We start from the raw sequence: 55,548 nt of genomic DNA on the forward strand, positions 1-55,548 counted from the left end.
GCCTGATGCTGCTGGGCCTGTTCGCAGCCCTGTACAACGTGATTCGGGCCGTGAGCAAGGGCGAGTAGGTATTGAGTTGCGCTAAACAGCTGACAGCTTTTGATAGCAAGCAAAGCGTCATTCAGAGCGAAGCGAAGAATCTCGCGTGAACTCGTTGAACGACAACTGCGCGACGAGTTCACGCAGATTCTCGCTTCGCTCTGAATGACGCTTTCCGGCAGGCGCATCCGACAATGCGCCCACTTTTTACCTCTATGAAACCCTTCCTCAAAACCTACCTATTGTTCTGCCTGATCGTGGGCTTTGTGCTTTATGCGCTTTATAGCCAGTTCGGGCCGCGCATCATCCATCCGTTCACGGTCTACACGTTTACCTTCTTCGTGGTGCTCACGCTGGTGCTCTATCGGATGATGGAGCGGCTGTTGCGGGCCGATGCCGACAACTTTCTGGTGGCCTATTTCGGGGCCATGGTGGCCCGGCTGCTTTTGTCGCTTACACTGGTGCTGGTGTACCTTTTACGAGGCGGCGGACAGGAGGGCAATGCCCGCTGGGCCTTCCTCGGCAGCTTCTTCATACTCTATTTTCTCTTCGCCGGGTTTGAAGTATGGGCCGTTCTGAGTAACTTGCGCCCGTTTTCAAAACGGGGCGAAATCACGAAATGAAGATTTTGTGAGTAAATCCCTAAGCCACTCTGAATGAAGCGCTTACTTTTTGCCCTCCTCTGTCTCTTTTCGCTGACGGCCCGTGCCAACGAGCCGATAGCCACCACGGCCGATGCAACGGAGTCCGAAAACTTCAATCCGGGCGAGATGATTCTGCACCACATCGGCGATTCGCACGAGTGGCACTGGTTCACGCTGGGAGAAACGCATTACACCACCCATCTACCCGTTATCGCCTACCGGGCGGGCAGCGGTCTGACGGTGTTTTCGTCGCATGAGCTGGCCGAAGGTAAGGTACACGAGGGCCTGAAGCTGGACCACGAGCACCTCGTATCGACCGACGGCGCCAAGGTGTACGACTTCTCCATTACCAAGAACGTGGCCACGCTGATGATTGCTTCGGCCCTGATGCTGGTCGTATTTATAACCGTAGCCCGGGGCTATGCCAAGCGCGGCACCGCGGCCCCCCGGGGCATGCAGTCGTTCTTCGAGCCGCTCATTATTTTCATTCGCGATGAGGTAGCCAAAAAGTCCATCGGCCCGAAGTACGAGCGGTATATGCCCTACCTGCTCACCGTGTTCTTCTTCATCTGGTTCAGCAACATGCTGGGCCTGCTGCCCGGCGGCGCCAACCTTACCGGCAACATTGCCGTGACCCTGACGCTGGCCGTAATCACGCTGCTCATCACCCTGTTCAGCTCCAACAAAAACTACTGGGCCCACATTTTCGCCACGCCCGGTGTGCCCAAGGCCCTGCTGCCCATCATGATTCCGGTCGAGCTCATCGGCATCGTGGTGAAGCCCTTCTCGCTGATGGTTCGACTGTTTGCCAACATTACGGCCGGTCACATTGTAACGCTGAGCTTCATTTCGCTCATCTTCATCTTCCGCAACATTGGCATTGCGCCCGTGTCGCTGGCCTTCGGTCTGTTCATCTTCTTCCTTGAGCTGCTGGTTGCCATTCTGCAGGCCTATATCTTTACGCTGCTAACCGCCATGTACATCGGCGGTGCCGTAGAGGACCACCACGACGCCGACCTCCAGATAGGTGGCGGCGACGGTGCTGCGCCAGCGCAGGCTCACTAAATCACTTAGCTGTTAGGCTTTCCTTTCAAACTAAAAGCGGCTGGATTCAGCCGCGAAAAATAGGTTACAGAACAAAAGCTGATGGCTAACAGCTCTCAGCTAATAGCTTAAAAAAACACTCCTGACTTTTTTCCGTTTTTCACTTCCCCAAATTCTTTTTTATGCTTCTTTCTCTGTTGTTGCAGGCCATTGCTAACTCTACTGGTCTGGCTGTATTCGGTGCCGCTATCGGTGCTGGTCTGGTTGCTCTGGGTGCCGGTCTGGGCATTGGTCGTATCGGTGGTCAGGCTATGGAAGCCATCGGCCGTCAGCCAGAAGCGTCGGGCAAAATCCAGACGGCTATGCTGATCGTTGCCGCTCTGATTGAAGGTCTGGCTCTGTTCGCCGTAGTAGTTTGCCTGCTGATTTCCTTCAAGCTCTAGGGATAGAGGTAGTACCAGAGCAGCCCGCTGCGCTAGGGCGCTTTAGCGCATAGCGTAGCGGGCTGTTTTGGCTTTTCCGGTACCGGGGCCCATGGCGGCTCATCCGGATATCCGAGTCTCAAGTACTCCTTACTGATTACTTCCCATGAATATTGTAACGCCCGAACTCGGCCTGATCTTCTGGCAGGTGGTGATCTTCCTCATCGTGGTGCTCTTGTTGCGCACGTATGCCTGGAAGCCCATCCTTAGCTCCCTCAAGGAGCGCGAAAGCTCCATTGAGGGTGCCCTGCGCATGGCCGACCAGGCCAAGCTCGAAATGCAGCAACTGCAGGCTGGCAACGAAAAGCTGTTGGCTGAAGCCCGCATGGAGCGCGACCGGATTCTGAAGGAAGCCACCACCATGTCGAACCAGTTCATCGAGCAAGCCAAGACCAAGGCCACCGAAGAAGGCAGCCGCATGATTGCCCAGGCCCGCGAAGCCATCCAGAACGAGAAGAATGCTGCTTTGGCCGAGGTGAAAAACACCGCTGCCCAGCTTTCCATCGACATTGCCGAGCGCATCCTGCGTCGCGAGCTGACCGATCAGCCCGCCCAGCAGCAGCTCGTCGATTCGTACCTGAAAGAAGTAAAGCTTAACTAAGCCGTAAGCTGTAAGCTGCAAGCCGCAAGCGTCTGTTTTAGAGCAGAAGCAGGGCGAAAACTTGCAGCTTGCGGCTTGTAGCTTGCAGCTAAAAAAAATATGTCTGAACTACGAGTTGCTTCCCGTTACGCCAAGTCGCTGATTGATTTGGCCCTGGAGCGGGGTGAGCTGGAGCAGGTGAAGCAGGACATGGACCTGTTCAGCAAAACGCTGGGCGAGAACCGCGACCTGCGCATGCTGCTACGCAACCCCATTGTGAAGCACGATAAGAAGCTGGCGATTCTGCAGGCTATTTTCGGCGGCAAAGTCACGACGCTGACGGAGAAGTTCTTCACGCTCGTAACCCAGCACAACCGCGAAGACTCGCTCGTTTTCATCGGCGACGAGTTTCTCAAGCAGTACAACCTGAAAAAGGGCGTGCAGGTGGCCCAGGTAACCACGGCCACCGCCCTCGACCCCGCGTTGCGCGAGTCGCTCAGCCAGCTCGTGCGCGAGCAGGCAGGCTTGCCCGAGGTAACGCTCCAGGAAAAAGTAGACCCAGCGCTGATTGGGGGCTTCGTGCTCCGCATCGGCGACCGGCTCATCGACGACTCGGTGAGCTACCGGTTGCGCAAGCTGCGCACCGAATTCTCGAAGAATCCCTACCAACCCCAACTATAACCCACCATGGCAGACGTACGTCCGGATGAAGTATCCGCCATTCTGCGGGAGCAACTCTCCAACTTCAAAACCGAAGCCGAACTCGAAGAGGTGGGCACGGTACTGCAGGTTGGCGACGGTGTAGCCCGCATCTACGGCCTGGGCAACGCCCAGTCGGGGGAATTGCTCGAATTTGAAAATGGCCTGCAGGCCCTGGTGCTGAACCTGGAAGAGGATAACGTGGGTGCAGTAATGCTCGGCGACTACTCCGAAATCCGCGAGGGTGCCACCGTGCGCCGCACCAATAAGATTGCCTCCATCAAGGTGGGCGAGGGCATCGTGGGCCGCGTGGTAAACACGCTGGGCCAGCCCATCGACGGTCGTGGCCCCATCCAGGGCGAGACCTTCGAGATGCCCCTGGAGCGCAAGGCGCCCGGCGTAATTTACCGCCAGCCGGTAACCGAGCCCATGCAGACCGGCATCAAGTCGATTGACGCGATGATTCCGATTGGCCGGGGCCAGCGCGAGCTGATTATCGGCGACCGGCAGACCGGTAAGTCGGCCGTTGCTATTGACACCATCCTCAACCAGCGCGAGTTCTTCGAGCGCGGCGAGCCGGTTTTCTGCATCTACGTAGCCGTAGGCCAGAAAGCCTCGACCGTAGCTCAGGTGGTAAACGCCCTGACCAAGGGCGGTGCCATGGACTACACCGTGGTGGTATCCGCTTCGGCTTCCGACCCGGCGCCGCTGCAGTTCTACGCGCCCTTCACCGGGGCCGCCATCGGCGAGTACTTCCGCGATACGGGCCGTCCGGCCCTGGTGGTGTACGACGACTTGTCGAAGCAGGCTGTAGCGTACCGTGAGGTGTCGCTATTGTTGCGTCGTCCTCCCGGACGTGAGGCATACCCCGGCGACGTATTCTACCTGCACAGCCGCCTGTTGGAGCGTGCCGCTAAAATCAACGCCTCGGACACCATCGCTCAGGCGATGAACGACCTGCCCGACAGCATCAAGCACCTGGTGAAAGGCGGCGGTTCGCTGACGGCTCTGCCCATCATCGAGACCCAGGCCGGCGACGTTTCGGCGTACATCCCGACCAACGTAATTTCGATTACGGATGGCCAGATCTTCCTCGAAACCAACCTGTTCAACTCCGGTGTGCGTCCCGCTATCAACGTAGGTATCTCGGTGAGCCGCGTAGGTGGTAACGCCCAGATCAAGTCGATGAAGAAAGTGGCTGGTACGCTGAAACTTGACCAGGCCCAGTTCCGCGAGCTGGAGGCCTTCGCCAAGTTCGGCTCCGACCTCGACGCCTCGACCCGCCTCACCATTGAGCGCGGCCGTCGTAACCTCGAAATCCTGAAGCAGCCCCAGTTCTCGCCCCAGCGCGTGGAAGACCAGGTGGCCATCATCTACGCCGCCACCAACGGCCTGCTCGACAAAGTGCCCGTGAACAAGGTGCGCGAGTTCGAGAAGGAGTTTACCCAGACCATGCAGACCCGCCACGCTCCCGAGCTGGCGGCCCTGAAGGCCGGCAAGCTCGATGACACCATCATCGGGGCCATCCGCCAGGTAACCAAGGACCTGTCGGCCCAGTACGCCGCTTAATTTAAGCTGTTAGCCAGTAGCTGTTAGCTGTCAGCTTCCGTTCAGGAGGCGCCGCTGACAGCTGCTGGTAAGCGCTTCCTGCTGCCCACTTAACGAGGGTAGCAGGTGAGCTAACAGCTAACAGCTTATAGCTAACAGCTCAAAAAAATGGCTAACCTAAAAGAAGTCCGTAACCGCATTGTGTCGGTGCAGAGCACGCAGCAGATTACCAAAGCCATGAAAATGGTGGCGGCGGCCAAGCTGCGGCGCGCCCAGGACAACATTCTGCGCATGCGGCCCTACGCCCTGCGGCTCAACGGCATTCTGGGCAACCTGACGGCCCTTGCCGGCGAGGAGCTGCAGAGCGAGTACGCCGTGGTGCGCGACGTGCGCCGCGTGCTCATCATTGCCGTTACCTCCGACCGGGGTCTGGCGGGCGCTTTTAACAGCAACGTGTTCAAGGCGACGAATGCGCTGGTGCAGAGCCGCTACGCCGAGCAGGCCGCTTCGGGCAGCGTAACGGTGATGGCAATCGGCAAGAAGGCGCACGAGTACTTCGGGAAGCGCGGGCCGCTGCTGGGCGATTACCAGCACGTGTTCGGGCAGCTCTCGTTTGAAACCGTGCGCCAAGCCGCCGAGCAGGCCATGGATGGCTTCCGCAACGGCGAGTACGACGAGGTGACCATGGTGTACAACGAGTTCCGCAACGTGGCCACCCAGGTGGTGCAGGTGCAGCAACTGCTGCCCCTGGTACCTACCGAGCAGCCCGTTACCGAAGCAACCACCAGCAACGTGGACTACATCTTCGCGCCTTCGCAGGAGGAGATTATGCGGACCCTGATTCCCCAGTCGCTCAAGATTCAGCTCTACAAGGCGGTGCTGGAAAGCAACGCCTCGGAGCACGGCGCCCGCATGACGGCCATGGATAAGGCCACCGATAACGCCGGTGAGCTACTCAAGGAGCTCAAACTAACCTACAACCGTACCCGCCAGGCGGCCATCACCACCGAGATTCTCGAAATCGTAGGTGGCGCCGAGGCTCTGGCTGCCAGCCGGTAATTGCTTGAGCTATTAGCCGACAGCTGTTAGCTGATAGCTTCTGTTTAACGGCCCGCTTCCGCAAGGAGGCGGGCCGTTTTGCGTGTATTTCACCCCTGCATGTACTGCCGCTTCGCCAGTTCCTTGCTGGGCTTGGGGGCGTTGGGGTGAGCAGCCAGCAGCTCCAGTATCCGTTGGGGCGTTAGGTGGGTGAAATCGGGGATGACGGTGAGTGGGGCCTGGAAGTCGGCAGCTTTAAGGGTGGTGCTGACGGCAATGCAGCGCATGCCGGCGCGGTAAGCGGCTTGCTCGCCCAGCAGGGCATCTTCAAACACCACGCACCGCGCCGGGGGCAGGCCCAGCTTGCGGGCAGTGGTGAGGTAGGTGTCGGCGTGGGGCTTGCCTTTGGCTACGTCGTCTTTGCCCACCACCACATCGAAATAGCGACGCAGGTCGAGGTAATCGAGGATGTAGCTGATGGTTTCGGTGCCCGAGCCGGTGCCCAGCGCGATGCGGAACCCGGCCGCCCGGGCCGCCTGCAAAAAGCCGCGCAGGCCGGCCAGCTCCTGCCGCTTGTTCCAGTACAGCACCCGGTACAGCAGCTCGCGCTGGGCGGCGTACTCCGCCAGCTGCTTCTTAGGCACGGGGTTGGTAAACACGTTTTCCAGAATCTGGCTGGCGGGCATGCCGTTGAGGCGGCGCAGCAGCCGGCGGGCGTTGGTGCGCAGGCCCAGGTCGCGGAACAGCAGCTGGAACGCCCGCGCCTGGGCGGCGGTGTTGTCGATGATGACGCCATCCATATCGAAAATGAGGGCGTAGGGGAGGGGAGAAGTGGGCATAGCGGGTGGGTGGATAAGGGAGATGGTGAATGAGAGGAAGCAAAAAAGGCTGTCATGCTGAGCGAAGCGGAGCGTAGTCGAAGCATCTCTACCGCTTCGTTGTAATGCCAAACAGACGCCAGGATTACCATTGCAGTAGAGATGCTTCGACTACGCTCCGCTTCGCTCAGCATGACGTGCTTTTTCGTTCTGTTTCTCCCTTACGTCAGTCCCGGCCCTTCCCGTTACCTTTACCCGTTGAACCGCCCGTCGTCCTCGGGCGGCGGCCTTATCGACCTTTGCCTTGAAAAGAAGCCTGACCCTGCTGCTGGCCGCCACATTGGCGCTGCCCGCCCTCGCCCAGAAGAAGAAGCCCACCGCCGCCACGCTGGAACGCCCGAAGCTGGTGGTGGGCATTGTGGTGGACCAGATGCGCTACGACTACCTCTACCGCTACTGGAGCAAATACGGCCAGGGCGGGTTCAAGCGGCTGCTGGGCGAAGGGTTCAGCTACGAGAATGCCCACTTCAACTTCGTGCCCACCTACACCGGGCCGGGGCACGCCAGCATTTATACCGGAACCACGCCCTCGGGCCACGGCATCATCGGCAATAACTGGCTGGTGCGTGAAACCGGCCGGGCCACCTACGTAACCGAAGACAAAACGGTGCAGCCCGTGGGCGGCTCGCTGGAAGCCGGCCAACAGTCGCCGGCCCACATGCTGGCCACCACCATCACCGACGAGCTGCGGCTGGCCACCAACTTCGAGAGCAAGGTGATTGGTGTGTGCATCAAAGACCGGGGCTCGATTCTGCCCGCCGGCCACGCCGCCAACGCCGCCTACTGGTACGACGGCACCAACGGCGCCTTCATCAGCAGCACCCACTACATGCAGCAGCTGCCCGCCTGGGCCGCTACGTTCAATGCCGAAGGCCGGGCCGCCAAGTACCTCGACCAGCCCTGGAACACGCTGCTGCCCATTGCCCAGTACACCGAAAGCACCGCCGACGATGTGGCCTGGGAAGCGGCTTTCCGGGGCGAGGAGCGGCCGGTATTCCCGCACGACCTGCCGACGCTGAGCGCCCGGCTGCCGGCCGCCGTAAAGGGCGCGTTGCAGGCCACGGGCGAGAAAACGGCCCCCATCCGCAACCTCGACCTCGTGCGCTCGACGCCCTTCGGCAACTCGCTGACCCTGGACTTCGCTTTGGCAGCCATGCAGGCCGAGCAGATGGGCCAGCGCGGCACCACCGACTTTCTGGCTCTGTCCTTCAGCTCGCCCGATTACGTCGGCCACCAGTTCGGGCCTAACTCGATTGAGGCCGAGGATACCTACCTGCGCCTCGACCAGGACCTGGCCCGCCTCTTTGACTACCTCGACCGCACGGTGGGCAAGCGGCAGGCGCTGGTGTTTCTGAGCGCCGACCACGGTGCCGCCCACTCGCCCAACTTCCTGCTCGAACACAAGCTGCCGGCCGGCTCGGTGGGCCCGCGCCTCATGCGCGACTCGCTGCAGCAGCAGTTGGTGCGCCGGCTGGGGCCCGGCCAGTGGGTGCAGAGCTACGAGAACCAGCAGGTGTACCTCAACCGCCCGCTCATCGCCCAAAAAAAGCTCGACCTGTACACGGTGCAGCGCCTGACGGCCGAGCTGATGCTGGGTTTCTCGGGCGTAACGCGGGCGCTGGCCGCCGAAGACGTGCAGAAGTCGCACTGGGAAAGCGGGCTGCTGATGTACCTCGAAAACGGCTACTACCCCAAGCGCAGCGGCGACGTGCTGGTGGTAATTGCCGCCGGCTGGTTGGAATCGTACGCCTACCCCATCAACAAGGGCACCACCCACGGCTCGGGCAGTTCCTACGACACGCACGTTCCCATGCTGTTCTGGGGCTGGGGCGTGAAGCCGGGCAAGTCGTCGGCTCCGGTGAAGATTACCGATATTGCGTCCACGTTGGCGCGCTGGCTGCACATTCAGGAGCCGAGCGCCAACACCGGCGAGCCGTTGCGCGAAGTGTTGGGCTGGTAGGGTTTTTTGAGCCGTTAGCTAAAAGCTAGTAGCTGTTAGCTTTTGTTCAGACTTGGGCTTTCGACTGCTTACCTTTGTTTCCCGTATAGGCCGGCTGGCGGATAACGCTGCCGGTTTGGCGTAGCCTGCCAACCTTTCTGTATTTACTCATTTCAAGCTAACAGCTACTAGCTCTCAGCTACTAGCTCCAAAAAACACATGGCCAAATTTAACCCCTGGCACGACGTAAGCCGCGGCGACAACGTCCCCCAAACCGTTACCGGCATCATCGAAATCCCGAAAGGCTCGAAGGCCAAGTACGAGCTGGACAAAGACAGCGGCATGCTGAAACTGGACCGCGTGCTGTTCTCGGCCGTGCATTACCCGGCCGCCTACGGCTTCATCCCCAAAACCTACTGCGACGACAACGACCCGCTGGATATTCTGGTGCTGTGCTCGGTGGAAATCGTGCCCATGTGCCTCGTAGAGGCCAAGGTTATCGGCGTGATGCAGATGGTGGACGGCGACGAGGAGGACGACAAAATCATTGCCGTAGCCGCCCACGACATCTCCGTCAACCACTACAACGAGCTCGACGACCTGCCGCCGCATACGCTGCGCGAAATGCAGCGCTTCTTCGAAGACTACAAGGCCCTGGAGCACAAGTCGGTAACGGTGCAGCGCTTCCTGCCCCGCGAGGAGGCTTACCGCATCATCGACGAGAGCATCCGTCTCTACAACGAAACCTTCCCCAACGGCAACGACCACGAGGCTGTACTGGCCAAGGAGGAGGTAGGAGCGAAGAGCTAGAAGCACAACCAGCACGACGTAGGGGCGGGGCTTGCCCCCGCCCGCCGTTGAACAAATCCCATTGGCCGGTTGAGAGCCATCAGTGGGGTCGTTCAACGGCGGGCGGGGGCAGGCCCCGCCCCTACATCGTTCTGCCGACCGCCTGCCACCGCTTTCGTAGCCCCCCGCCACGCCTTAACTTGCTCCCATGCAAGCCGCCCGCCCTACTTCCGAAACCCCAACCCTGCCGCTGGCCGGGTGGCGGCAGGTGCTCAATGCGGTGCTCTACAGCAGCGTGTGGCTTTCGGTGGCGGCCCTGGGGCTGATGTGGGCGACGTTTCTGTTCTGGGGCGTTCATATCTCGGTACGGCTGGGCGGGCTGATATTCGCCGCCACCCTCTTCCTCTACAACCTCGACAGCGTGCTGCCCTACAAGCACGGCCAGCTGCCCGGCGCCACCCGCCGCAAGCAGTGGATTCGGGCCCACCGTCACCAGCTATTGGCCCTCACGGTAGCGGCCGGCGCGGCGGCGGGGTGGCTGTACCTGACCCATGCCCGACTGCTGCCCCTCACGCTGTTCGGCGGCCACCTGGCGCTTATCTCGGTGCTCTACTCGATGCCGCTGTGGCGCCGCCGGGGCCGCTGGTGGGCCCTGCGCGACCTGCCGCTACTCAAGGTGTTCCTCATCGCCTACGTCTGGTCGGCCGTCACCGTCTGGATACCTGCCTTGTACCTGGGCCGCGACTGGGCGTCGCCGGTGGTGCTGGTGCTTTTCGCCCGCCGCTTCCTGCTCATTCTGGCCCTGGCGCTGGTTTTCGACATTCGCGACTACAGCAAGGACCGGCTGACTGGTACCCGCACGTTTCCGGGTATGCTGGGCATCCGGGCTACCAAATGGCTGGGGCTGGTGGCCCTGCTGGCTGCCGCGCTGCTGGTGCCGCCCGGCGTATCGGTGGCGCACGCCGTGGCGCTGGTGGCGCCGCTGGGGCTGGCCGCCGCCGTCATCTGGTTCGCCGAAGAGTCGCGCCCCGACTACTATTTTGCCCTGCTCACCGATGGGGTAATGGTCGTGCAATTCGTAGCCGTGTGGCTGGCGGTGGGACGGTAAGAGAGTGGGGTCGGGCAGAAGGGGATAGAAAAGAACGTGGTCATGCTGAGCGGAGCATCTCTACCGCAATGGCAATTCTGTCGTTGAGTTTACCATTGCGGTAGAGATGCTTCGACTCCGCTCCGCTCAGCATGACCACGTTCTTTTTCCTCCCAACTCACTCAATCCATCAACTCCTGCAGCGCCGGCCCAATAAACCGCACGATGTCCGAGGCGAGCAGGCCGGCGTGGCCGGTGTGGGGCAGGGCCAGGTCGGCGGCGCGGCCGTGGGCGTGCAGGCCTACGAGCGCCGCAGTGAGGGGCGAAATGCCTTTGTGGGCCCGTAGCGCCAGCAGCAGGCCGGTAAGTACGTCGCCGCTGCCACCGCTGGCCATGCCCGGGTTGCCGGTGCTGTTGAAGTAGATGTTGCCGTCGGGCGTGGCCAGAGCGGTGTAGGTTCCTTTGAGCACGCAGTAGCAGCGGGTGCGGCCCGTGAAGTCGCGGAGCTGTTCGAGGCGGTGGTAGTCGTCGTGGGCGGGCTCGCCCACGAGGCGCTCGAACTCTTTGGGGTGGGGCGTGAACAGCGAGTCGGGCGGCAGCAGCTTCTGCAGTTCGGGGTAGGCACTTAACAGGTTAAGCGCATCGGCGTCGATGACGAGCGGAACCTTAGCCGTTTCGAGCAACTGCTGGAGCACCGCGCGGGTTCCGTCGTGCTGCCCCAGCCCCGGCCCGATGCCTACGGCGGCATAGGGCGTCAGGTCGGGAAGCTCGGTGATGAAGTCGGTAGCCGGGTCGGCCAGGCACATGGCTTCTGGGGCTGATATCTGGAGGATATCGTAGCCCACGGCCGGTACGCGGGTGGTCATCAGCCCCACGCCCGCCCGCAGGCAAGCCTGGGTAGCCAGCACCGCCGCCCCGATTTTGCCCTTGCTGCCGGCCAGCAGCAGCGCGTGCCCAAAGGTGCCCTTGTGGCTGAATTTCGGCCGCTTCGGCAGTCGCCCCCGTAGCTCATCAGCCGTCACAAAGTGCCTATCGGCCGCCGTGTCCTGGAGCGTCTGCGCGTCGAGGCCAATGGGCAGCAGCCGCCAGTCGCCCACAAAATTGGCGTTCTGGGGCAGCAGGAAGGCCAGCTTGGGCAGCTCGAAGCTCAGCGTATAAGCCGCCCGCACAACGGCGCAGTCGGCCGGCTGGGGCGCGTCGGCATAAAGGCCCGAGGGCATATCCACTGCCACCACCGTTGCGCCCGAGTCGTTGAGGTGCCGCACCAGCGCCGCGGCCACGCCCTCTAACGGGCGGCTCAGGCCGGTGCCGAACAGCGCATCGACCACTACCGCCGTGGCCGGAATGCCGGGCAGCTTAGCGGGGTCGATTTCCTGGCCAATCAGCCCGGCGGGGAGCTGCTGCTTTTGGTGGGTGAAGTCGGCCGAGTGCCGGGCGGCCGGCAGCAGCCAGAGGCGCACGGGGTAGCCAGCGCGGTGCAGGTTGCGGGCCACCACCAGTCCGTCGCCGCCGTTGTTGCCCGGCCCGCAGCACACGTGGATTTCGGTGTCGTAATCGAGCAGCAGTTCATCGAGCAGCCAATCGGTAACGGCGTCGGCGGCCCGCTCCATCAGGTCGACCGAGGTGATGTTCTGAGCTTTGATAGTGGCCTGGTCGAGGGCGCGGGTCTGGATGGGAGAGAGGAGTTTCATACGCTGTATACCAATGGCCGGCTCCGATAGATGCTACCAGCCACCAAAAATCCGCCCGGGTAGTCCGCCAGAAACTTCCGGCCCGGTCGGCGCGTTTGTAGCAGGAGCCTGCGGGCTGCATTTACCCATTCAACCCGACCACCTTATGCAAACCTGGAACGATATTATCCGGCTGGCCAATCATGGCAGCCCGGCCCCCGATAAGCGCGTGGAGAAAACCGATGCCGAGTGGCGCGCTCAGCTCACGCCCGAGCAGTACCACGTTGCGCGCGAGCACGGCACCGAGCGGGCTTTCAGCGGCGAGCATTGCGAAGCCCACGAGGCGGGCCTGTACGCCTGCATCGGCTGCGATACGCCGCTCTACGACTCGCGCACCAAGTTCGACTCAGGCACCGGCTGGCCCAGCTTCACCCAGCCCATCACCGAAAACGCCCTCAGGTACAAAAAGGACGTCAGCTTCGGCATGACGCGCATTGAGGTACTCTGCAACGCCTGCGACGCCCATCAGGGCCACGCCTTCCCCGACGGCCCGGCGCCCTCCGGCGTGCGGCTCTGCATCAACTCGGCTTCGGTGAAGCTGGTGAGCGAAAAGCAGGAAGCGTAAGCCCCCTAATCAACCCTGGAAATTCGGTTAAAAGCCCTTTCGCACCTTGCGGAAGGGCTTTGCTGCGCCAGCGCAGGCCGCGGCCATTGTGCCCCGGCCCGAAAGGCCGGGGCCGGATAGCGCGGGCCGAGTAAATTATGCCGATTTTTGCACCCCCACCGCGCCGCCCTGGTTATGCGCGTATCCACTTCCCAGCCACTGGGAGCGAAGCTCTGCCTCGTCCCACTTTCCCACCCCGCCCATGTCCCTGCTCTTCACCAATTTCCACAGCTGGCAGGCTCACTGCTCGTCGACCAACGAACCGCTTTTCCAGCCCGTCCTCACCTACGAGATTGAGCAGAAGGGCCGGACCGAAGAGCAGATTTGGGACGGCCTGCAACGGGCCTACGATGTGATGCGCGACGCCGTGCACACCGGCCTGACCCAGGACATGACCTCGCGCTCGGGCATGGTGAACAATGGGGCCAAGAAAATTGCCGCCTCGCCCATCACCGTGCTGTCGCCCGAGTTTAAAAACCTGGTTACGCGGGCGCTGGGGGCGAAGGAAGTGAATTCGTGCATGGGCCGGGTGGTGGCCGCGCCCACGGCCGGCGCCTCGGGCATTTTGCCCGGTGTACTGGTTACGCTCCAGGATATTCATAAGCTGGAAGACCGCTCTATTCTGGAAGGGCTGCTGGTGGCGGCCGGCATTGCCCTCATCATTGAGCAGAATGCCTCGCTGGCCGGCGCCGTGGGCGGTTGCCAGGCTGAAACCGGCTCGGCCGCGGCCATGGGTGCCGGCGCCATTGTGTACTGCCTGGGCGGCTCGGTGTCAGAGGTTTTTGCGGCCGTCGCCATTACTATCCAGTGCATGCTGGGCCTCATCTGCGACCCGGTGGCGGGCCTCGTGGAGGTGCCCTGCGTGGTGCGCAACGCCTCGGCCGCCGCCATTGCCTTCAGCTCGGCCCAGATTGCCATTGCCGGCGTCGACCCCGTAATTCCCGTAGACCAGTGCGTGGCGGCGTTGGGCGAAGTGGGCGAGAGCATGGAAACCCGTTATAAGGAAACCGCCCTCGGTGGCCTCGCCAACACCCCCCGCGGCCGCGAAATCGAGAAAATGGTCCTCGTGCAGGACGTGCAGATTCTGCCGGACGAGGACGGCGAATAAGTAGTTGGATAACAGGGTAAGTTGGTGAAGTCGCCCCATAGTGATAGGCCGAATACTCCGCCACCAACTCACCCATTGTCCTTGTTTGCCAACCAGTCGTTGTCCAGCTCGCTGCCTGGGTTCATAGTGATGCGGGCCAGATGGACGACGGCGCGAGAGTAGCGGCGACGAAGCTCGTGGTATTGCTTCCAGGCTTCATCTTCGGGGTGTAGGTCGAGGCCGGCTTCACGGAGTTGCTCGTGGGCCCGGGCAAAGCTAGCGCGAGTGATCGGGTCTTCGGGCGAGTGTGCTGCATCTTCTTCAAATTTGAAGAAGCGGGCCACCCTGTTTAAGGCTACGCAGCCAGCCTTAAAGCACACCTGCAAGTGCGGGTTGGCTTGTTGGTCGAGGCTGCTGGTGATGAGGGCGGCCGTATCGAGAATGACGCCGGCAGTGGTTACCCAGGAGCGGCCGGGCTGAGGCGAGCGGAAAAACGACAGGATAGGCAGGGAAGTGTGGGTTTCCTCGATTTCGATAAACCACTGCTCCCAGTCCTGCCACTGCTGCGGGTTGTCTTGCAGGGCATTGGTGCGGTCGAGCCAGCGGATAAGCTCAGTAGCCGAGGCCTTGCCGCCGGCCCGCAGATCCAGGCGGGCCACCGTCTGCTCACGCCGCGAGAAAGCCTGGTACATGGTAGGCAGGTAGGAAATGAGCAGTGTGAGCAGCAGTAGGCCCAGCGTCGCCTCGGAGTACGAGACGATATTAGCCCACATGTTATGGCTGGGTTCCTCCGAGCCCAGCGTAAGCAACGAGCTGTTGCTGATGCGGAAACAGCGCCCCAGATGGCCCTCGCCCAATGCCCAGAAGATGAGCGTGTAGCTCACGCTCAGCAGCGCCAGCCACACTATCGGCAGCATAATCAGGCCGATGGGAGCGTAGAGAGCCATTACTCGGTCGCGCTGAGCGTAGGTGCGGCCCAAGCTGGCCACGGCACTGAACAGCACCCGGATACTGCGAAACACCCAGCTGCTAAGCAGCACGTTGTCGTTGCGGGGCAGCACGAACGAGCGCACGGCCCCAAACAGGGTGCTTATCACCAGAAAGATGCCGCCGACCAAGGCTAGCGCGCGCAGTACAATATCCAGCATAAGCTCCGGGGGCGCAGCAGCAGGCCGCCTGCCTTTTACTGCCTATGGCCCGCTGGAGTTGGCAAGCACTATTATCTCTAAAATGATAAGCTACTGTTCCTAAAGCTTCTCAATATTAGGAAGCTTCACTTCCGCGCCTTCCATAGCTGGCGGAACGTTTTGGGGGCTACCTGTACGGCGTCGCGGCGCTTGCTCCAGCCGACCTGGCCCAGCAGGCGGCTTAGCACCCAGTTTTTGGCCGCGGCCGGAGCCAGGTCCCAGACCCAGCGGTGCTTCATGCCGTGCAGCCAGAGGCCAATGGCGCGCCGTTCCTCGGGGTCGGTGTAGCCGGCTTGCACGCTCTGCTGGCGGTTTTTGAGCAGCAGGTTGTGAATGGGAATCTTCACCGGGCACACCGAAGTGCAGGCCCCGCACAAGCTGCTGGCTAAGCTCAGGTGCTTGTTTTCCTCCAGGCCCGAGAGGTGGGGCGTAATCACCGAGCCGATGGGCCCCGAGTAAGTGGCCTCATAGCTGTGGCCGCCGATGTTCTTGTACACCGGGCACACATTCAGGCAGGCGCCGCAGCGGATGCAGTTGAGGGCCTCGCGCTGCTCGGGTTGGGCCAGCAGGTTGGTGCGGCCGTTATCGAGCAAAATCACGAACATCTCCTCCGGGCCGTCCTTTTCCAGCGGCTGGCGCGGGCCGGTGTATATAGTGTTGTACACCGTCAGCTGCTGGCCGGTGCCGCTGGTACTGAGCAGCGGCCAGAACAAATCCAGGTCGCGCAGCCGCGGAATAACCTTCTCGATGCCCACAATGGCAATGTGCGTGTGTGGGAAAGTGGCCGAGAGGCGGGCGTTGCCCTCGTTTTCCGTCACGCAGACCGCCCCCGTATCGGCCACCAGGAAGTTGCCGCCCGTAATGCCCACCTCAGCCGCGGTATACTTGTCGCGCAGCAGGTGGCGGGCCGTGAGCACGAGCTCCTGGGCGTCATCGGTGTGGGCAATGCCGAGGTGCTTGACGAAGATGTCGGCAATATCAGCCTTGCTTAGGTGCATGGCCGGCGTAACGATGTGGTAGGGCCGCTCGCCGTTGAGCTGCACGATGAACTCGCCCAAATCTGTCTCTACCGACTCGATTCCGCGCTTTTCTAGATACGCGTTGAGGTGAATTTCCTCGGTGGTCATGCTCTTGGCCTTTACCACAGTGCGGGCCTGGCGGCGCTCCATAATCTTGCCTACCTCGGCCAGGGCCTCCGCCGCATCGCGCGCCCAAATCACCTGGCCGCCGCGCTTGGTAAAGTTCTCCTCGAACTGCAGCAGGTACTCATCGAGGTGATTGATGACCTCCGTTTTCAGGTACGAAGCCCGGCTGCGGGCCAGCTCATGGTCGGCATAGAAGCCCATGCCGGTGGTTACGGCCGTGTTGTACTTACCAATGTTGAAGCGGATTTTGCGGCGGTGCTCCAGGTCGAAGGCCTTGCGGTCGGTATCGACGAGGAACTGGGCGGCTTTGGTCGGGGCGGGGGCGGCAGTCGGCTTCATGGCAATAGGGCGTCGTTGAACAGGGTCAGACAAATATAAAAACCCGCCGGACCAGAATCGGTTCGGCGGGTTTTTGTCTGCTTAAGAGTGAGAAGGAGATATAGAACGTCATTCAGAGCACATGGCGCATAGAGCCAGGGACGAAGAATCTCGCGTGCTGATGTTGTAATGGAAACTTGACGTCAGCACGCGAGATTCTTCGTCCCTGACTCTATGCGCCATGTGCTCTGAATGACGTTCTATATCTCACTTCTAAAAATCTACTTCTTGTTCGAGTCCACCACAATGCGCTTGTCGCGGTTGGCCAGGTCCCAGGCAGTGTAGAACACGAGGTGGGCGCGCTTTTCCATCTGCGGAAACTCGATCTTCTCCACTTCGTCGCCCGCGGCGTGGTAGTCGTCGTGCACGCCGTTGAAGAAGAAGGCCACCGGAATGCCGTGCTTGGCGAAGTTGTAGTGGTCGGAGCGGTAGTAGAAGCGGTTGGGGTCCTCGGGGTCGTTGAAACGGAAGTCGAGGTCTATCTTGGTGTACATCTCGTTCTGGGCCTGCACGATGGTGTGCAGTTCCGAGCTCAGCTTGTCGGAGCCGATAACGTACACGTACTCGGGTTTGCCCTCGTGGTCCTTGTCGGTGCGGCCCACCATATCGGTGTTCAGATCGACTACCGTGTTTTCGAGCGGAAAAATCGGGTGGTCGGTGTAGTATTCGGAGCCTAACAGGCCTTTTTCTTCGCCCGTTACGGCCAGAAACAGGATGCTGCGGCGCGGACCGTGGCCCTCGGCTTTGGCCTTTTGAAAGGCCTGCGCCATTTCCAGCACCGTTACCGTGCCCGAGCCGTCGTCGTCGGCACCATTGTGCACCTCACCGTTGATGATGCCGATATGGTCGTAGTGGGCCGACAGAATCACCAGCTCGTCCTTGCGGTCGGTGCCTTCGAGGTAGCCCATCACGTTTTCCGTCACGAAATCCTCGTTTTTGCGCGCGGCCAGTACCGTGGCTTTAGCGGGTCGGAAAGGGCTCACGACCGGCTTGCCGGCCTGGGTTACGGCGGCGGCATACTTGGGCACCGTCTGGGCATTGGTACCCAGTAGCTTGTAGCCAGCGGCCGGCGACACGAAGTAGGCGGTTGGCCGGGTGGTGCCGGGCTTGGCATCCTTGAAGGCAATACTGGGCCGGCTGATGTAGGGCGCCATGCGGGCGGCCAGCTTGCTGAAGTTGCTGTTGGGGTCGAAATCGACGAAGAATACCGAGCGGGCGCCCTTTTGGGCGGCCATAGTCAGCTTGGCTCGGTAATCCTGGCCCCACTTGCTGTTCTGGCCGTCTTTGCCCAGCAGCGCGGTGCCTTTGGTGGTCTGGGGCTCGCCCAGCATAATCAGCAGGTCCTTGCCCTTCACGTCGCCCAGGCTGGCGTAGTCGGAGTAGCCGTCCTGCTCGATGCCGTAGCCCGCGAATACGGGCTGCACGGCCGTGGGGGCCGCGAAACCCTGGCCGCCGAGGGCGTAGAAATCAGTGAGCCACTTATAAGTATCGTTCCCGATTTTAAGTGTGGCGCCATCGGCCCAGCTGCCGCGCACCATCGTGAAGTGCTGAACGTAGGGGTTGTCGGAGCCTTTTACCGGGCCCTGCAGGCCGAGGTCGGCGAACTGCTTGGCGAGGTAGTCCATGGCCATTTTCTGGCCTTTCTCGCCGGTTTCGCGGCCCTCGTATTCATCCGAAGCCAAGATGGTGAGGTGCTGGCGCAGGTCGGCCTGGGTGATGGTTTCGGCGTAAGTGCGGGCCAGGCCCGCGGTGGCAGCCGTTGCACCGGGAGTAGCCACGGCAGTAGCCGTGGTGGCAGTGGTGGCAGTGGCGGCTGCGCCCTTAGTCAGCGGCTGCTGGGTGGCGCAGGAAGCGGCCGTGAAGCCCGCCGCCAGCAGGTAGGCGAAGTGGGATGGTTTAAGCATGGGTTTGTTGGAGGGAATTGGACGCTTGGATTGGTTAAGAAGCGGTGGCTTAGCCGTTTTTCACAATCAGCACCGAGGCGTAGGCGGCCACGCCTTCGCGGCGGCCCACGAAGCCGAGCTTTTCAGTGGTGGTGGCTTTGATGCTGACGTCGTCGGCGTCAATGCCCATTACCTCGGCCAGCACGCGCTGCATTTCGGGAATGTGGGGGTTGATTTTGGGCGCTTCGAGGCAAACGGTGGAGTCGATGTTGCTGATGGTATAGCCTTTCTCGTGCAACAGACGCGCAACTTCGGCCAACAGACGCTTCGAGTCGACGCCTTTGTACTGCGGGTCGGTGTCGGGGAAGTGGAAGCCGATGTCGCGCAGGTTGGCCGCGCCCAGCAGCGCGTCGCAGATAACGTGGATGAGCACGTCGGCGTCGGAGTGGCCGAGGCCGCCGTGGGTGTGGGGCACCAGAATGCCGCCGAGCCAGAAAGGCAGCCCTTCCTGAAGCTGATGAACGTCGTAGCCGAAGCCAGTGCGGATTTTCATGGGGGAGAAGAGTTGAAGAACGGGCAAGTTACGGCTTCGGCCCAAAGCGGCCAGCGGCAAAAACGGCCATGGTCGCTCAGGCATCTTCCGAAGCCTGGGGCGCCCGCTATTAGGTAGCTGCTGAAGCAGCGGGCGGACAGGCGGAAGGAAGGATTCGAAAATATATATGGAAACTCGCAACTCACTAAAAGTTTCCTGCGTATCTTTGCACTCTCATTATGGAAATCAAAGACCGAATTCTGCAATCTGCCCTGCTGCTTTTTACCCGTAACGGGATAAAAAGCGTGTCGATGGATGACATTGCTTCCGACCTGGGCATCTCCAAAAAAACGCTCTACAAGTGGTTCGATAACAAGGACGACTTGGTTTCGGGTGTGATTGGGGGCCACCTCTGCCGGGTGCAGGGGGAGTGTGCCGGCATTACCGGCGTCGCCGAAAACGCCGTGGACGAGATGGTGCGCATGATGGAGTGGGCCAAGCGGCGGTTTTCCGAGGTGAACCCCAACACCGTGCACGACCTGCGCAAGTACCATCCCGGGGCCTGGCAGCTATTCCACGACCACAAGAACCAGTACATCCTCACCCAGATTCAGGCTAACCTGCAACGGGGCAAGGCTGAGGGCCTCTACCGGCCCGACCTTGATGTGGAAGTGCTTTCGCGCCTGCGCCTGGCCCAGATTGACGTGCTGTTTGACCCCGATATATTTCCGCACGACTGCTTCGACCAGCCCCGGGTGCAGATGGCCTGCAACGAGCACTTCCTGCTGGGCATGGTTACGCTCAAAGGCCACAAGCTCGTCAATGCGTACCGCCACGTAACGGAAGAAGAATAGCGTTTCGGAGCGTAGGTTTTTCGGCAAGCATCTGAACATGAGCGCATTTAAGCACTGCGCACCGCCAACTAAGCATTAATAAAGCAACTCCTGCTTTCCTTTTATATGAAGAAGAACCTTCGCCTTTTGCTGCTGGCCACCGGACCGGGTCTGCTGGCCCCGGCCGGGGCCGCTCTGGCCCAAACGGCCCAGCCCGCGCTGGGCACTACGCTCGATGCCACTTCGGGTACGCTGCCGCTGAGCCTGAAGCAGGCCATCGATTATGCTGTGAAGAATAAGCCTACGCTGCTTTCTACTCGCCTTGGCGAGCAGAGCGCCAAGGCCAAGGTGGGCGAAATCCGGTCGGCGGGCCTGCCCCAGGTGAACGTGACGGCCAACGTGGCCGACAACTTCAAGCTGCAGAAGAGCCTGGTGAACTTCGGGGCCCTGGGCGGCGGCGCATCAGCCACTACGCTCACGCAGCAGGATATTGCCGCGGCCCAGAACGGGCAGACGGTGAATCTGGGCACGGTAACGCTGCCCTCCGAACCCATGCCGCCCCAGGCCTTTGCTTTCGGGTTGCAGTGGGCCGGCAACACCAGCGCCTCGGTGTCGCAGCTGCTGTTTGACGGCGCCTATCTCATCGGCCTGAAAGCGGCCAAAGTGTACGAGGAGCTGGCTCAGAAGCAAACCCAGCAGGCCGAAATTGACGTGGTGGAGCAGGTGAGCAAGGCCTATTACAGCACCCTGGTGGCCCGCGAGCGGCTCCAGCTGCTTTCGCGCAACGTGCAGCGCCTCGACACGCTGCTCTACCAGACCAACGAAACCTTCAAGGCGGGCTTCGCCGAGAAGCTCGATGTGCAGCGCCTGCAGGTGCAGCGCAACAACCTGGTGGTAGAGCAGCAGAAAGCCAGCCGCCTCACCGATTTGAGCGTAGCGCTGCTCAAGTTTCAGATGGGCCTGCCCCAGAGCCAGACCGTGGCGCTGAGCGACTCGCTGAGTACGGCCCTGGTAGATGCCGGCTCGCTGCGCCGCACCCTGGGCGCGGCCGACTTCAAAACCGGCGGCGGCGTGAGTGGCCTCGGCGAATTGCCTACCACTCCGGCCCTGGCTACCCCCGACAACGCCGACCAGCGCGCCCAGGACCAGCAGACAGCCCTGAGCGGTGCCCGCACCGGGCAGCTGGCTGGCGCCATCAACTACAACAACCGCATCGAGTTCAGCACCCTCGAAACCCAGCAGGCCCTCGCCGGCCTCGACCTGGCCAACCGCCGGGCCGGCGCCTACCCGCGTCTGCTGGCCACGGCCGCCTACGGCTTCTCGGGCTCGGGCCAGACGGCCGGCGACCTGTTCGCCTTCCGTGGGCCCGACTCGCGAACTGGCAACGGCTTCTCGAACCAGAACTGGTTTGGCTTCGGCAATGTGGGCCTGAGCCTGCAGATTCCGGTATTCGACGGTTTCCGTCGCAAGTACCTCGTGCAGCAGTCCCGCATTCAGCAGCAGACCATTGAGCGGGGCTTCGAAACGCTGCGCCAGAGCATCGACCTGCAGGACGCGCAAAGCCGTACCACGCTCATCAACGCCCTCGATGTGCTCGAAAACCAGAAGGCCAACCTGAGCCTGGCCGAGGAAGTGTCGCGCGTGTCGCGCATTAAGTTTCAGGAGGGCGTAGGCGCCAACCTGGAGGTGATTTCGGCCGAAACCGGCCTCCGGGAAGCCCAGACCAACTACTACGCTGCCCTCTACGACGTGCTGGTTGCCAAGGTAGACCGCGATAAGGCTACCGGCGAGCTGTTCCGCAAAGCCAATAACTAATTCAAGCCTTTAGCTGAGAGCTATTAGCTGTTAGCTTTTTCATTCAGACTCCATTCCTCTGTTATATGCGTCCTCTCTCTTTCCTGAAAGCTAACAGCTATAAGCTAGCAGCCAATAGCTTTTTCGTGGCCATCAGCTTACTAGCCGTTTCCTGCGGCGACAAAGATCCGGCGGCGGAACTCGCCAAGCTCAAGCAGGAGCAGGCTACCAACCAGGCCAAAATATCGGAACTGGAAGCCAAAACCGGCCCTTCGGATGCTGAAATAGCGTTACAGGCCACGCCGGTGTCGGTTATTAAGGTAGCCAGCGAGGACTTTAAGAGCTACCTCGAAGTGCAGGGCCGGGTTGATTTTGACCAGAATGCCACCGTATCGGCCCGCGCGGCCGGCACGCTTACCACGCTCAGCGTGAAGCGCGGCGACCAGGTGCGCAAGGGCCAGACGCTGGCCACCGTGGATGGCTCGGTGCTCGATGCCAGCGTGGCCGAATTGAAGGTGCGCATGGATTTGGCCAAGGTGATCTATGAGAAGCAGAAGCGCCTTTGGGACCAGCAAATCGGGACCGAAATCCAGTTCCTGCAGGCCCGCAACAACTACCGGGCGCTCCAGAGCAACCTGTCCACCCTCAACCGGCAGCGCGACCTATACCGGGTGGTAGCACCTTTCGGTGGCACTGTTGATGACGTGCTACCCAAGCTGGGCGAAACCGTAGCCCCCGGCGCCCCCGTCGTGAAGCTGCTCAGCAACAGCGGCAGCGGCAAAATCGTGGTCGATGTATCGGAAGCCTACGCCAACAGCATTAAAGTGGGCGACAAGGCCCTGGTCACCATCCCCGATTTGGGTGAAAGCGACCTGGCCGCCACCGTGCGCGTGGTTACGAGCACCATCAACCCCACCAGCCGGACCTTCACAATTGAGCTGCGCCTGGCCGACCCTGGCAAAGCGGGCCGCCTGCGTCCCAACATGGTCACCAATGTGCGCATTCTCAACTACAACCGCCAGAACGCCACCGTACTCCCTGTTGACTTGGTGCAGCGCGACGAGCAGAACAGCTACGTGCTGGTCGTGGACGATAAAGGTGGCAAGAAAGTGGCCGCCAAGCGCGTCATCCAGGTGGGCAACACCTACAACGGCAAAGTCGAAGTAACCCAGGGCCTCCAAACCGGCGACCAGGTTATCTCGGCCGGCTACCAGAATCTGAATGAAGGACAAACAGTTTCACTGTAGAAGCTAGGAGTCAGAAGCTAGGAGTTAGAATTTATGCGTTGACTCATGGAAACGAAACGGGAGCCCGCGAAGAACTTTCAGCAGCTGGTGGTGTGGCAGAAAGCCCACCAGTTGGTCCTGACGGTGTACCGGGTAACCGAATCATTCCTCAAACATGAGTTGTTCGCTCTTACCTCCCAGCTTCGGCGGGCGGCGGTGTCGGTTCCGGCCAACATTGCCGAAGGTTTTCGCAAGCGCGGGCCCCGCGACAAACTCCGGTTCTTCAACACGGCCGAAGGCTCGCTCGAAGAAACCCACTACTATTTTCTGCTGAGCCGCGACTTAGGCTACGCCGACACCGAATCACTCATTGAACAAGCGAACGAAGTAGGCCGGCTGCTCGAAGCGTACGGAAAATCCATCTGCGCCTCCCTCCAGTCTTCTAACTCCTAGCTTCTAACTCCTAGCTTCTTCACCCATGCAGGACACCGGAAAAGAATTCGGACCCACCAGTTGGTCCATTGATAATAAGACGACGATTTACATCGTCACGCTTATTCTCACCATTATGGGCATTTTCGCCTACATCAATCTGGGCAAGGAGAAATTCCCGGATATCGTGATTCCGCGCATTATCGTGGCCACGATTTATCCCGGCACCTCGCCCACCGACATCGAGAACCTGGTAACGCGCCAGCTTGAAAAGGAAATCAAGAGCGTGAACGGGGTGAAGAAGATTTCTTCGACCTCCAACCAGGACTACGCCATCGTGGACGTGGAATTTGATTCGGGCGTGGACGTGCAGTACGCCAAGCAGCTCATCAAGGACGCCGTGGACAAGGCCAGCTCCGAGCTGCCCAACGACCTGCCCACGCCGCCCACCGTGCAGGAAGTAAACCTGTCGGAGCAACCCATCATGAACATCAACCTGGCCGGCAACATGCCTATCAGCCAGCTGAAAAAGTACGCCGACGACTTCCAGGACAAGATTGAGGCCCTGCCCGAAATCACCCGGGTGGACATCATCGGAGCCCTCGACCAGCAGGTGAACGTGGACGTGGACCTGAACCGGCTGCGGGCCTCGCGCCTGAGCTTCTCGGATATCAGCGCCGCCATTGCCCGCGAAAACGTGACCATTTCGGGCGGTACCGTGGACGTGGGCAACCAGAAGCGGGCCGTGCGCGTGGCCGGCCAGTACGTGCGCGCCGAAAACATTGCCAACATCCAGCTCAAGAACCTGAACGGCTCGGCCGTGCGCCTCGGCGACATTGCCACCGTCAACGACGGCTTTAAGGACCGCGAGTCGTTTGCCCGCCTCGATGGCAAGCCGGCCGTTACGCTGAACGTGGTGAAGCGCCAGGGCGAAAACCTGATTGACGCCTCCGACAAAATCAAGCAGATTATTGCCGACGCCGAGAAAACGCTGCCCCAGGAGCTGACCATCACCGTTACCGGCGACACCTCCAATGATACCCGCGTTACGCTGCACGACCTGATTAACACGATCATCATCGGCTTTATTCTGGTAACGCTGATTCTGATGTTCTTTATGGGTACCACCAACGCCCTGTTCGTGGGCCTGTCGGTGCCGCTGAGCATGTTCCTGGCCTTCGTGCTGCTGCCGACGCTCGATTTCTCGCTCAATATGATTGTGCTCTTCGCCTTCCTGCTGGCGCTGGGCATTGTGGTGGATGACGCCATTGTGGTGATTGAGAACACCCACCGGCTGCTGCACGAGCACCCCGAGCTGACGACGGCCCAAGCCGCCAAGTACGCGGCCGGCGAGGTATTCATTCCGGTACTGGCCGGTACGCTCACCACTGTGGCCCCATTCGTGCCGCTCATGTTTTGGCCCGGCATTGTGGGCTCGTTCATGTTCTACCTGCCCGTCACGCTGATTCTGACGCTCATGTCGTCGCTCATCGTGGCCTTCATTATGAACCCGGTATTTGCCGTGAGTTTCATGGAGCGCGAAGACCACCATTCGGGCGAGAAGCCGAAGTGGGACCGGCCGCTGTCCATTGCCATCGGCATCATGGTGCTGATTGCCATCGGCGGCTTCCTGTTCGGCTCGACCTTCCTGGGCAGCCTGATGCTCACGCTGGCCGTGCTCGTAATTCTGAACCGCTTCGTGTTCGTGCACCTGATTGCCGGTTTCCAGACCAAGGTGCTGCCCCGCTTCCAGGATGGTTACGCCCGGCTCGTGGGCTGGGCCATCTCGTGGCCGAAGCTGATTATGCTCAGCATGGTGGTGCTGTTCGTGGTGTCGATTTTCGCCATAATGGCTCGTAGCCCCAAGGTGGACTTCTTCCCCAAGGGCGACCCCAAATTCGTGTACACCTACCTGAAAATGCCGGTCGGCACCCGCGTATCCGTAACCGACTCGGTGGCCCGCATCCTCGAAAAGCGCATCTACGGTGTAATCGGGAAGGATAACCCCGACGTAGAATCGGTGATTACCAACGTGGCCATCGGGGCCTCCGACCCCGGCGAGGCTTCGGCCGCCGGCACTTCGCAGTCGAACCTGGCCAAAGTGGCCGTTGCTTTCAAGGAGATGAGCGAGCGGACCGGCCCTTCGACGGCCCTGTACATGGATAAAATCCGGGAGGTGGTGAAAGGTATTCCGGGCACCGAAATTTCGGTGGACCAGGAAAGCAGCGGCCCGCCTACCGGTAAGCCCATTGCCATCGAGGTATCGGGTGATGACTACCCGACGCTCATCGCGCTCAGCAAAAACGTGAGCCGCTATATCGACTCGGCCAACATCGGTGGCATCGAGCAGCTGCGCTCGAACCTGGAAGACCGCAACCCCGAAATTGCCGTCGATATCAACCGAACTCGTGCCAACCGTGAGGGCATCAGCACGGCCCAGATTGGGATGGAAGTGCGCACGGCCATTTACGGCACCGAGGCCAGCAAATTCAAGACGACCGACGACGAATACCCGATTCAGGTGCGCTACGCCGAGCCCTACCGCTCCGACATCGACGCCATCCTGAACTCGCCCCTGACCTTCCGCGACGCCACGGGCCTGGTGCGCCAGGTGCCCATCGCCTCGGTGGCCGACGTACGCTACGGCACGACCTACGGCGGCATCAAGCGCAAAGACGTGAAGCGCGTGATTACGATTTCCTCGAACGTGCTCGGCGGCTTCACCGGCCCCGATGTGGTGCGCCAGATCGAAACGTCGCTCCGCTCGTTCCCCGTACCGCCCGGCTACACCGTGAAAATGGGTGGGGCCCAGGAAGACCAGAAGGAAACCTCCGACTTCCTCGGCATTGCTGCCGTGGGCGCCATCGGCCTCATTTTCCTCATTCTGGTGATGCAGTTTAACTCCGTCAGCAAGCCGATTATCATCTCGCCGAAATCATCTTCTCGGTTATCGGGGTACTGCTGGGCCTGGCCGTTACGGGCATGAACATCAGCATCGTGATGACGGGCGTGGGCATTATCGCGCTGGCCGGTATCGTGGTGAAAAACGGTATTCTGCTGGTCGAATTTACCGACATGCTGCGCAGCCAGGGCATGCCCCTGCGCGAAGCCATTATCCTGGCCGGCCGCACCCGTCTCAACCCGGTTATCCTCACGGCCACGGCCGCCACACTGGGCTTGATTCCGCTAGCCATCGGCCTGAACATCGACTTCTACGAGCTCTTTAACTCGGGCCAGCCTAACTTCTTCATTGGCGGCGAGTCAGTCACCTTCTGGGGCCCGCTGGCCTGGACCATCATCTTCGGTCTGGTGTTCGCCACGCTCATCACGCTGGTTGTAGTGCCGGTGATGTACCTGATTACCGAAAGCCTGAAAGTCCGCCTCAAGGGCGAGCCCGAGGTGCCGGCCGACCAGGAGGAGATAGAAGCCGCCACGCCGCCCATCCTGGCCAACGTCTAACTCAATGCAGGTTCCAGGAAGATGTACTTCTTCCCGGAACTTTTTTGCGCATCCTTGCAACCATTTTTGCCGGGTCAGTACTCCTTCGCCCGAATGGGCGCTAAAGCCTTTTCGCCGGCTTCGCACCGTTTTTTTCCTTCTGTTGGCTCGTTTCATGTACGCCTCCACTACTACCGCTCCCAAAACTATTCAGCAGCAGGTGCTGCGCATCATCAGCAAGCGTAAGGCCATTAAGGCCCGCCGCCTACGCATCGGTAGCGACCTGAGCCGCGAGCTGGGTTTCGATACCGTTGATGTCGTCGATATCATTCTGGAACTGGAGCGCAACTTCCATATCGTCATCCCCGACGAAGTGCCGCTGACCACCGTTGGCGACTTCGTGAACTACGTTGTCAGCCACACGCCCGTAGAGGCGCAGGCAGCGTAGTTTGCTAGCTGTTAGGAAATTCCTGCCATGCCGCCCAAAATAAAGGCCCCGCACTCAATTGAGTGCGGGGCCTTCTTCGTTTTTCAGCTAACAGCTAACAGCTAACAGCTAAAAAACTAGCGTACGTTACCGCCCATGTCGCCGCCGGCAGGACGGTCGTGGGTCGTGAAATTGGGCTCGCGGCTGCTGTCGGTAGTATTGGCGGCCACATCGGGCTGGGTAGCGGAAGAGGTGCCGGTGCCTTGAGTAGCGGTGGGCTTGTTAACCTCCGAGCCCATGTTGCCCATCTGCCCCAAAGCCGAAACCGGGCTTTCGGTTTTCGAAGCCGAGTCGGTCCAGGGCTGGTCGTCGGTGTCTTTTACCAAGATAGGGCGGGTGTTCTCCCACTCGGCAAACCTTGTCAGCTCGTCCTGGATAGTGGTGCTGAACCAGGCAACCAGGGCTACATCATCGAGCAGGCCCAGTACCGGAATAAAGTCCGGAATCAGGTCTATAGGGCTCAGGAAGTAGATGGTAACGGCTACTGCGGCCACTACGGTCGTGGTCGGCAGGCCGGTGTACTCGCCCGACGCCGACAGTTTGATAAGCCGGAACATTGTCTGGAGCGTTTCCCAGGCTTCATGAGCAATGGAGCCCATGTCCTTCTTGTTGCTGGCTTTCTCGTACGCATCAGTCAGCAACTGCTTCATGCGCGTAGGCTTTTTAACATATTCCTCGGCCTTGCCGAGAAATTTTTTGAACAGAGGCGAAGAAGCTACGTCCTGTCCTTGAGGGTCTTGCTTATCCATGGAAGGGTAATAATAGAAAGAGAGGGTACCGGCCCAAGTGCTGGTGTTGTCCTATACTCTATCAGGCCAAAATGGTTTTAGCCACTTCCCACGCATTCCGCCCCGGCAAATTCCGGTACCAGTTGTCTGTAACGGCCGCGCCCCGTCGGGGAGGACGGCGCGGCGGTAAGCAGGATATCGAATCGGGTGACGCTTAGCGGTCGACGCGGCCGGCGGCGTAGAAGTTGCGGCTGTAATAGGCCTGCCGCAGCGAGCTAACCATTACGCCACCATTGGTAGCGGCGTGGGCAAACTTGTTGTCTTTGAGGTAAATGCCCACGTGATAGATGGGCTGGCCCGGACCCCGGCGAAAAAATACCAGGTCGCCGGTCTGCATCTCATCCTTGTCAACGCGCTTAACCGTGCCGAACATGGAGCGCGAGCTGCGCTGCAGCGTGAGGCCGTATACCTCCTTAAATACGCGGGTAACAAAGCCGGAGCAGTCGGTGCCGCTTTTGCTGTTGCTGCCATAGCGGTAGGGCGTACCCAGCCAGGATGCTACGGTCGCCAGCAGCGACTTATTCTCGTTGTAATCAGTCTCGATGCCCAGCCGCTCGGCTACTTTGTCGTAGGCCGCCGAGTCGGCGTTCGACAGGGTGCGGGCGTTGTCGCCCTCATCGGCGGGCAGCAGCCCGCCCAGCAGAGAGGCTTGTTGGGAAGAAGCAACCACTAGGTTGCCAGACGCGGCGGGGGCTTGCTCGAATAAAAAGGAGAGGACCATGGCGGCCGCGGCGAGGCAATAGAGGATGCTGTTTTTCATTGTCCGTCGGTAAGGTGCTGGCAGCGTTGGCGGGAAGGGCCGTACTGCTCCAAAAGATGTTCGTTACTCGATAGGCAACCGGAGACCCGGATGGCAAAAGCAAAAAATAAGACAGTAGCCTACTGCTCTTCCGGACTGGCCGGACAGAGGCGTGGAGTAAAGCTAGGTCCAAACAGACCGAACGACCAAGAAAAAAAACAGCTAAAAACAAATTTTCCTGGTATAGGTCAATTTATTTTGCAAATAGTCTTGCAACAGGCCCAACTAGGCCGGATGATTTTGCGTACATCTCGCCCTTTCCCTTTCTCTTAATACTGCCTTATGCAGGTAGCGCGCATTGTAGAAAACTCGCCCTTCGCCCGGCTGGCCCGCCTGAAACTGGCGGTGCCTAATGTGGCGATGGTACTGGGTCGTAGCATTCACCTGAGCGGCGTCACGCGCGAGGAATTTCTACGCGACCCGTTCTGGGTGGCGCACGAGATGGAACACATCCGGCAGTTTGAGCAACATGGCCGGCTGGGGTTTCTGGTGCGCTACCTGTGGGGCTGGGCCCGCTATGGCTACTACCACATCCCGTTCGAGATAGAAGCCCGCACCGCCGCCGAGCACAACGCCCAGCACTACGCCCAGGGCCGCCCGCTGCCCACTGCCGCCGAGCGCCACCCCTCCCCCCAAAAGTGAAGCGGCAAACAGAGGTGTCTTAAAGCGCCGCCAAACGGCCGCCGTCGACAGCCAGCGTGGTGCCGTTGATGAAACTGGCTTCGGAAGAGGCCAGGAAGCAAATGGCGGCGGCTATTTCTTCGGGTGTGCCTATCTGGCCGGTAATTTTTTCCTTGCCGCTTTTCACATTGGGGTTGCTCCAGAGCATGGGCGTATCCACGGCGCCGGGCGCCACCGAGTTGACCCGAGCGTGGGTATGCGGGATTTCCTGGCTCAGGCCCCGCACGAAGGCATCCATGGCACCCTTACTGGCGGCATAAGGCACCACGTTGGGCGTAGTCTGGAAAGAATGTACCGAACTGATGGCCACGATGGCCCCGCCCTGCATATGGGGCAGGCAAAGCTGGGTGAGCCGGAATAACGAGCGCAGATTGACGTTCATCAGCTGGTCCCAGTCTTTGGTGTTGAGCTTGATAATGGGGTCGAAGGTCATCATGGCGGCGTTGTTGATGAGCACATCGATGCGGCCCCACTCTTTAATGGTTCGTTCCACGGCCCGCTTCAGGTCGGCGTCTTTGCCCACGTCGCAGCGAACGAACAGTGCCTTCCCACCAGCTTGCTCAACCAGCGTCACCGATTCCTGACCCTCCTCTTTATTACGGCCGATAATGACCACGCGGCCTCCTTCGCGACCCAGGCGCACGGCTGTGGCCCGCCCAATGCCCGAAGTGGCGCCGGTAACGAAGCATACTTTATCCTGAAAACGGCGGGCCGCGGCGGTAATAGGGGTGAAAGGCATAAGCAGTGGAGGCAATGGAAAGAATAATGTCCCAACGGATAGCCCGGTCGGATGTTTGGTGCCATGTTGCCGGTGCCGGCGAAAAGACCTTTACCAAATGGCAACTTCGGGAGGCCGTTTCACGAATACTATACAATAGGCCCGGGTTCGCCCGCTGGCAATCCAACCATTTTAACTTTCTTTTGCTATGAGCACTTCAAAAATCAACCAGCCCGGCGACGCAGCCGGCAAGCATGTTTCGTTCACGCCTGCCCACCCTGAAGCCGGCAGCCCTTCTTCGGCCGGCAGCCAGGCAACTGATGCCAGCGCACGAAGCCAGCAGGATTCGGCCAGCCGCCAGCCGGCCGGCACCTCCAACCAGAATACCAGTGGTCAGGCAGATGGGATGGAAGCCAAGGCCAAAGACTGGCTCAACCAACAGCAGTGGCTACAGAATGTTGATGTGAGTCAGCTTTCCAAGCAGGTGAAAGACCTGGGCTCGAAGGCCGTAGAGCAGGTAAATCGACTCAGCCCAACTCAGAAAGTAGTGGGTGGTGCCCTGCTGGTTAGCGGCTTGAGCTGGCTGGCGTTGCGCTCCACGGGCAACAAACGCAGCAGTGCTTCTGCCTCTGATGACGCTCATAACGACGATACCTGGAAGCCTATCAGCGAATCGGTGTACCGGGGGCATAAAACAGATGCCTGATTAGCCAGTAGCGGTGAAGTCTCTTTCCGCGCTTCATGGCAGGAGCGAAATAATGCGTTTTCTTCGCTGTCCTAGCCTCTTTTATAGCGCCAGGCCCCTGTCGTTGTCTGCTCCGGCAACGACAGGGGCCTGGCGTTTTTTGTGCAGCTGCCCGTTACACGCAACGCCGCCGCTACCGGGTGCCTTCGGGCTGTTCCAGCAGCCGTACGCGGCGCAGGCCGCCACCGCGCAACTCCAGCCACTGACGCAGCCGCTGGGCTTCGGGTAGCGGCAGCGGCTGTCGGCTGCGCAGGGCCACTACTACCACCGTATCGGCCCCGAGCGAGTCGGTGGCGGGTTTAATAAGGGTACTGATGCCCAGCTGCCGCACCAGCGGATGTTCAATCCGTACCTCGCGCAACAGCACCGAATCGGCTGGCAGACCCGTCGGGACGATGGTAGCGGCCACCATGCGCCGCAGCCGCCGGGTAATCTGGTCGTCGTAACTGGCCAGCGTCTGCTCGCCCAGGCTGCGCACGTCTTCCAGCAGGCTCAGGCGCAGCGAATGAGAATCGGCCGAGTCGAGGCGGCCCAGGCCCTGGCGCACAATCAGGCGGGCGTCGGGCAAGCTGTAGGCGGGCAGGCGGGCGTAAAGGGCGCGAAGCTGCTCCGGCGAGAGTGTCTGGCCGGCCAGCAGTATATTAATGGTGCTGGTTTCGGGGCTGAGCCGGCGGGTAACAATGTAGGAGTTGGTCAGGTTGAACTGCTCCTCCACAAAGCGTTGAGCATTGTGGGTGAATACAGTACGGCGCACAATACGGGCAGCCAGATATACGCTGGGCGCGGCCGTAAGCAGCGCTATGCCCCAAACCATTAGCTGCACGCGGCGGGCACGGGCGCTGTCGGTGAACGTGGCCCGCGGAATGGGTAATATTTTCACTACCAGCAGCGTAGCCAGAACAATGAACACGCAGTTGATGAAGAATAAGTAGAGCGCCCCAAACATGTAGCTCCACTCGCCCATGGCCAGGCCGTAGCCGGCCGTGCACAGCGGCGGCATCAGGGCGGTGGCAATGGCCACGCCGGGCAGCACGTTGCTTTTCTCGCGCCGGGTGAGGGCTACGGCTCCGGCAGCACCCCCAAAAAGGGCAATCAGTACGTCCCAGGTGGTGGGCACGGTGCGGCCCAGTAGTTCGGTGCCGGCGTCGGTGAGGGGCGTGAGCCGGAAGTAAGTCGCCGATACCATCAGGCTGATAACCGTGGCCAGCAGCAGGTTGGAAAGCCCGCGCTGAATAATCTCGACCCGCACGGTAGCCGCACCAAACCCAATGCCCACAATAGGACCCATCAGTGGCGAAATCAGCATGGCCCCAATTACTACGGCCGTCGAGTTGACGTTGAGCCCCACGGAGGCTACCAGAATGGCGAACATGAGTACCCACAGGTTGGTACCCCGGAACACCAGGCCCTCCTCCACCTCCTGCACAATGTCGGCAGGCGTACCCATGTCCTGGGTTAGGTCGAAGCGCCGACGCAGCCAGCGGAGCAGCACAAAAATCATGGTCCAGGGCTAAGTAATGACAGGAGTTGCAGCACCAGAGAGTGTCGCTATAGACGTTAAAGCGCCATTTTGAAAGTCAGTGTTTTGTCGGCGTACGCCTGTAGCTCGGTTAGCTCGCGGGCAATACGCTGTTGCCAGGCCGCTACCAGCGCGGGGTTTTTGTAGGTTTCACTGTCGTAGGCATCCTGCAGCAGCTGGCTATCGGAGTGGAGCTGCCGAAACAGGGTTTCGTGTTTCTGCTGCAGCTCGCGCGTGTTGGCTGCCTGTTCGCCCAGCTGCCGCACAAAGCGGCGGGCATAAAGCTCCGTAATATCAAAGTGCACCTGCTCGTGGGCCAGTACCAGCGAATCGGTGGCGGAGGGCTTGAAGTAAGAGTCGGAGCAGCTGAAGTAGGTTTCGACAATGAGCCGGACCTTGCCCAGCCCCAGCCCGGCATAGCGGTACCGGATGTTGCTGCTGGTAGCTGCCTGAAACGGCCGGTTGGCAACGGGTCCCTTGAAATCGGCCATCCGCAGCCGGCGGCCGGGCTGCCAGAGTATCTCCCGCTCGTAGGGTGTCAGGTCGGGCAGGCGCAGGGCCCGGGCCCGAATCTGGTGGCAGGTGCTCATCATGGAAGGCTGGCGGTGCTCGTAAATGCGCAGCGCGTTGGCCCCCAGCGCCCGGGCCTTGTCAGAAGCTAGGCCCACTACGGTTTCGTAGTCGCAGCTCAGCGTGAAACCCGAGTCGCGGATAACGATGTCGCCCAGCTCTTCGGCCGGTCCGGCGAAAGGCTCGTTTTCGGCAATTACCAGGAACTCGGCCGTCGGGGCGGTAGGAGTGACAAGCACTGCCGGGCCCGCTAGGCTCAGCGGGCTGGTCCGGACGGTGGTACGCGGGGCGCAGGTGCCAGCCGCTAAGCTCAGGCCGAGTCCGAAAAGAAGCAGTGGCTTCATCGAAGGGAAACGTAAAAAAGAAAAGAGCCACCAAGCACTGGCAGGCCTGCGAAAGTACATCAACCAGCTTCGACCCGTAGCCTAGCCGGCCGCTTCCTCTTCGCGGAACAGCTTGGCATCGGCCCAGAAAGTGCCCAGGGGTATGATGGAAGCGAGCAGCGCCAGCGCCGTTTTGCGCCACGACCAGCTATACTGCACCGCTGCCCCAATCACGAGCACGCAATACAGCACAAACAGCGCCCCGTGGGCCATGCCTACTACCCGGACGGCCGCCGGCTGGCCAAAAAAGTACTTCAGCGGCATAGCAATGCCCAGCAGCAACAAAAACGAAAGACCTTCCAGAAGGCCAACCAGCCGCAAACGGCCCAGCGAGGAAGCAAAAAACTGTTTCATACGCACAACCAGCGGGGGCCATCGAAGGTGGCCGCTCCGGCGCAAAGGTACGCCCGCCGCCTCATCCGGCGCTAACCCAATGGCTTTTACTGGCGCAGGCCTTTCTGCCCAAGCACCCGAACGGCGGCAGCTTCCGAAGAAACTGCCGCGTTCGGGCATCAGAGCTGGTAGGGGTGAGGCTACTGCTTCATAAACCGCTCGTGGAAAGTCTTCTGCCCGTCGCTGGCGGTGAGCAGGTACACGCCGCTGGCTAGGTTGGCCACGTTCAGCTGGCCGTTTTCGAAGCGGACGTTGGCCACCTTCGCACCGCGCAAATCGGTAATCGAAGCCGATACTGCCGGGGCTTTACCAGCCAGCACAATATTGAGCACGCTGGCCGTGGGGTTGGGGTATAGCGTCAGGGCCTTCTCGAAGCGGCTGTCGCCTACCGTCGCGCCTTGGGCCGCTACATAAACCTCGGTGCCGGCTGCTCCGCCGATAATGGTAACCGAGTAGTCTTCGGTTTCGCCATAGGTGAAGTTATTACAGCTGGTGGTGGCGGCGTTGTCGCTCATGGTTACCCGCATGCGGGTTTTACCGGTCAGGGCCGAAGAAGGGACAGTGAAGGTAGCCGACAGCGTGGCGCTGCTCGATGAAGCGCCCGATACGACCGTCTCACCGGCATCGGTAAAGTCGCCATCCTGGTTGTAGTCGATGTATACGCGCCAGTTCTCGTTGTAGGCCGTCGAACGGAAACCCGCCGAGATGTTGATGGTCTGCGCCGAACCGGCGGCAATATCAGTGTTCAGGGCCGTACCGTTGTAGTAGCCACCATCGGCGCCCGAGGTGCGGTTAATGCTGCCCAGACGAACCAGATCAATCCACTCGTAGCTCACGTTGTTGCCCTTGCTGGCGCAGTACGTAACGGCAACTGGTGGGGTTGGAGGAGTAGGCGGGGTTGGTGGCGGCGGCGGTGGGGGCGGGGTGCCGCCGGCCGGGGCCGTACCAGCCACCGTAAACGTGCCCACCGAGGCGTAGTCAGAGTAACCATCAATTGCGGGGTTGGCCGCGCCGGTGCCATCTACCTGCAGGAAATAGGTGCCGGCGCCCAGCGTAGTGCTCACCGTTGCATTGAGGCTGCCGCTGGTATCGTAGGTGCCTACCAGACCGCCGGTGCTGTTCAGCAGCCGCACCACCACATCGAGGTTGCCATAACGGGCCACCGTATTTACGCTGAAGCTTACCGCGCCGCCGCTGGTCGTAAAGCTGAAGTTGTCCTGGTCGTCGGCGCGCTCAATCAGGCCGTTGCCGGTCAGGTTGTCGCCGCTGCGGGCCAGGGGCGTGGCCGTGCCGGTCGTGTTGCCGTGGTCATCGGCGCGGTAGCCCACGTTGTAGGTCGGGCCGCTGATGATGGCCATATCATCCTCCTTATTATTGGAGTTGTTGTATTCGCCTTTGCTCCACTGGCTGATGGGCTTGTAGTAGCCCACACCCATAATTGGGGCCCACGAGCCCTGGCCCTGGTAGTAGCCTTCACTGGGGCTGGTGCGGCCGTCGTGGCTCAGGCCCAGCGTGTGGCCCACTTCGTGCGAGGCCGCCTCGCCCCCCGCTTTGGGGTCGCTCATGAACACCCAGCAGGGCGTGTCGTTGTTGTAGCGGAACGACGTGAGGTAGGCCACTCCGCCAGCCCCGGGGGCTGCCGTGTTGGTGGGCGTCACAATCACGCGCATGCGCATGGTTTTGGGGTAGGCATTGAACACGGCCTCGTCGGTGGTCACGTTCATGTCGAAGGGCCGGAAATCCTCGCTCACCAGCTCCCAGAAGGCCTGCACCTTGGCCGCGTCGTTCTCGATGCCCGAAGGCGCAGCGTCGATGGGGTTACCGTTGTTCCAGGGCGTGCCCGATACATACTGGCCATCAAGGTCGATGTAGATGCAGCCCTTGGCGCCGGGCAGGCTCTGCAGCGAGGCAACCGCGGCAGCCATGCCGGCCGAGCGGTTGGCCGGGGCCGGCTCGGGGGCCTGGTAGCCCACAGGCTTATCGTAGTTGATGCAGATAACCTGGTTGATGTCGACTTCCTGCACCTGGGCGTTGCCCTGCGCGTCGGTCGAGTAGCGGTAGGCCCGCTTGGTATCCCGGAGCACAATGTGTCCTTCTACCTGCGTACCCTCTACCCGCACAAAAAACGACGAGTTCGGTACGCCCACCAGCTCGCCTACCAGATACTCGCCGGTCGAGGCTAGGTCTTCGCGGTAGTTCACCTGGCCGGTGAAATTCTGGTTGGCGGCCACCCGCAGCGAAACGGTGGGTTTGGGCTGGCGGCGGGCCACATCGGCGGCCACTTCGGTTTCGAGTTGCCGAACCAGGTTTTGTGGGCTCCCCAGCGAGTAGGTAGGGCCGGCAGCCCTGTTTTGAGCGAGGGCCGGAGCAGCGGCGGCCAGCAGGGCCACACCGAGCCCATAGGCATAAAGCTTGTTCATAGAAAAGGAAGATTGGTTGTGAAAAAGAGAGGGCGGACTAGCGCGGCAGCCGAATGAGCTGTTGCGCTATATGGCAAATGTATTATTAATCGGCAAACGGCCGATATATGTAATTTCTATATATGGCTTTGATCTATAGCATATTGCCCTATTGCCAAAGGAGTAAATCTGCCGTCAGCTATTCAAAAAAGCTAATTTTGCCTCCTCCACTACTCCCGATTCTGCCCGCTGTATGAAGTTGTCTTTATCCCAGAATGCCATAATTATATTCAGTTAACCGGACTGCAGGTAGCCCCGGCCGTGAGTTGCGCAGTGGGCCGGCTCCAAACGGCAGCGGCGACTACCCCCTTCGGAGTAGTCGCCGCTACTGGCACTGCCGAAAAACGGAGGGGGGCTTAGCCCGCCACCGCCATTTTCACATTGAAGGCACTCGGACCTTTCTGGCCCATCTCTACCTCAAAGGTCACTTTGTCGTTTTCCTTGATGGTGAGGCTGCCCAGATTGTTGGCGTGCACGAATACGCTCTGCTGCGTAGCTAGGTCCTTGATGAAGCCGTAGCCTTTCGAATCGTTGAAGAACGTAACCGAGCCGGAACGTACCGGATCTTCCTCTTCTATGTCCTCCTGGCGGATAGCGCCAATGCGGATGCTTTCGAGCGGAATCTCCTTCTTTTTCTTGGTCGGATCCGGGGGAGTGTCCACGATGTTGCCGTTCTCGTCAACGTAGGCGAGCATCTCCTCCAGGCCCTGGCCTTTGCTTGAGTTTGCTAGCCGCTCCTCCTTCTTCTCCGCCTTCTCCTGGCGCTTCTTCAGTCGTTTCTTCTCGTTCTCTCTTTTGCCGAAGGTGGCCTGTGATCTACCCATATAATGTGTTTGATTGATGTCGGAGTCGCCTCTGCCGGACAGGAGCGGGGTGGTACAAAAAGCTGCTTACCGGACTGAACAGCCCATAATCTAGCAAAGTTCCTATATTGGACTATGGCGAGATAGAGGCGCGAACAGCGGTGCCGGGAGGCAAATGAGCCGTGTTGCAGGAAGGCTGAGGGGCGCGGGCTAAGCCAGCACGGCCGGGGCTAAGCAATAACAGCAGGGGTAAAGTTACGCCATATTTCCCGCAAAAAGAACACCCTGCGGCTATATTCCGGGCAAACCGGGCCGTAGCGCTGCCCCGGCGCTCCGGCCGCTGCCGAAGAAACACACTGGTGCCGGCAGGGCGCAAAAGCGCGTGCAGTATTCCGGACGTTGGCTGCCAGTCAGGCGAGGACCAGCGCGACTACATCGGGCACTTCGCGCACCTCGCCGGGGGCCAGGCCGGCCAGGGCCACGCCGCCAATGCCCACGCGCACCAACCGAAGTGTGGGGAAGCCTACGGCGGCCGTCATTTTGCGTACCTGGCGGTTTTTGCCTTCTGTAACCGTAATGCTGACCCAACTGGTGGGGCCGTGCCGGTCGTCGCGGATTTTGCGGGGCCGGGGCGGCAGATCGGGGGCTTCGGGCAGGCGACGGGCCGCGCCGGGCAGCGTCTGGTAGGGTTGGTGCTCGACGCTGATTTCGACGCCGGTGCGCAGGCGGGCCAGGGCTTCTTCGGTGATGAGCCCGTCGAGTTGGGCGTAATATTCCTTTTCCACATCCTTGCGGCGGATCCGCTCACTCACCATTCCGTTGGTGGTGAGCAGCAGTAGGCCCTCGCTATGCTCATCGAGGCGGCCGACGGCCATCGTACCGGCCGGGAAATCGTGCAGTTCGCCCAGAAAACGCTTTTTACGCGCTTCGCGGGCATCTTCACTCCGGAACTGGCTCAGGTAGCCAAAGGGCTTGTACAGCAGAAAATGACGGTGTTCGGACACGGCCGTAAAGGTAGGTAGCCTGTTCCGGTTGCCCGCAGCCGCTACAACCCCGGCGCACATGCTACCGTATCAGGCCCAAGTAAAGTTTAAGTATAGCTACTAGCCTATATCCGGCTACGTAGCTTTTCTAACCTGAATTTTTTTCTGATGAATAAGTCTCTGCTTCTGATTTCCGCCGCTGCCACCCTGGCTATGGCTTCCTGCAACCAGGACAAGCAGGCCGCTGTGGATGCGGCCACCACGCCCTCGGCCGACACGGCCGTGGTGATGAACGAAAACATGGACTACCGGGCCGATGCTGACCGCACGGTAACCCAGATTGCGAATGACCTCGAAATCGACGATACGACCACCGTGTCGACCATTGGCCGGGGCTACTACGACCGGGGCCGCCGCTTTGCTGAGGTGAACAACCAGTACCGTACCGACACAACCGGTTTCTACGCTGCCCAGCGGGCCGTGAACGATGAAACCGATAACACGGTGAAAGGTGTAGTAAACGAAGACCAGTACGGTGTGTATAGCAAGAACCGCGGCACCTACTACGCCGGTACGCCCTACACGCCGGCTCCGGCTCCCCGAGTAGCCGTGGCTGCCAAGCCTGCCGGCCCTACCGTTGTAAAGCGTGAGAAGCGCTTCGGCGGCGACATCAAAATCACGTACTCGAATGGGAAAGTGATTAAAATCGACAAGGATGGCGACACCAAAGTGGAGTATCCTGACGGCACCAAGGTTAAAACCGATGCCGACGACGGAAAAGTAAAGGTGAAAAACTAACCTCGCTTTTAATGCTGATACAAAAGCCCCGTCCGGTGAATCCGGGCGGGGCCTTTTGTATGCCATACTGAGTGCAGTTGCTACTCGCGCGTGAACAGGTAGCTCCCCCCGCCCTGCTGCAGCGTAAACGTGTGCCGGTCCGCATCGAAATCCAGAACAATGCCTGCGGGCTCGAAGGTGAACTGGGTTTTCGACTTGGCCGTAAGCGTCAGGGCTTGCTGACCAGTGGCCTGGGCCAGAAGCGTAGCGCCAGATGCGGTAACCGTAATTTTAAGCGGCATCTGGGTGCTGGCGTAGGTACCAGTTAGCGGACCCAGGTCGGTGGCAGTAAGCGCCAGCGGGGTGGCAGGGCGCAGGTTGGGCAGGCGGTAGGGTGTGCCGTAATAGCTGGCCAGCGCTCCGATGAGCACGTCGTTGAGCGGGAAGTTGCTCCCGTTCTGGCAGTAGGCCAGCGCCAGCTTGTCGGCGGGGAAGTAGATGAGGCTGGACTGGAAGGCATCGATAACTCCGCCGTGGCCGTAGCCTTTTTTGGTGCCGAATGGTATAGCTGTCAGGGCCGCGCCGTAGCCATCCTGCAAAACCATCATCTGCTGCAGGGTGGCCGGTTTCACGAGCCGACCCCCGAATAAGCCCTCGATAAACCGCGTGAGGTCGGCGGGGGTAGACACCAGCGCCCCGGCTCCGCCGGGAATGCTCATGTCTGTTTCCGGCTCGGGCTGCCAGGCGCTGCCCGACCACCTGAACGAGGCCGCTTCATGCTTTTTGGCATCAATGGGGCCACCGTAATACGTTTCCTTCAGGCCCAGCTTGCCGGTAATACGTTTTTGCAGGATCTGTTTGTAGGGCTGGCCCGTAACCTTCTCTACTATGTAGCCCAGCAGCAGGTAGTTGGTGTTGCTGTACTCGAACTTGGCCCCCGGTTCGAAATCCGGGGCTGGCTTGCTCATAATTGCCAGCATTTGGGCCTGGGTCTGCGGCTTGGCCATGTATGTTGCGTAGGCCGCGTCGCTGGTAAAGCCGTGCAGGCCGCTGCGGTGGTGCAGCAGTTGGTCGACGGTGATGCGGGTGGCGTTGGGCAGCTGCGGAAACCAGGTGGCCAATGGCGCATCCAGCTTTAGCTTGCCTTCTTCCACCAGCTGCATCAGCATGGTGGCGGTGAAGAGCTTGCTGATGGAGCCGATGCGGTAGCGCGTGGACGTAGTAGCAGGCACACCCGGTTGCTCCTGCCCGAAGGCGCGGCTGTACACCACTTTGCCATCCTGCGACAACGTGAGGCTGCCCATAGCCCGGTGGTTGGCTTCCAGGCTGGTAAGCAGGCTGTCGAGCCGGGGTTGGTTGAAGCTGCCTTGAGCCAGAGCGGAACTGGCGCCAAGGCATGCGGGGAGTAGTACTAAGGCGAGTCTGCGTAGCATACAGCGAAGGGAATAAGGTGGAAGACGGATCAAAGAAACCAGCTATATCGGAGAAGCTGAATTATTTTCAACCACCACCCTCATTCCTGCCTTCAACTGTCTCCGGTACCTTACTTTATCACCCCGAACTCGCGTAGCTCGGTCGCAATGCGCTGGTTCCAGCGGTTTTGAGCGGTGGCGTCGGTGCCGCCCGAAGTTTCCCGGTCGTACTGGTCCTGCAGGCGGTTCATCTCGCGGAAAGAATCTAGGTACTGCCAACCCAGAATGCTCTGGTAATCGGCCACGGTGAGGCTGTCGGGGCCCACCTTGCGCCGGAACCGCTCGGCCACCAGCCGCACAATATCGAAGTGGCGCTGCTCGTGGTTGAGGTTGTAGGCCGTGCGCTGCCCCTCGGCCACCCACGAGGAGGTGCGCACCACATACACCTGCAGCTCTATATCCAGCACTACCACCCCCTGGCGCACCCGCGGCCGGGTCCGGTAGCCGAAGCTCGGGAATACGGCCGCCGCATACTGGCCTTCGGACCGGGGCGTGCCCGTAAAATCGGACCAGGCCATTGGGCGGGCCGGGTCGTAGAACAGCGTGTCGGGCTCGGTTTGGCGGGTGTCGTAGCGGAAGGTGGGCTGCACGGCCGTGGCCAGCCGGACATCGTGGGCGGCAGCCGTGGCCAGCCAGCCGTTGAAGTAGCGCAAGCCGCCCAGCAGCGCTTGGCCCAGCGCGGTTTCTACCACGGCGCGGTTGGGGCGGGCGCGGCCGTAGCGGGCCGCGCCGCGGTATTCGGTAAGCGTACTAGTTCGGCCTTCGGCATTGCGCCACTCAAAAGCCAGGTGCAGGGCAATAGTGCCATTGGCGGCACCGTTCGGGCCGGGTGTTTCGCGCACCTGCAACTCCAGCACCCGCAGCGTTATGGGGTAGCGGCTGGTAGTGGCGGCCGGCAGCGTGGCGGCGGCAAACTGTTGCAGCGCCGTCGCTGTGCCGTTTCGCAATTCGACCGGCTGGGCTGCTGTTGTAGTGCCGGCCGCCGCCGTTGCGGGCAGCAGCAGCGCCACGGCCGGCTGCCCCGGCCGCTCGTCGCGCACGGCGGCTATGCTGAACAGTGCCGGCCCGAAACCGGGCGCAACGGGCCGTAGCACCAGCGGGGCTTCGGGCGCGGGCCGCAGCAGGTGCTGCAGCAGCAGAAACAGGTTCAGCACAAGCGGGTTCAGCATAAACATCTACCCCAGACACCTGCCCGCCGCCACCCGTTCCGCGGGCAAGGAAGGAATTTGAGGGAGAGGAGGGAAGCAGCGGGACGATCATTCCGCCGAAAGAAGAATGCGCTCCGCTGCTTGTGCTTTCAGCCCCCGCCCAGCCGCTGGCGGCGGTACTCGGTGGGGCTTTGGCCGGTGAACTTGCGGAAGGTTTTGTTGAAGTGCGACAGGTTGTTGAATCCGCAGGCATAGCAGACCTGAGTAATGGCCAGATCGTCGTCGAGGAGTAGCCGGCAGGCCTGGCCCACGCGATACTCCTGCACGAAGTCGGTGAGCGTGTGGCGGGTCATTTTTTTGAAGTAGCGACAGAAGGCTGGCACCGAGAGGTAGGCCACGTCGGCTACTTCCTGCACCGATAGCGTGGCGCGCTGGTAGTGCTGCTCCACAAACTGATACACCCGGCTCAGGCGCTGCTGTTCCTTGCCACTGAGGCCCTGCCCCCCGGCGCCGCGTGCAATGGCTGGCAGTCGGGGGTGGGGGCGGCCTGGGCCAGCTGCTGCAGGGCCTGCAGTAGCAGCAGCAGCCGCGCGAAGGGCGGAGCCGTGAGCAGCTGGCGCAGCAGCGGGCCTACCGCCTGGCGGGTAGCGGCCCCGAACGACAGCCCCTCGTGCGAGCGGGCCAGTAGTTGCCGGATAGCCACCATCTCCGACCGCTCCCAGAAGTCGGGCCCCAAGAAGTCGCCCCGCAGCTGCACCACGATTTCTTCAAACGGCGTGCCTACCGGCTGGCCGTAGCTGAACGTCAGGTGGGGCAGATCGGGCCCGATAAGTACCAGCTCGCCATCTTCGAACCGCGAAATATGCTGGCCGATATGCCGCCGACCGTGGCCCCGCGGGATATATACCAGCTCGTACTCGGGGTGATAGTGCCAGAGCAGATCGGCCTTGCTTACCTGCGTGTAGTGCAACAGCGTAAACGAACTGTCGGCGGTTGGGTGAATGGGCTCAAATTGTAGCTTCACGGCGCAAAATGGTGCCTCAATGGCGGAATGAGACCGTGAAGTTAACACAATTGGTCAATCAGGCACTACGAATGGCGAACAAGGCAGTAGTTATCTGGTTGAAGCTTAGTGACCTTTGTATGGTAGAATCGGATTCGGTGCTAAACCGGGCCGAATCAGGCCAGCTTTTACACGTTGGGCGCAGGCTTTGCAATAGCATAACTGCATTGCTGGTCTGGGGCTGCGTTCTGGGCGGGGAATCTGCAACTTCCTCGCCGCGCTGGCTGGCTTAACGAAAAAAGCCGGCTGGTGTGTCAGATATAAAGAGGGTGGTGCATCCGCATCAAACATCCAGCGACTTTGGGTGGGAATTTTAGTCGCTGGCCGTTTCCCGGGCCTTTTTGAGGGTCGGTAAACGCAAAAGAGGTTGAGGCTGTGGGAGCTTCAGCCTCTTTTTTTTGCCAGGTCCCGTATGAGGGGGAACTCCCCCCACCTTTTTGATCGTATTTTGGGGCCACCCAAGCTGTACCCTATGCGTTCATTATTGCTGTGCTCGTTCCTTCTGCTGCTCTGCTTGCCGAGCGCCGCCTGGGCCCAGCAGACCGACACCACCCGCATTCGCCTCGAAAACGTGGATGTGGCGCCCCTTGCGGCCAACATCTCGGGCTGGCTGTTGCTCGATAAGGACATCCAGACCGAACTGGAGGGGGCCGTCTACAACCTCTATAATTTCAAGTATGATAAGGCCGAGCGGCAGTTTCGGAGCCTGCGCCGCCGCTACCCCCAGCACCCGATGCCGTACTTTCTGCTCGGGCTCAGCACCTGGTGGAAAATCATGCCCAGCAACATCACCAGCAAACAATACGACAAGGTGTTTCTGGCCTACATGGATACGGCCATTACCCGGGGCGAGGTGCTCTATAAGAAAGACAACAAGAACTACGAAGCCAGCTTTTTCCTGTCGGCGGCCTACGGTTTCTCGGCCCGCCTGAACGCCGAGCGCAGCAACTGGCGCAAAGCTACCGTCGAGAGCAAGCGCGCCCTCAGCTACCTCGAAAAAAGCCGCGAAGCCAACGGCCTCAGCCCCGAGTTTCTGTTCGGCCAGGCCCTCATCAACTACTACGCCCCCTGGATTTCCGACAATTACCCGCTGTTGCGGCCGGTGATGCTGTTTTTCCCGAGGGGCAACAAGCAGCTGGGCCTGCAGCAACTGCGCAACGTGTCGGTCAACGGTTTCTACACCGGCCCCGAGGCCAAGGTGTTCCTGATGAAAATTCTGCAGAACCAGGAAAACAAGCCCGCCGAAGCACTGCCCATCGCCCAGCAGATGGCTACCACCTACCCCGATAACGGTTACTTCCAGCGCTTCTACGCCCTGATGAGCTACCAGGTAGGCGACCTGCGCGAGTGTGAGCGGGTCAGCCGCGACATTCTCGAAAAAATAAACCGGGGTATGCCCGGCTACGAGGGTATTAGCGGGCGATACGCCACGTTCTTCCTGGGCAGCCTGATGCAGAACCAGTACAAAGACCTCGACAAAGCCCGCGACTACTACCAGCGTTGCGTGGTATTCTCCGAAAGCACCGGTGATACCCAGCAGGGCTTTTACCTGTACGCCCTGCTCAACCTGGCCCGCATTGCCGACAAGCAGCCCGACCCCGAAGCCGCAACCCGCTACTACCAGGAGGTTCTTAAGAAGGCTGAACGAAAATCGGAAGCCCACAATGAGGCAAAAGCGTACCTGCAGAAGAAAAAGAAGAAGTGAGTTTTAAGGAAGAATGACCCTCTTCCTTAAGCCCTACTGCTCCTTATACACAGTGTCGATGGCCAGGCCGGCGGCTAGGAGTAGTACGTTGGAGGCGGCCTGCTGCTCCCCCATGTCATGGATGGAAATCAGGTAGTTGTCGGCGGTAGTGAACAGTTCGCGGCCCAGGCCGGCCCATTTCTTGGTAACGAGGCCGATTTCCTGGCCCGAGGCACTGATGAATTTAAAATCCCAGCCTTTCCAGTTACCCTTCACCTCGGCCACCAGCACATCCTGCGGCGAGTACACATTGAAGCCGCCCCCCAGCGTGAAAAGCTTGCTTTTGAAGTAGCCTACAGGCTGATCCTGGGCATCGTACACGTACACTTTGGAGCGCAGAAACGTGAAGCCCCGCTCGATACGAAACAGCGGCGGCGACTCGGCCTGCTCGCGTACGGCAATGGTTATGGGCAGCATCTGCTTGCCCACCAGCAGCCGCAGGGCTAGTATCCAGCCGGGCGTAGATTCCATTGCGTAGGCCAGCTGCTGCTGGGTTTCGGGGTCGAGAATATCGTAGGTGTCCTTGAATTTGAAGGCGCCCACGTGTTCGCGGATGAAGTAGCTGTTTCGGGTGAGCATAGAGGTAGGGTTGGAGGAAGGAGAAACCCGCCCGGCAGGGCATTCGCAAGCTACGGTTTTGCCGCTGCTATTCCGGGCCGGGGGCATGCGGTAGCTGAACAATTGGCTAAGCTTGTGAGTATGAGTAGTCAGCGGTACGACTGTCGCGCTGCTCATTTTTCCGCCCGAACTCCCCGCCCTATGGTTTCCGCTCCCCTTGCCCCCGTGGCCACCCAACTATCCATTCCTGCGCTGTTTGCCCGCCAGCAGGGCCGCGCCGAGGCGTTGCGCCGCGAGGCAGTGAGCAGCCGTGCTGCCCGTCTGCGCCGCCTCGATAACTGGCTGACTGATAACAGGGAAGCTATCCAGGAGGCGCTGTACACTGATTTTCGCAAACCCGCCGTCGAAACCGACGTCACCGAAATCTGGTCGTCGCAGACGGAGCTGCGCCATACTTTGCGCCACCTAGAGAAATGGGCGGCCCCCCGCCGGGTAGGCACGCCCATGGCCCTGGTAGGCACCAACGGCTGGGTACAGGCCGAGCCCAAGGGGGTTACGCTGATTATCGCGCCCTGGAACTACCCGTTCTACCTGGCCATCGACCCGCTAATTTCGGCTCTGGCCGCCGGCAACACGGCCATCATCAAGCCCTCGGAGATGACGCCCGCCGTGGCCGAGCTGCTGGCCCGCATGTGCGGCGAGCTGTTCGATGAGGCTGAAGTAGCCGTAGTGCAGGGTGATAAGGACGTGGCTACCGAGCTGCTGAAACTGCCCTTCGACCACATTTTCTTCACGGGCAGTCCGCAGGTGGGTAAAATTGTGATGCGCGCCGCCGCCGAACACCTTACCAGCGTAACGCTGGAGCTGGGCGGCAAAAGCCCGGCCGTAGTGGATGAAACCGCCGACCTGCGCGATGCGGCCGAGAAAATCATCTGGGGCAAGGGCGTAAACGCCGGCCAGACCTGCGTGGCCCCCGACTACCTGCTGGTGCACGAAGCCGTACGCGACCAGCTGGTAGCCGAAATGCAGGCCGCCACCCAGCGCTTCTACTCGCCCGAGGGCCGGCCCGTCAGCGAGTCCGACTCCTATGCCCGCCTCGTAAACGACCACCATTTTGGGCGTGTGGCCGGCCTGCTCGAAGATGCCCAGGCCCGCGGCACCAAAGTCGCTTTCGGCGGCTCTACCGATGCCGGCCAGCGTTTCATCGAGCCCACTGTGCTGCTCGACCCGCCCACCGACAGCCGGATAATGCAGGAGGAAATCTTCGGGCCGCTGCTGCCGGTTCTCACCTTCGGCAGCCTCTCGGCAGCCGTTGATGCGGTAAACGCCCACCCCAAGCCGCTGGCACTCTACGTATTCACGCAGGACAAGGAGAACCAGCGTTACCTGCTCCAGAATATCCCGGCCGGTGGAGCCTGCGTCAACGAAACCATTCTGCACTTGGCCCACCCCGAGCTACCCTTCGGCGGCTTCGGCAACAGCGGGGTCGGCCGCTGCCATGGCCACGCCGGTTTCCTGGCTTTCAGCAACGAAAAATCGGTGCTCAAGCAGCGCGTGGGCCTCACTGCCCTCAAGCCCCTATACCCGCCCTACACCAATTCAGTGAAGAAAATGGTAAACCTGCTGCTGCGCTGGCTGTAGCGGCGAATGAGTAAATGAGGAGCGTGTCATTGCGAGGAGGCACGACGAAGCAATGACACGCTCCTCATTTACTATTAGTATGCAAGCCGAGTATTTTCCAGGAAAATTACCGACCTTTTAGGGCCCGCTTTCCGGTGGGTGTTGCCGCCCGTTTCCCCAACCCGTCATGCAGTTTACCGAAGCCCAACGCGCCACCCTGCGCGCCCTCGCCGATACGTTTATTCCCGGCCTGCCAGTGCCCCCCAACGCTACCGATGCTGCGTACTGGGCCCACCGCGGCTCCGAAGGCATCGATTTGGATAAAATGGCCGAGGCGCTGTCGGCGCAGCCGGCGGGGGCGCAGCAGGAGTTTGGGCAACTGCTGCGGCTGCTCGATTCGCCGGCGCTGGGCTTAACGTGGTTCGGGGCCCTCAAACCGTTTGTAAAACTTGATGCGGAGCAGCGTGAGAAGCTGCTGCAGAGTTGGGCTTCTTCGCAGGTAGGGCAGCTGCGGAAGGGGTTTCAGGCGCTGCGTAAGCTGTGCGTATTCCTGTACTACGGCGGTTCGCAGCCCGAAAAGGCGCATTTTGTGTGGGAGGCCATCGGCTACGACGGCCCCCAGATGCCGGCCGAAACCGTGGTGCCAGAACCCGCTCCCGCCCGGCCCCTCCAGACGCTGCAACCCACGCAGGATGTTACCTACGACTGCGACGTGCTGGTGATTGGCAGCGGGGCCGGGGGCGGAGTGGTAGCCGGCGAGCTGGCCGCTGCCGGCCACGATGTGCTGGTGCTCGAAAAAGGCCCCTACTTCCACGGCACCGACTTTTCGCAGCGCGAGGTAGATATGCTGGGCCAGCTCTACGACGCCCGCGGCACGCTGGGTACCCAGGATGGTGGCGTGGCTATCTTGGCCGGTTCCTGTCTGGGTGGCGGCACCACCGTCAACTGGGCCGGAGCCTTCCGCACGCCCGATTACGTGCTGCAGGAATGGGCCCGCGAGCATCAGGCACCGCATTTCACGTCGATGGAGTTCAAGCAGAGCCTGGATGCCGTGAGCCGTACGCTGGGCGTGAACATTGATTACGTGCGCCACAACGGCCAGAACCAGGCGCTGCTCGATGGCTCGCGGCGGCTGGGGCAGGAGGTGAAACTGATTCCGCGCAACGAAAAGCACCCGGAAGCCGAGGACGACGCGCACTTTGCCGGCATGGGCTACAGCTGTTTCGGCGACCGACACGACGTGAAGCAGGGCACGCTCAATACCTACCTGCAAACCGCCTTCGAGCACGGTGCCCGGCTGTTGTGCGACACCGAGGTAACGCGCGTAACCGCGGCCCAGGGCCGCGCCACCGGTGCCGAGGCCACCTACACCGGCCCCGATGGCCGGCCGGTGCGCGTAACGGTACGAGCCAAGCGGGTGGTAGTGGCCGGCGGGGCCGTGCAGACGCCGGCGCTGTTGCTACGCAGCGGCCTGCGCCATCCGCACTTGGGCCAGCACCTGCACCTGCACCCCACGGTGGTGGTTTCGGGCATATATCCGCAGCGCATGAACTCCTGGCACGGGCCGATGATGTCGGTGGTGAATGACGGCTTCACGATGCTCGACGGCACCAACTTCGGCGCTAAAATCGAAACCCCGCCCGCTCACCCCGGCCTGATGAGCATGGTGATGCCCTGGCTTTCGGGCCGCCAGCATAAGGAGCTGATGCACGAGGCCGCTCACCTGGGCTCGTTCATCGTGCTCACCCGCGACCGGGACGGCGGCCGGGTTTCCGTCGACAAGCACGGCCAGGCGCTGATTGACTATACCCTAAGCGACTTCGACCGCCACAACATGCTGCGCGGGGTGCGCGCGGCGGCCGAAATACAGGTGGCCGCCGGGGCCCGCACGGTGCTGCTGCCCCACGGCTCGCTGCCGCTGCTGCACGCCGAAAACAGCCGTTTGCTCAACCCCGAAGTGCTCGACAACCTGCCCCAGCTCAGCTGGAAAGCCAACCAGTTCGGCCTGTACAGCGCCCACCAAATGAGCACCTGCCGCATGGGCGGCGACCGGGCCACCCACCCGGCTAGTCCGACCGGCGAGCTGTACGAAGTAAAAAACCTGTTCGTGGCCGACGGCTCGGCCTTCCCGGCCTGCAGCGGCGTCAACCCCATGCTCACCATCATGGCCCTGGCCCACTACACGGCCCAGCAGCTCAAGGCCAGTTGAGAGGTTAATGGTAAGCGCGTCATTCTGAGCGAAGCCGGAGGCGAAGTCGAAGAATCTCTACCGCTTCGTTGCAGGCGTCAGGATTACCAATGTGGTAGAGATGCTTCGGCTTCGCTCAGAATGACGTACCGTTTCTCACTTCTCCGCTAACCACTGAAACCAGACCCGACGGGGCTTTTCGCGTAGGTAGGGTTTTCGCTCCCTGAATTTCTGTTTTATGACTTTCCGTACTCCTTTGGCGATGGTGCTGGCGGCCGGGCTGCTGGGCAGCGCTTGTGCCCGCCGGCCGGCCGCTGTTGCTACCAGCACTACCGCGGCCCCCGTCAAATCGGGCCGCGAGGTGCGGGCCGAAACCAAAGCGGTGGCTGCCGCGCCGCCCGCCGCCCGCGACCTGACCGACGTGCTGACCGAGCAGCTGAGCCTGACGGATGAGCAGCGCAGCAGCGTCCGGCAGATTTTCACCAGCACCCTGAAGCAGGCTCAGCAAGCCCAGGAACGCTTAAAAACCAACCGTCCGGCGCTGCTGGCCGAGCTGAAAAGCATCAACGCTACTTCTGACCGCGAACTGCAACAGGTGCTCAGTCCCGAGCAATACCAGCAGCTGAAAGCCAAGCAGAAGCAGGTGCAGGAGCAGATGCGGGCCCGCAAGAAATAGCCGTACCCAATTCGATTCGCCAGCCTTTCCGGCCCGCTTTTCCACCGCCCGTTTTCTTATGCCCGCCTCCCTCGTTCAGACGCCCGAAACCATTCACCGCATCCGGTTTCAGGACTGCGACATGCTTGGCCACCTCAACAACGCCCGCTACCTCGACTACTTCCTTAACGCCCGCGAAGAGCACGCCCTGCAGCACTACGCGCTGAATCTGGGCCAGCAGGCGCAGGAGCAGGCCGCCGGCTGGGTAATTACCAAGCACCATCTTGCTTACCTACGGCCCGCCCGCCACGCCGAAACAGTGCGCATCCGTACCCAGCTCATTCATTTTGATAATTCGAATCTGGTAGTGGAAATGCAGATGCTGCGCGAAGACGGCCTGCAGCTAAAAGCCCTGCTGTGGTCGGAAATGACCCTGGTGCGCCTGCCGGGCGGCACCCGCACCGAGCACTCGCCCGCCCTGATGGAGCTGCTCGAACAACTCGATGTAAACGAGGTGGACTACGAGCCCGATGGATTCGACGAGCGGGTTCGGGAGCTGCGCAAACAGTTTAAAAAAGCCCGCAAAGGCGAAGACGGATAGCAGGCCCCGGTGGCCCAAAGCCAAAATCCTGCTCAACTTCCAGCCGCATCAGCCGTTAGAGAAGAACCGAAGGCGCCCGGCGCTTTCGGTTTTTTTATTCTTCTACCTAACCCCTATTTACGATGAGCATTTTTGGAAGCGACGCCCTCAAGGGCAAAAAAATAGCCATTATCGCCACCGATGGTTTCGAGCAGTCGGAACTCGAAAAGCCCAAAAAATACCTTGAGGCAGAAGGTGCCGAAACCCACGTTATTTCGCTGAAAAGCGGCTCGATTAAGGGCTGGGACGAGAAAGACTGGGGCGACAAAGTAGATGTGGATAAGGTAATCGGCGAGGTAAAAGTGGCCGATTATGATGCCCTGGTACTGCCCGGCGGCCAGATGAACCCCGACGTGCTTCGTACCAAGCCGGAGGTAGTGAGCTTCGTGGGCGAGTTCGTGCGCTCGGGCAAGCCCGTAGCCGCCATCTGCCACGGCCCCTGGGTGCTGATTGAAGCCGACGTGGTGCGCGGCAAAAAAGTCACCAGCTGGCCCAGCCTGAAAACCGATGTTAAAAACGCCGGCGGCCACTGGATCGACGAAACCGTGGTAATCGATGGCAACCTCATCACCAGCCGCAACCCTCAGGACATCCCCAACTTCAACGAGAAGATAAAGGAAGCCTTGGTCGGAAAAAAGTAAGCCAGTTGCAGGCTGAAGAAAGCCGTCCTCGGGAAACAGTGGCACATGTAGCTGCTGTTTCCCGAGGACCGTTGCCTACCGACAGTTTATTTTACTGGCCTAGCTGCGCCGCAAACTGGTGGTAAACGAAATAGAAGGCCAAATCGAAAAAGAACAGAAAGCCTCCTTGTAGCAGTAGCGAGCGGGCGTAGCCGTGCAGGCGTTCGGGCCGCTCGGCGGTGGCAGCGCGGTGGTGCAGCCAAAGGCCGATGAGCAGGTAGCCTACATCGAGCGCCGCGTTAAGCAGCAGCAGTTTCTCGAAGCGGGCCTGGGCCGCCAGGCTTTCGGCCAGCGAGAGGCTAGCTACGCCCCAGGGGTTGGCCTGCAAAACGCCCCATACGGCCACCAGCGTGTTCACCACGTTCCAGGCCACGTTCATAAAGTGGAAGTGGTGGACCGCGGTGCGCGCATCGATGCGCGCCACATAGTAGCCACTCACAACCAGATTGAGCAGCCCCCACACCCCGAGTAGCACCATGCCGCGCTCGGCCATCAGCTCGCGGGCGTGGTTGAGGGCAGGTAAATCGGCAACGGAAAGCGGCATACGGCAGAGAAGAGAAACGCAAAAGAGGAAGCCCGCGGGCTTCCTCTTTGTTTATTGAAGGCTGGGGCCGGCTAGCGGTTGAAACCAATGCCGACATACACCTGGAACGCCCCGTTTTTGATATCGGTGAGGGCGCGGTTGCCGGTTTTGGTAAAGTCCTGGTCTTTAATAATTTCATTGAAGCCTGCTACATAGCGGCCACCTACGCGGGCCGGGCCCACGCGGGCCTCCAGGCCAGCGGCCAGGCCGTAGTCGAGGCTGTTGTACGCGTAGCTGAAGTTGCCGTTTTCATTGGCAATTTTGCGCTCTACCCCGTTTTCGCGCACTTTAGTCAGCAGCGAAACCTGCGGGCCGGCATGGATGCTCACATTATCGAGGATGTTGTACACCAGCAGCACGGGCACCTGAATGTAGTCGAGGCGGGTGTCATAAGCCCCGTTTATTTTCTGGCCCTGGGCGTTGGTCAGGCCATTGTTGCCGGCAAAGCCCTGGCGGCTGTACAGCAGTTCGGGCTGAATGGAAATCTTGTCGCTGAAGCCGTATTGGGCATATATGCCAGCGTGGAAGGTGTTGTAAACGCCTTCATCGGAGTAGTTCTTCTTGTCGTCGCCGCGGAAATGGGCGGCCGTGAAACCACCTTTAATACCAAAGCCGGTGTTGCGTGAGTCGGAGCCACCGGAGGCTGCCGGGTAGTCGGTAGAGGAACGGACGCCGTCGGGGCCGGTGGTCTGCGCCAAGGTGGGTACACTAAGCAGGAGGCCGGAGGCCAGCAGCAGAGGAGAGATAAGGTTTTTCATGGGACGGAAAGTCGTAAATAGTAAGAGTAGAATGAGCGAAGCCGATACAGGGCCGGCCGCTTTAGTAGCCCTATACTGCCTCATGCGGCGAAGGTTACACTGCAACAGGTGGGCAAACCCTAATTTTGTACGCCAGGCAGCTGGGTTTACCGGGGGGCTACCATATCTTTGGCCTCTGCAGCTGCCGCCAGGCAGGTCCTGCAGATTGATCTTCAGGGGGTGTTAGCTCAGTTGGTTCAGAGCACTACCTCGACAAGGTAGGGGTCATCGGTTCGAGCCCGATACGCCCCACAAAAGCCCGATAAATCCGGAAATAACCGCCCTTATCCGGCGGTTATTTTTGCGTTGAGACAGTGGCGGCTAAAGCAGCCGAAGCTGGGCTAAGTGCCGCCGAAGCATCACGCCGCCGGTTAGCCAATAGCGCCCGTAGTCGCCGCGCCGTTGGCTAAAAAGGCACATTTTTTCTGCATTATTCCCCCTTTCAGCCCCGCGCATGCTCTCCATTGCCTGGCACCCCGTCTATGCCCATCCGCTGCCGGCTAGCCACCGCTTTCCCATGCTCAAGTACGAGCTGCTGCCCGAGCAATTGCTGCGCGAGGGAACGGTGCCCGAATCGGCCTTTTTTGCGCCCCAGCCACCCCCCGAAGCCGATGTGCTGCGCGTACATGACGCCGACTATTTCCGCCGCTTACAGGCTGGCGAGCTGAGCCGGCAGGAGGAGCGGGCCACCGGCTTTCCATGGAGCCCGGAGTTGATTAACCGCGAAACCACCATTCTGGGCGGTACGCTGGAGTGTGCCCGCCGGGCTTTGGCCAGTGGCGGGGTGGCGCTCAATATCGCCGGCGGCACGCACCACGCCTTCCGCGACCGGGGCGAGGGGTTCTGCCTGCTCAACGACCAGGCCGCTGCCGCCGCCTATCTGCTGGCGCACCCCGCATTAGGCGTGCGCCGGGTGTTAATCATCGACCTTGATGTACACCAGGGCAACGGTACGGCCGCTATTCTCGCCCACGAGCCGCGCGTGTTCACGCTCAGCGTACACGGCGCCCGCAACTACCCGCACCGCAAGGAGCAGTCGGATCTCGACCTGCCGCTGCCCGACGGTACCGATGACACTACTTACCTGGCGCTGCTGCGCGATACGCTGCCCCGCCTGCTGGCCGAGCACCAACCCGATTTCGTGTTTTACCTGGCCGGCGTAGATGTGCTGGCTACCGATAAGCTGGGCCACCTGGGCCTGAGCCGCGAGGGTTGCCGCCAGCGCGACGCCTACGTGCTTGGCCTCTGCCACCAGCACGGCCTGCCGGTAGTGGTGTGCATGGGCGGCGGCTACTCGCCCAGCATCATCGACATCGTAGAGGCCCACGCCAACACGTTCCGGGTAGCCGCCGATTTATGGGGCTGATTATAGGTGCGTAGCTGATGATGAAAGTCAAAAGAACGTCATGCTGAGCTTGCCGAAGCATCTCTACCGCAGTAGTATAGGATTACTGTTGCGGTAGAGATGCTTCGGCAAGCTCAGCATGACGTTCTGCACTGATTCAATAACGGCCTAAGCATTAAGCACTGATAACCAGTTGCCACCGAAAGGCCCAGCGCCAGCGCAGGGTGTAGTTCCGGATGCCAGCGGCGGCCAGCAGGGCTTCGAGCTCGGGGCGGGTGAAGGCGCGGGCGACTGACAGCGGCGCGTCGTGGCGGACGAGGCGCGAGCCGCCCAGCAGCCGCGTGAGCCAGCGTATGCTGTGGTAGGCCAGCGGGTGGCGGTGCAAGTCGTTGATGATGACAGCCAGCCCGGCTTGGCGGTGCCACTGGGCCAGCATCTGCACCAGCTGCTCATCGGAGAAGTGGTGGCAGAACAGGCTGGCCGTGAGAATATCGAAGGGCTGGCGGGCGAAGTCGGGAGCGAAGATGTCGGCCTGCTGGAAGCTGATTTCGGGGTAGGCTTGGGCTTTGGCGGCGGCGTAGTCGAGCATGAAGGCGTGGCATCGATGCCAACCAGCTCGACGGGCACCCGGCGGCGGCGGGCCCAGCGGGCAATCTGGCGGAGCGTGTCGCCGCCGCCGCTGCCCAAATCGGCCACGCGCAGGGGCGCCGGCCGGAAAACGGGGCCGCAGGCGTGCCAGCGCGTCGAGCACCGGGGCGTAGCCGCCGAGCCAGGTGTTCACGGTTTCCAGCTCATCGAGGTTCTGCCGCAGCTCATCGGACGCCAGCGTGAGGTCGTCCATTAGCTCATCCTGCTCCGAGCGGGTACGCAAGTCAGCCATGATCTTAACTAGTAGCTTTCAGCTGATGGCTGATAGCTTTTGTATTGTGAATAAGCAGTTCAAAACGTGCTTAACGGCTGTTGGGAGCGTAGCGCTAATGGCAGCTATTCGCTTTTGATAGTGAAACTCAGGAGGCCAGCACGGCTTGGGGTTGCTGCGTGTCATTGTTCACCTCCATTACCACACCCTCCACCAGGTTCTTCACGCCGTCCATATTTTCCGAGGCCACCGTCAGCAGCATGGCTTCCAAGGTAAGGCCGGGGCCGAAAGCGAAGCTGAGCACGGGCGCTCCGTTATCGGCGGCCGTCAGCTCGCGCATCAGTCGGGCCAGCACAAACAGCACCGTCGCCGACGACATGTTACCGTACTCGCGCAGCACAGCGTAGGCGTAGCGGTTGTCGTGCGTGCTCAGGCCCAGCGCCTGTTCGATGGATTCGAGGATTTTGCGGCCACCGGGATGAATGGCAAACGCCCGGATATCGGCCAGCTCGACCGGCAAATCGGCCAGCAGGCGCTGGGTGAGCTGCCCGATGCCGTCCTGAATCATGCGCGGCACATACGACGAGAGCGTCATTTCGAAGCCAAAATCGTTGATGTGCCAGGCCATGTCGGCGTGGCCGTCGGGCTCCAGGTCGCAGTGGAAGGCCGTGAGGGCCAAGCTGGGCCGGTGCGCGGCCGGGGTGCCCTGCACCAGCACGGCCGCCGCCCCGTCGCCGAACAGGGCGTTCGATACCAAATGGTCGTCTTCGGCGCTTTTCTGAAAGTGCAGCGTGCACAGTTCTACGCATACCACCAGCACCCGCGCCTGGGGCGTGGCTTTACAGAACGCGTCAGCCAGCTTCAGGCCATTCACGGCTGCGTAACAGCCCATAAAGTTCACGCAGGTGCGCTGTACGTGGCCCGGCAGGCCCAGCGCGCCCACCAGCTCAATGTCCAGCCCCGGTGCGTACATGCCGGTGCAGCTCACCGTAATCAGGTGGGTAACCGAGCTTAGCTCGACCTCTGGTAGCTGCTCCAAGCAGGCGCGCACGGCC

The 55,548-nt window shown here is 60.8% G+C and carries 54 protein-coding genes and 1 tRNA gene (2 of these 55 only partly in view); 31 read left to right on the forward strand and 24 right to left on the reverse strand.

Features of this window, described 5'->3' with window-relative positions:
- The 8 genes from D0N36_RS04585 to atpG all read left to right on the forward strand — a co-directional run.
- Window positions 1-68, forward strand: the end of a protein-coding gene (locus tag D0N36_RS04585; RefSeq protein ID WP_116940176.1) for an AtpZ/AtpI family protein. The gene continues 172 nt to the left of window position 1, outside the view; only the last 68 of its 240 coding nucleotides appear in the window; the start codon falls outside the window, past its left edge; the stop codon is at window positions 66-68.
- Between the two features lie 186 nt (window positions 69-254).
- Complete coding sequence (locus D0N36_RS04590; protein ID WP_116940178.1) at window positions 255-662, forward strand: hypothetical protein; 408 nt, start codon at window positions 255-257, stop codon at window positions 660-662.
- Window positions 663-695: 33 nt separating this feature from the next.
- Window positions 696-1,748, forward strand: a complete 1,053-nt coding sequence (atpB, locus tag D0N36_RS04595) for a F0F1 ATP synthase subunit A (RefSeq protein WP_116940180.1) — start codon at window positions 696-698, stop codon at window positions 1,746-1,748.
- Window positions 1,749-1,909: 161 nt separating this feature from the next.
- Entirely contained in the window at window positions 1,910-2,170 is a 261-nt protein-coding gene (atpE, locus tag D0N36_RS04600) for an ATP synthase F0 subunit C (protein ID WP_088465749.1), read from the forward strand.
- A gap of 145 nt (window positions 2,171-2,315) precedes the next feature.
- Complete coding sequence (locus D0N36_RS04605; RefSeq protein ID WP_116940182.1) at window positions 2,316-2,810, forward strand: F0F1 ATP synthase subunit B; 495 nt, start codon at window positions 2,316-2,318, stop codon at window positions 2,808-2,810.
- A 99-nt stretch (window positions 2,811-2,909) separates the two neighbouring features.
- Entirely contained in the window at window positions 2,910-3,470 is a 561-nt protein-coding gene (gene atpH / locus D0N36_RS04610) for an ATP synthase F1 subunit delta (protein WP_116940184.1), read from the forward strand.
- 6 nt (window positions 3,471-3,476) lie between these two features.
- Window positions 3,477-5,057 (forward strand): F0F1 ATP synthase subunit alpha, encoded by a 1,581-nt coding sequence (atpA, locus tag D0N36_RS04615; RefSeq protein ID WP_116940186.1) that lies wholly within the window; start codon window positions 3,477-3,479, stop codon window positions 5,055-5,057.
- Between the two features lie 147 nt (window positions 5,058-5,204).
- Complete coding sequence (gene atpG, locus D0N36_RS04620) at window positions 5,205-6,095, forward strand: ATP synthase F1 subunit gamma (RefSeq protein WP_116940188.1); 891 nt, start codon at window positions 5,205-5,207, stop codon at window positions 6,093-6,095.
- Window positions 6,096-6,184: 89 nt separating this feature from the next.
- Here atpG and D0N36_RS04625 read toward each other — a convergent pair whose 3' ends face one another.
- Window positions 6,185-6,913 carry an HAD family hydrolase gene (locus tag D0N36_RS04625; RefSeq protein WP_116940190.1) on the reverse strand — a complete coding sequence of 243 codons (729 nt, stop codon included), beginning with the start codon at window positions 6,911-6,913 and terminating at the stop codon, window positions 6,185-6,187.
- Between the two features lie 283 nt (window positions 6,914-7,196).
- Between D0N36_RS04625 and pafA the strand changes: the two genes are divergently transcribed.
- From pafA to D0N36_RS04640, 3 genes are all read left to right on the forward strand, one after another.
- Entirely contained in the window at window positions 7,197-8,912 is a 1,716-nt protein-coding gene (gene pafA / locus D0N36_RS04630; protein ID WP_116940192.1) for an alkaline phosphatase PafA, read from the forward strand.
- A gap of 198 nt (window positions 8,913-9,110) precedes the next feature.
- On the forward strand, window positions 9,111-9,701 hold the full coding sequence (locus D0N36_RS04635) for an inorganic diphosphatase (protein WP_116940195.1): 591 nt from the start codon (window positions 9,111-9,113) through the stop codon (window positions 9,699-9,701).
- Window positions 9,702-9,888: 187 nt separating this feature from the next.
- Window positions 9,889-10,788 (forward strand): UbiA family prenyltransferase, encoded by a 900-nt coding sequence (locus D0N36_RS04640; protein ID WP_116940197.1) that lies wholly within the window; start codon window positions 9,889-9,891, stop codon window positions 10,786-10,788.
- 161 nt (window positions 10,789-10,949) lie between these two features.
- Here D0N36_RS04640 and D0N36_RS04645 read toward each other — a convergent pair whose 3' ends face one another.
- Window positions 10,950-12,458 (reverse strand): NAD(P)H-hydrate dehydratase, encoded by a 1,509-nt coding sequence (locus D0N36_RS04645; protein WP_116940199.1) that lies wholly within the window; start codon window positions 12,456-12,458, stop codon window positions 10,950-10,952.
- Window positions 12,459-12,603: 145 nt separating this feature from the next.
- Between D0N36_RS04645 and msrB the strand changes: the two genes are divergently transcribed.
- Window positions 12,604-13,062: a peptide-methionine (R)-S-oxide reductase MsrB gene (gene msrB, locus D0N36_RS04650; protein ID WP_116940201.1), complete on the forward strand. Its 459-nt coding sequence runs from the start codon at window positions 12,604-12,606 to the stop codon at window positions 13,060-13,062.
- A gap of 241 nt (window positions 13,063-13,303) precedes the next feature.
- Entirely contained in the window at window positions 13,304-14,209 is a 906-nt protein-coding gene (gene sdaAA / locus D0N36_RS04655) for an L-serine ammonia-lyase, iron-sulfur-dependent, subunit alpha (RefSeq protein ID WP_116940203.1), read from the forward strand.
- A gap of 68 nt (window positions 14,210-14,277) precedes the next feature.
- On the opposite strand, the gene D0N36_RS04660 is transcribed toward sdaAA, so the two are convergent.
- The 4 genes from D0N36_RS04660 to ispF all read right to left on the reverse strand — a co-directional run bounded on the left by D0N36_RS04660 (window position 14,278) and on the right by ispF (window position 19,334).
- Window positions 14,278-15,336, reverse strand: coding sequence for a hypothetical protein (locus D0N36_RS04660; protein ID WP_116940205.1), 1,059 nt, complete (start codon window positions 15,334-15,336; stop codon window positions 14,278-14,280).
- A gap of 125 nt (window positions 15,337-15,461) precedes the next feature.
- Complete coding sequence (locus D0N36_RS04665) at window positions 15,462-16,859, reverse strand: LutB/LldF family L-lactate oxidation iron-sulfur protein (protein WP_116940208.1); 1,398 nt, start codon at window positions 16,857-16,859, stop codon at window positions 15,462-15,464.
- Window positions 16,860-17,119: 260 nt separating this feature from the next.
- Window positions 17,120-18,802, reverse strand: coding sequence for a M28 family peptidase (locus D0N36_RS04670; RefSeq protein ID WP_116940210.1), 1,683 nt, complete (start codon window positions 18,800-18,802; stop codon window positions 17,120-17,122).
- Window positions 18,803-18,851: 49 nt separating this feature from the next.
- Entirely contained in the window at window positions 18,852-19,334 is a 483-nt protein-coding gene (gene ispF / locus D0N36_RS04675; protein ID WP_116940212.1) for a 2-C-methyl-D-erythritol 2,4-cyclodiphosphate synthase, read from the reverse strand.
- Between the two features lie 218 nt (window positions 19,335-19,552).
- On the opposite strand from ispF, the gene D0N36_RS04680 reads away from it, so the two are divergent.
- The 7 genes from D0N36_RS04680 to D0N36_RS04705 all read left to right on the forward strand — a co-directional run bounded on the left by D0N36_RS04680 (window position 19,553) and on the right by D0N36_RS04705 (window position 27,484).
- The gene (locus D0N36_RS04680; protein ID WP_116940214.1) at window positions 19,553-20,167 is read left to right on the forward strand and encodes a TetR/AcrR family transcriptional regulator; all 615 of its coding nucleotides are present in this window, start codon (window positions 19,553-19,555) and stop codon (window positions 20,165-20,167) included.
- Window positions 20,168-20,272: 105 nt separating this feature from the next.
- Window positions 20,273-21,961: a TolC family protein gene (locus tag D0N36_RS04685; RefSeq protein WP_116940216.1), complete on the forward strand. Its 1,689-nt coding sequence runs from the start codon at window positions 20,273-20,275 to the stop codon at window positions 21,959-21,961.
- 65 nt (window positions 21,962-22,026) lie between these two features.
- A complete protein-coding gene (locus D0N36_RS04690) occupies window positions 22,027-23,187 on the forward strand; it encodes an efflux RND transporter periplasmic adaptor subunit (RefSeq protein ID WP_116940218.1) in 1,161 nt (386 codons plus the stop codon).
- Between the two features lie 45 nt (window positions 23,188-23,232).
- A complete protein-coding gene (locus D0N36_RS04695; protein WP_116940220.1) occupies window positions 23,233-23,619 on the forward strand; it encodes a four helix bundle protein in 387 nt (128 codons plus the stop codon).
- Between the two features lie 25 nt (window positions 23,620-23,644).
- Entirely contained in the window at window positions 23,645-26,584 is a 2,940-nt protein-coding gene (locus D0N36_RS04700) for an efflux RND transporter permease subunit (RefSeq protein WP_262895294.1), read from the forward strand.
- On the forward strand, window positions 26,581-27,057 hold the full coding sequence (locus D0N36_RS19885; protein WP_262895295.1) for an efflux RND transporter permease subunit: 477 nt from the start codon (window positions 26,581-26,583) through the stop codon (window positions 27,055-27,057). Before D0N36_RS04700 ends, D0N36_RS19885 begins: the two co-directional genes overlap by 4 nt.
- Before the next feature lie 154 nt (window positions 27,058-27,211).
- Window positions 27,212-27,484, forward strand: a complete 273-nt coding sequence (locus D0N36_RS04705; protein ID WP_116940223.1) for an acyl carrier protein — start codon at window positions 27,212-27,214, stop codon at window positions 27,482-27,484.
- A 116-nt stretch (window positions 27,485-27,600) separates the two neighbouring features.
- Here D0N36_RS04705 and D0N36_RS20230 read toward each other — a convergent pair whose 3' ends face one another.
- On the reverse strand, window positions 27,601-28,173 hold the full coding sequence (locus tag D0N36_RS20230; protein ID WP_410504152.1) for a YkvA family protein: 573 nt from the start codon (window positions 28,171-28,173) through the stop codon (window positions 27,601-27,603).
- Between the two features lie 292 nt (window positions 28,174-28,465).
- Window positions 28,466-29,071, reverse strand: a complete 606-nt coding sequence (locus D0N36_RS04715) for a C40 family peptidase (RefSeq protein WP_116940225.1) — start codon at window positions 29,069-29,071, stop codon at window positions 28,466-28,468.
- A gap of 321 nt (window positions 29,072-29,392) precedes the next feature.
- On the opposite strand from D0N36_RS04715, the gene D0N36_RS04720 reads away from it, so the two are divergent.
- Window positions 29,393-29,752, forward strand: a complete 360-nt coding sequence (locus D0N36_RS04720; protein WP_116940227.1) for a hypothetical protein — start codon at window positions 29,393-29,395, stop codon at window positions 29,750-29,752.
- Between the two features lie 19 nt (window positions 29,753-29,771).
- Here D0N36_RS04720 and D0N36_RS04725 read toward each other — a convergent pair whose 3' ends face one another.
- Complete coding sequence (locus D0N36_RS04725) at window positions 29,772-30,530, reverse strand: SDR family NAD(P)-dependent oxidoreductase (RefSeq protein ID WP_116940229.1); 759 nt, start codon at window positions 30,528-30,530, stop codon at window positions 29,772-29,774.
- 187 nt (window positions 30,531-30,717) lie between these two features.
- On the opposite strand from D0N36_RS04725, the gene D0N36_RS04730 reads away from it, so the two are divergent.
- On the forward strand, window positions 30,718-31,215 hold the full coding sequence (locus D0N36_RS04730) for a hypothetical protein (protein ID WP_116940231.1): 498 nt from the start codon (window positions 30,718-30,720) through the stop codon (window positions 31,213-31,215).
- Between the two features lie 172 nt (window positions 31,216-31,387).
- Here D0N36_RS04730 and D0N36_RS04735 read toward each other — a convergent pair whose 3' ends face one another.
- From D0N36_RS04735 to D0N36_RS04760, 6 genes are all read right to left on the reverse strand, one after another.
- Window positions 31,388-32,755: a DUF389 domain-containing protein gene (locus D0N36_RS04735; protein ID WP_116940233.1), complete on the reverse strand. Its 1,368-nt coding sequence runs from the start codon at window positions 32,753-32,755 to the stop codon at window positions 31,388-31,390.
- 56 nt (window positions 32,756-32,811) lie between these two features.
- Complete coding sequence (locus D0N36_RS04740; protein WP_116940236.1) at window positions 32,812-33,687, reverse strand: hypothetical protein; 876 nt, start codon at window positions 33,685-33,687, stop codon at window positions 32,812-32,814.
- 81 nt (window positions 33,688-33,768) lie between these two features.
- Complete coding sequence (locus tag D0N36_RS04745; RefSeq protein WP_116940238.1) at window positions 33,769-34,080, reverse strand: DUF3817 domain-containing protein; 312 nt, start codon at window positions 34,078-34,080, stop codon at window positions 33,769-33,771.
- Window positions 34,081-34,259: 179 nt separating this feature from the next.
- Window positions 34,260-36,539 carry a GEVED domain-containing protein gene (locus D0N36_RS04750; RefSeq protein WP_116940240.1) on the reverse strand — a complete coding sequence of 760 codons (2,280 nt, stop codon included), beginning with the start codon at window positions 36,537-36,539 and terminating at the stop codon, window positions 34,260-34,262.
- 395 nt (window positions 36,540-36,934) lie between these two features.
- Window positions 36,935-37,402 carry a cold-shock protein gene (locus tag D0N36_RS04755; RefSeq protein WP_116940241.1) on the reverse strand — a complete coding sequence of 156 codons (468 nt, stop codon included), beginning with the start codon at window positions 37,400-37,402 and terminating at the stop codon, window positions 36,935-36,937.
- Between the two features lie 389 nt (window positions 37,403-37,791).
- Entirely contained in the window at window positions 37,792-38,385 is a 594-nt protein-coding gene (locus D0N36_RS04760; protein ID WP_242478797.1) for a pseudouridine synthase, read from the reverse strand.
- A gap of 147 nt (window positions 38,386-38,532) precedes the next feature.
- Here D0N36_RS04760 and D0N36_RS04765 point away from each other — a divergent pair, with 147 nt between their 5' ends.
- A complete protein-coding gene (locus D0N36_RS04765) occupies window positions 38,533-39,162 on the forward strand; it encodes a T-complex 10 C-terminal domain-containing protein (RefSeq protein ID WP_116940245.1) in 630 nt (209 codons plus the stop codon).
- Between the two features lie 80 nt (window positions 39,163-39,242).
- Here D0N36_RS04765 and D0N36_RS04770 read toward each other — a convergent pair whose 3' ends face one another.
- The 4 genes from D0N36_RS04770 to D0N36_RS19485 form a co-directional block, all read right to left on the reverse strand.
- The gene (locus tag D0N36_RS04770; protein ID WP_116940247.1) at window positions 39,243-40,574 is read right to left on the reverse strand and encodes a serine hydrolase domain-containing protein; all 1,332 of its coding nucleotides are present in this window, start codon (window positions 40,572-40,574) and stop codon (window positions 39,243-39,245) included.
- A 110-nt stretch (window positions 40,575-40,684) separates the two neighbouring features.
- Window positions 40,685-41,782: a hypothetical protein gene (locus D0N36_RS04775; protein ID WP_116940249.1), complete on the reverse strand. Its 1,098-nt coding sequence runs from the start codon at window positions 41,780-41,782 to the stop codon at window positions 40,685-40,687.
- 128 nt (window positions 41,783-41,910) lie between these two features.
- Complete coding sequence (locus tag D0N36_RS19480; protein ID WP_242478798.1) at window positions 41,911-42,210, reverse strand: helix-turn-helix domain-containing protein; 300 nt, start codon at window positions 42,208-42,210, stop codon at window positions 41,911-41,913.
- A 17-nt stretch (window positions 42,211-42,227) separates the two neighbouring features.
- Window positions 42,228-42,785: an AraC family ligand binding domain-containing protein gene (locus tag D0N36_RS19485; protein ID WP_242478799.1), complete on the reverse strand. Its 558-nt coding sequence runs from the start codon at window positions 42,783-42,785 to the stop codon at window positions 42,228-42,230.
- Between the two features lie 511 nt (window positions 42,786-43,296).
- Here D0N36_RS19485 and D0N36_RS04785 point away from each other — a divergent pair.
- Window positions 43,297-44,529, forward strand: coding sequence for a tetratricopeptide repeat protein (locus D0N36_RS04785; RefSeq protein ID WP_116940251.1), 1,233 nt, complete (start codon window positions 43,297-43,299; stop codon window positions 44,527-44,529).
- 33 nt (window positions 44,530-44,562) lie between these two features.
- Here D0N36_RS04785 and D0N36_RS04790 read toward each other — a convergent pair whose 3' ends face one another.
- Entirely contained in the window at window positions 44,563-45,147 is a 585-nt protein-coding gene (locus tag D0N36_RS04790; protein ID WP_116940254.1) for a phospholipid scramblase-related protein, read from the reverse strand.
- Window positions 45,148-45,327: 180 nt separating this feature from the next.
- Between D0N36_RS04790 and D0N36_RS04795 the strand changes: the two genes are divergently transcribed.
- From D0N36_RS04795 to D0N36_RS04815, 5 genes are all read left to right on the forward strand, one after another.
- Window positions 45,328-46,767, forward strand: coding sequence for an aldehyde dehydrogenase family protein (locus D0N36_RS04795; RefSeq protein ID WP_116940256.1), 1,440 nt, complete (start codon window positions 45,328-45,330; stop codon window positions 46,765-46,767).
- A gap of 166 nt (window positions 46,768-46,933) precedes the next feature.
- Entirely contained in the window at window positions 46,934-48,955 is a 2,022-nt protein-coding gene (locus tag D0N36_RS04800) for an FAD-dependent oxidoreductase (protein ID WP_116940258.1), read from the forward strand.
- A 217-nt stretch (window positions 48,956-49,172) separates the two neighbouring features.
- Window positions 49,173-49,610: a hypothetical protein gene (locus tag D0N36_RS04805; protein ID WP_147320757.1), complete on the forward strand. Its 438-nt coding sequence runs from the start codon at window positions 49,173-49,175 to the stop codon at window positions 49,608-49,610.
- A gap of 58 nt (window positions 49,611-49,668) precedes the next feature.
- Entirely contained in the window at window positions 49,669-50,190 is a 522-nt protein-coding gene (locus D0N36_RS04810; RefSeq protein WP_116940262.1) for an acyl-CoA thioesterase, read from the forward strand.
- 122 nt (window positions 50,191-50,312) lie between these two features.
- Window positions 50,313-50,870: a type 1 glutamine amidotransferase domain-containing protein gene (locus tag D0N36_RS04815; RefSeq protein ID WP_116940264.1), complete on the forward strand. Its 558-nt coding sequence runs from the start codon at window positions 50,313-50,315 to the stop codon at window positions 50,868-50,870.
- Window positions 50,871-50,961: 91 nt separating this feature from the next.
- On the opposite strand, the gene D0N36_RS04820 is transcribed toward D0N36_RS04815, so the two are convergent.
- Window positions 50,962-51,453 carry a DUF6992 family protein gene (locus tag D0N36_RS04820; protein WP_116940266.1) on the reverse strand — a complete coding sequence of 164 codons (492 nt, stop codon included), beginning with the start codon at window positions 51,451-51,453 and terminating at the stop codon, window positions 50,962-50,964.
- A 71-nt stretch (window positions 51,454-51,524) separates the two neighbouring features.
- Window positions 51,525-52,250, reverse strand: coding sequence for a porin family protein (locus D0N36_RS04825; RefSeq protein WP_190242519.1), 726 nt, complete (start codon window positions 52,248-52,250; stop codon window positions 51,525-51,527).
- Between the two features lie 216 nt (window positions 52,251-52,466).
- Between D0N36_RS04825 and D0N36_RS04830 the strand changes: the two genes are divergently transcribed.
- Window positions 52,467-52,541 (forward strand) — tRNA-Val (locus tag D0N36_RS04830).
- A gap of 202 nt (window positions 52,542-52,743) precedes the next feature.
- Entirely contained in the window at window positions 52,744-53,655 is a 912-nt protein-coding gene (locus D0N36_RS04835) for a histone deacetylase family protein (protein ID WP_116940270.1), read from the forward strand.
- A gap of 154 nt (window positions 53,656-53,809) precedes the next feature.
- Here D0N36_RS04835 and D0N36_RS04840 read toward each other — a convergent pair whose 3' ends face one another.
- The gene (locus D0N36_RS04840; RefSeq protein ID WP_242478800.1) at window positions 53,810-54,514 is read right to left on the reverse strand and encodes a methyltransferase domain-containing protein; all 705 of its coding nucleotides are present in this window, start codon (window positions 54,512-54,514) and stop codon (window positions 53,810-53,812) included.
- Window positions 54,515-54,641: 127 nt separating this feature from the next.
- A protein-coding gene (locus D0N36_RS04845) for a type III polyketide synthase (protein WP_242478801.1) crosses the window boundary here: on the reverse strand, window positions 54,642-55,548 show its 3' portion. Its footprint extends 293 nt past the window's final position; 907 of the gene's 1,200 nt are visible here — the last part of the coding sequence; the start codon falls outside the window, past its right edge — the gene reads right to left on this strand; it ends in the stop codon at window positions 54,642-54,644.

It is taken from the genome of Hymenobacter lapidiphilus (assembly GCF_003417065.2).
Taxonomy (GTDB): Bacteria; Bacteroidota; Bacteroidia; order Cytophagales; family Hymenobacteraceae; genus Hymenobacter.

Excerpts from the sequence above, each read along its gene's own strand:
- D0N36_RS04735 (WP_116940233.1), bottom strand. The coding sequence starts at position 32,755 with ATGATTTTTGTGCTGCTCCGCTGGCTGCGTCGGCGCTTCGACCTAACC.
- D0N36_RS04690 (WP_116940218.1), top strand. The coding sequence starts at position 22,027 with ATGCGTCCTCTCTCTTTCCTGAAAGCTAACAGCTATAAGCTAGCAGCC.
- atpG (WP_116940188.1), top strand. The coding sequence starts at position 5,205 with ATGGCTAACCTAAAAGAAGTCCGTAACCGCATTGTGTCGGTGCAGAGC.
- atpE (WP_088465749.1), top strand. The coding sequence starts at position 1,910 with ATGCTTCTTTCTCTGTTGTTGCAGGCCATTGCTAACTCTACTGGTCTG.
- D0N36_RS04795 (WP_116940256.1), top strand. The coding sequence starts at position 45,328 with ATGGTTTCCGCTCCCCTTGCCCCCGTGGCCACCCAACTATCCATTCCT.
- D0N36_RS04645 (WP_116940199.1), bottom strand. The coding sequence starts at position 12,458 with ATGAAACTCCTCTCTCCCATCCAGACCCGCGCCCTCGACCAGGCCACT.
- D0N36_RS04695 (WP_116940220.1), top strand. The coding sequence starts at position 23,233 with ATGGAAACGAAACGGGAGCCCGCGAAGAACTTTCAGCAGCTGGTGGTG.
- D0N36_RS04765 (WP_116940245.1), top strand. The coding sequence starts at position 38,533 with ATGAATAAGTCTCTGCTTCTGATTTCCGCCGCTGCCACCCTGGCTATG.
- D0N36_RS04725 (WP_116940229.1), bottom strand. The coding sequence starts at position 30,530 with ATGCCTTTCACCCCTATTACCGCCGCGGCCCGCCGTTTTCAGGATAAA.
- D0N36_RS04835 (WP_116940270.1), top strand. The coding sequence starts at position 52,744 with ATGCTCTCCATTGCCTGGCACCCCGTCTATGCCCATCCGCTGCCGGCT.
- sdaAA (WP_116940203.1), top strand. The coding sequence starts at position 13,304 with ATGTCCCTGCTCTTCACCAATTTCCACAGCTGGCAGGCTCACTGCTCG.
- D0N36_RS04685 (WP_116940216.1), top strand. The coding sequence starts at position 20,273 with ATGAAGAAGAACCTTCGCCTTTTGCTGCTGGCCACCGGACCGGGTCTG.
- D0N36_RS04755 (WP_116940241.1), bottom strand. The coding sequence starts at position 37,402 with ATGGGTAGATCACAGGCCACCTTCGGCAAAAGAGAGAACGAGAAGAAA.
- D0N36_RS04770 (WP_116940247.1), bottom strand. The coding sequence starts at position 40,574 with ATGCTACGCAGACTCGCCTTAGTACTACTCCCCGCATGCCTTGGCGCC.
- D0N36_RS04605 (WP_116940182.1), top strand. The coding sequence starts at position 2,316 with ATGAATATTGTAACGCCCGAACTCGGCCTGATCTTCTGGCAGGTGGTG.
- D0N36_RS04660 (WP_116940205.1), bottom strand. The coding sequence starts at position 15,336 with ATGCTGGATATTGTACTGCGCGCGCTAGCCTTGGTCGGCGGCATCTTT.
- D0N36_RS19885 (WP_262895295.1), top strand. The coding sequence starts at position 26,581 with ATGAACATCAGCATCGTGATGACGGGCGTGGGCATTATCGCGCTGGCC.
- D0N36_RS04745 (WP_116940238.1), bottom strand. The coding sequence starts at position 34,080 with ATGAAACAGTTTTTTGCTTCCTCGCTGGGCCGTTTGCGGCTGGTTGGC.
- ispF (WP_116940212.1), bottom strand. The coding sequence starts at position 19,334 with ATGAAAATCCGCACTGGCTTCGGCTACGACGTTCATCAGCTTCAGGAA.
- D0N36_RS04810 (WP_116940262.1), top strand. The coding sequence starts at position 49,669 with ATGCCCGCCTCCCTCGTTCAGACGCCCGAAACCATTCACCGCATCCGG.
- atpB (WP_116940180.1), top strand. The coding sequence starts at position 696 with ATGAAGCGCTTACTTTTTGCCCTCCTCTGTCTCTTTTCGCTGACGGCC.
- atpH (WP_116940184.1), top strand. The coding sequence starts at position 2,910 with ATGTCTGAACTACGAGTTGCTTCCCGTTACGCCAAGTCGCTGATTGAT.
- atpA (WP_116940186.1), top strand. The coding sequence starts at position 3,477 with ATGGCAGACGTACGTCCGGATGAAGTATCCGCCATTCTGCGGGAGCAA.
- D0N36_RS20230 (WP_410504152.1), bottom strand. The coding sequence starts at position 28,173 with ATGAAGCAGTTGCTGACTGATGCGTACGAGAAAGCCAGCAACAAGAAG.
- D0N36_RS04670 (WP_116940210.1), bottom strand. The coding sequence starts at position 18,802 with ATGCTTAAACCATCCCACTTCGCCTACCTGCTGGCGGCGGGCTTCACG.
- D0N36_RS04700 (WP_262895294.1), top strand. The coding sequence starts at position 23,645 with ATGCAGGACACCGGAAAAGAATTCGGACCCACCAGTTGGTCCATTGAT.
- D0N36_RS04815 (WP_116940264.1), top strand. The coding sequence starts at position 50,313 with ATGAGCATTTTTGGAAGCGACGCCCTCAAGGGCAAAAAAATAGCCATT.
- D0N36_RS04720 (WP_116940227.1), top strand. The coding sequence starts at position 29,393 with ATGCAGGTAGCGCGCATTGTAGAAAACTCGCCCTTCGCCCGGCTGGCC.
- D0N36_RS04705 (WP_116940223.1), top strand. The coding sequence starts at position 27,212 with ATGTACGCCTCCACTACTACCGCTCCCAAAACTATTCAGCAGCAGGTG.
- D0N36_RS04625 (WP_116940190.1), bottom strand. The coding sequence starts at position 6,913 with ATGCCCACTTCTCCCCTCCCCTACGCCCTCATTTTCGATATGGATGGC.
- D0N36_RS04805 (WP_147320757.1), top strand. The coding sequence starts at position 49,173 with ATGACTTTCCGTACTCCTTTGGCGATGGTGCTGGCGGCCGGGCTGCTG.
- D0N36_RS04785 (WP_116940251.1), top strand. The coding sequence starts at position 43,297 with ATGCGTTCATTATTGCTGTGCTCGTTCCTTCTGCTGCTCTGCTTGCCG.
- D0N36_RS04590 (WP_116940178.1), top strand. The coding sequence starts at position 255 with ATGAAACCCTTCCTCAAAACCTACCTATTGTTCTGCCTGATCGTGGGC.
- D0N36_RS04640 (WP_116940197.1), top strand. The coding sequence starts at position 9,889 with ATGCAAGCCGCCCGCCCTACTTCCGAAACCCCAACCCTGCCGCTGGCC.
- D0N36_RS04750 (WP_116940240.1), bottom strand. The coding sequence starts at position 36,539 with ATGAACAAGCTTTATGCCTATGGGCTCGGTGTGGCCCTGCTGGCCGCC.
- D0N36_RS04665 (WP_116940208.1), bottom strand. The coding sequence starts at position 16,859 with ATGAAGCCGACTGCCGCCCCCGCCCCGACCAAAGCCGCCCAGTTCCTC.
- D0N36_RS04840 (WP_242478800.1), bottom strand. The coding sequence starts at position 54,514 with ATGGCTGACTTGCGTACCCGCTCGGAGCAGGATGAGCTAATGGACGAC.
- D0N36_RS04730 (WP_116940231.1), top strand. The coding sequence starts at position 30,718 with ATGAGCACTTCAAAAATCAACCAGCCCGGCGACGCAGCCGGCAAGCAT.
- D0N36_RS04820 (WP_116940266.1), bottom strand. The coding sequence starts at position 51,453 with ATGCCGCTTTCCGTTGCCGATTTACCTGCCCTCAACCACGCCCGCGAG.
- D0N36_RS04680 (WP_116940214.1), top strand. The coding sequence starts at position 19,553 with ATGGAAATCAAAGACCGAATTCTGCAATCTGCCCTGCTGCTTTTTACC.
- D0N36_RS04775 (WP_116940249.1), bottom strand. The coding sequence starts at position 41,782 with ATGCTGAACCCGCTTGTGCTGAACCTGTTTCTGCTGCTGCAGCACCTG.
- D0N36_RS04800 (WP_116940258.1), top strand. The coding sequence starts at position 46,934 with ATGCAGTTTACCGAAGCCCAACGCGCCACCCTGCGCGCCCTCGCCGAT.
- D0N36_RS04825 (WP_190242519.1), bottom strand. The coding sequence starts at position 52,250 with ATGAAAAACCTTATCTCTCCTCTGCTGCTGGCCTCCGGCCTCCTGCTT.
- D0N36_RS04715 (WP_116940225.1), bottom strand. The coding sequence starts at position 29,071 with ATGAAAAACAGCATCCTCTATTGCCTCGCCGCGGCCGCCATGGTCCTC.
- msrB (WP_116940201.1), top strand. The coding sequence starts at position 12,604 with ATGCAAACCTGGAACGATATTATCCGGCTGGCCAATCATGGCAGCCCG.
- D0N36_RS04740 (WP_116940236.1), bottom strand. The coding sequence starts at position 33,687 with ATGAAGCCACTGCTTCTTTTCGGACTCGGCCTGAGCTTAGCGGCTGGC.
- D0N36_RS04790 (WP_116940254.1), bottom strand. The coding sequence starts at position 45,147 with ATGCTCACCCGAAACAGCTACTTCATCCGCGAACACGTGGGCGCCTTC.
- D0N36_RS04635 (WP_116940195.1), top strand. The coding sequence starts at position 9,111 with ATGGCCAAATTTAACCCCTGGCACGACGTAAGCCGCGGCGACAACGTC.